Origin of the sequence: Burkholderia sp. KBS0801 (assembly GCF_005937855.2) — a bacterium.
Lineage (GTDB): Bacteria > Pseudomonadota > Gammaproteobacteria > Burkholderiales > Burkholderiaceae > Burkholderia > Burkholderia ambifaria.
In genome coordinates, this window is record NZ_CP042179.1 from 230,687 (window position 1) to 288,193 (window position 57,507).

Genomic DNA, 57,507 nt, shown 5'->3' on the forward strand with positions numbered 1-57,507 from the left:
CGGTTCCGGCGGTCGTCGGCACCAGGATCATCGGCACGCCCGGGTGCTTGATCAGGTCGATGCCGAGCCAGTTGCGCAGCGGTTCGTCGTTAGTCAACCTAACCGCGAACAGCTTCGCCGCGTCGAGCACGCTGCCGCCGCCTATGGACAGAATCGCCTGCGGTGAAAAAGGCGCGATCTGCTCCTGGTACACCGTCTCGACATTGCCGATGGTCGGCTCCGGCTCGACGCCGCGAATGATGCGCACGTCGACGTCCTTCGCGTTGAGCGATGCGATCACGCGATCGGCGATGCCCAGTTCTTCCATCGCAGGTTGCGTGATCAGTGCAATGCGCTCGACCGGCGTATCGAGCAGCGACAGCTTGTCGGCAAGCGTGTCGAGGCTACCTGCGCCATGGACGATGTGCTTGACGGTCTGGAAGTGATAGGTAGTCATGCTGATGACCCGTTTCAGTGGCCGCGCGCGGCGTCGTGGTAGAGGGAGAGCGCTTGCGCCAGCCGCTCGCGCGCGCTGGCGTCGAGCGGTTGGGCAGGGGACCGCGCGGGGCCTGCGGGCATCCCGAGCATGTGCGCGGCGGTTTTCAGCACGACGGGCATCGTGCCCAGCGCGAACGCATCGCGCAGCGCACGCAGCGATTCCTGGGCCGCGCGTGCGCCGGCGATGTCGCCCTCCTGGAACTTGTTCCAGATGGACATGACGACCTGCGGGACGGCATTGGTCGTCGCGGCGACCGCACCGTCGCCGCCGGCGATCAGCGTCCAGAGAATCATCGAATCGGTGCCGGTGAAGACCGCGAAGTCGTCGCGTCGCAGGTTGATCAGTTGCAGCAGGCGATCGAAGTCACCGCCGCTGTCCTTGATGCCGCGAATGTTCGGAATCTCCGAAAGCCTGCGCACGGTATCGACCGTCAGCGTGATGCCCGCTTTCGCGGGGATCGTATAGAGCATGACCGGAAGCGGCGTGGCCTCGGCGATCTTCTTGTAGTGAGCGTAGAGCTCCGGTTGCGTCGCGCCGTTGAAATACGGCGTGATCACGGAAACGGCATCCACGCCGACCTCGGTCATCTTCCGGTTCAGGTCGATCACGTCACGCGTCGCATAGGCGCCGGTGCCCGCGATCACGGGCACGCGCGAGCGGGCCTGGCTGACCGCGATGCGCGCGACGCGCAGTTTCTCTTCTTCGTTCAGTGCGATGAATTCGCCATTGGTGCCGAGCACGAAGAGGCCATGCACACCCGCTTCGATGAGCCGTTCGACCAGCGCGCGCAGGCCGTCTTCATCGACGTCCTCGTCCGCCGTCATTGGCGTGATCAGCGCGGGAACGATCCCCTTGAACGACATTGACATGCAGGGCTCCATCGCGGAAGGGACGGCGAAGGCGCCGTCGCCATGGGTTGGGCAGAAAATCAGCGGGCTGCGCGCTTGCGGACACTACGGTGCCGCCACATAACGTCAGCCGGCGCAACGCGGACCACGGAACGATGTGCTCGTTTCAGTCAAAACCGTTGCGTGATGTGTGCATTCTAGCTGATTGGATGACTGAATCAGTCAATGAAAACCCTAATATGACTGAATCGATCATTTTGATCGGCGTCATCGGTCTCTTCCGTTCGTCCCGACCAACCAGGTGGTGCGCGCCCTGTTTTGGCTCCATGTGCGCATTCCGATCGCGTGGCGTGTCGCCAATACGCTCACGGCGGCGACGAAGCTGTTCGGGTGAAGGCGCGTGGGCGCGCTGATCTGCACGGTGCGATCAGCGCCAACCGCTAGAATTGCGGTTTTAGCCCGGAACACGTCCATGTCTTTTGCCTCGCTCGGCCTGATCGACCCCTTGCTGCGTAATCTGCAGGACCTCAATTACCAGACACCTACGCCGGTGCAGGTCAAGGCGATTCCCGCGGTGCTCGGCGGCAAGGACGTGATGGCCGGCGCGCAGACCGGCACAGGCAAGACCGCGGGTTTCGCGCTGCCGCTGTTGCAGCGGCTCGTGCAGCAGGGCCCGGCGGTGTCCAGCAACCGCGCGCGGGTTCTGGTGCTGGTGCCGACGCGTGAGTTGGCCGAGCAGGTGCTGCAAAGCTTTGTCGCGTACGGCAAGGGCCTCGACTTGCGATTTCTGGCCGCCTACGGCGGCGTGAGCATCAACCCGCAGATGATGAAGTTGCGCAAAGGCGTCGATGTGCTCGTTGCGACGCCGGGTCGTCTGCTGGATCTCAACCGCCAGAATGCGGTGCAGTTCGATCAGGTCGAAACGCTGGTGCTGGACGAGGCCGACCGCATGCTCGATCTGGGCTTCGCGCGTGAGCTCAATGCCGTCTTTGCCGCGCTGCCCGTTCAGCGCCAGACCCTGCTGTTCTCCGCGACGTTTACCGACGATATCCGCACGATGGCGGCGAGCATTCTGCGCAGCCCGGTCAATATCAGCGTCAGCCCGCCCAATGTCACGGCGAGCAAGATCAAGCAGTGGGTGGTGACGGTCGACAAGCGGAACAAGCCGGACCTCTTCATGCACCTGGTGGCCGAGAACAATTGGGATCACGCGCTGGTGTTCGTCAAGACCCGCAATGGCGTGGAGTATCTGGCGGCCATGCTGGACGAGGCGGGCTATGCGGTCGACACGATCCACGGCGACAAACCGCAACCCGCGCGGCTGCGTGCGCTCGAGCGCTTCAAGACGGGCGAAGTGCAGATGCTGGTGGCCACCGATGTGGCGGCCCGCGGGCTGGATATCGATGACTTGCCGCTCGTGATCAACGTCGATCTGCCGATCGTCGCGCAGGATTACGTGCACCGGATCGGGCGTACCGGGCGCGCGGGCGCGAGCGGCGTGGCCGTATCTCTCGTGTGTGCGGATGAAGCCCCGCAACTGGCCGCGATCGAAGCGTTGATCGGGCAGACGCTGCGCCGCGAAGAAGAGCCGGGGTTTGAAGCGGAACACCGCGTGCCGGAAACCAGCTCGACCGGGCAGATCATCAAGAAGCCTAAAAAGCCGAAGAAGCCCAAAGTGCCGCACGGTGGGGCGGCGGCCATGCCGGTGGCCGGGAAAAAGCCGCGGCCGCAAGGCGGTGACGGCAAGCGCAAGGGTGGTGGGGCCGCGGGCAAGGGCGCAAGCGTGTTGAACGGTAGCCCGTTCAGCGTGCAAAAACCGCGCGGCAAAGGCAAACCCGCTGGCAAGGCGGTTGCGGGACCGCGTAAGCCGGCTGGGAAGTCTGCGGGTGGTCGCGGTAAACACTAACGCTGATCCGTTGGGCGACTGACGCCAGCCATTGAAAGGACAGTCGATTGGAGGCCCGCAGGCGGGTGGCGCGGCTTTGTCGCACATCAGGGCGGCGGGCAAAGGCGCACTGAATCAAGGATCGCTAACAACTTGGCGGCCGAACGGACGTTTAAAACTGTGCAAGTCAAGACCTGATCTCTCAGTCAGCGTCGGATCAGGTCTGAGATTGCTCGGACGTCACTTCATCAAGGGCCGTGATCGACCCGAACCGGCCGCTCGACGCTCTACGGAGCGGACATCATCGGTGTGTCGGCATGCCGCGACGAACGTACGTTGAATGGACACGCCCGTGATCTATGCGCGGATCAGAGTGTCACCTTGGAAAAGGTGATAGGGAGCCGACTCGAGGTTCATGCGCTCGGGGATTGGTAGTCCGTTTCCGCAGTAGTCGATCTCAACGTAGCTCAAATGACCCGAATCATCGGCGAACAATAGAATTTCAAGCGATCGTGACTCGTCGGGTTCGCTTAGGTCCCGAAAGTGAGCTTCAAACACCAGACCGTAACCGTGTCCGCTCGTAGATATTCTCGGCACGCCATCGGGCGCAGCCATTGATAGCGCGAAACTGTTGCACCCGCATTGACAAAGCTCGCCGATTTCAGCATTCGCGAATTGCGCTGCGAGCGCCTCGCGATTCGGAAACTGGCAGCGTTCGAGGGTGAACGCAATCCAGTAAGCTGCGCGGTTTAGGTCATTTCGCATGTTGCGCCTAGACGGATGCGGAGCGAATCTCGGTTCGCGAGTGCGTTGATTGTCGACGATCTACGCGACGGTGTCGACCGGCCGTTCATGGCCGTACTGCGTCCCACGACCGCGTGCGATGGTCCAGATGCAGTCACCGTTGAAGCCAATCCTCGCGATCGATACCATAGACGCGATCAGATTCGTCGTATGCCTCTTCGAGTGACATAAACAAATGATTCGAAGTCGGAAATGGTGCGTCCAGGGATTCGTACCGCATCAGTAGAACGACTCCGTCTTCGAGTTGTTCGATCTCGACCTTCACGGTCGTGCCTTCGCTTTCGCCCCGACCATCAAGGGATTTCCGTGTTGGCGCCCAAATCAGCATAGGTGGCTCCCGTTGAACGTAGTGCTTTCAGGTGCGTCTATCAAGGTTGTCCGCTTGCCTTCCGGGGATTGTCGATGATCTAGCAATCGTGTCGAACGACCCGCTGACCAAATGCCGCCCGTTGTGGGAGGCAGCGCCAGACCCGAAGCAGACGGTCAACATTCTCCCAAACGGTCATTCGAGCGTCCTTAGTCGGCTTGCTATCATCGCACTTGGCTCCATCCGCAAGATGCGGTGCCTGGAATCCACGGAGAATTATTTGCATGGAGAAGTTGAGCGGCAACCGGCCATTAGGCGTCTTTTCCGACATTAGAGGCCACTTCCGGTCCGAATATCAGATCGGGAGCAGGTTGGTCTGGGTGAGATGTCACCATCGCCTGGATTGCTTGGAGTGCGTTGGTAAGACTGACGAGATCTTGCCCGATATATGGGCCGCAATACCAGATGCGATCGCCGTTGCTGAGGGCTATTCCAGGAATCAGATCCCCGATTTCTGGAGCACGCACGATAAGTCTAAACGGGAAGGACCGCGCCTGGACGTGTGGGGTATAGCCGTTACGCCTGATCTTGGGGAGGCGAGATTCGATATTTCTCGCAATTACAGATTCGATTACTCGTCACCGACCTTTTTCAAGGACGATTACTGGAACGACGAGCCTGTTTTACTACCAGAGTTGCCTACCCCCTATCACGTGTACGTCATCCGAAACGGGGCCGGCCAACTCAGCGTCGCCATCGATCGATAGCGAGAGATTATCTCAAGCGATACGACGGGCCGTAAATGCTTACAGCACCGCGTTAGCGTGAGCGTCGATACAACAATCTACACCCTTAACCCGACCGTCCGCTCATGGCCGGACTCGGCCGGCCGCAGCCACGGCGGACTGCGACTGGCTCAACCCGGCGAGGGGGCCTGTCGTCTTGCTCCGAAGCAGACGCACAGCGTCAGTGTCGAGCGCCGAGTTAGCCTGTCGTGTACCAATATAAAAGTACATATTCGTCATCCGTCTCACATAAGAAGCATTCTTCAACACCGATAAATTTTGGTTCGACGAAATACGTCATCTCTATTTTTACCGGCGGAATAAATCCCAATATTTCAAGAGATGGAAAACACAGGAATTCGCCGGGTTTTACATATCGCGGCATCCGCAATGCGCGCTCGCACGGATGGATTTCAAGATCGATCAGGGGGGGCTCTCCCCATTCAATATCCGCTGCGAGGTCGCGCAATGACTTTACCAAGAACTCCGTATCATTTTCGAAGTCCTTCTTTTTCCCATGTATGTAATAGCTGCCTTCAGTCTCTCCGCCAGTACGGTCAAAAAACAAAAGATTTACGCATCCACTTGGCGCACCATTTTCAAACCTAGATATAATTTCTTCCGCGACCATGGAGGCTATCTCCCGCTGGAAACCCCATCACTGGGGCAATTTCAAAGTACGGCTTTTCGTCAGCCTCCTCTTTATCCTCTTCGACTCACTCCGATCATGGCTTTGGCTGGGATTCTGCTAAATCGGAATTCGGCGTGTGCGCCGACGACTTACGTAACGATTGTCAATGATCCGGACATCGATGTCGACAGTCCGGTTCTGGCCGAACCGAGTCAGACGAACTGACGCTGCCTGTTCGGTCTAGTCCAGCCTTATACATGTAAACCATGCGTGCGAGCGTCGGATCGCGGGCGTGACGGCGATGTGTCCGCTTTTCACAGCGGCTCGGCGTGAACATTCCGGTGCTGTCCGCCCGCGATTCGCCGCCTGCTACTCCGTCTGCTGGCGCCGGTATTCGTCCAGCTTCATCCGCATGTACTGCTGCCGGTCGATTTCGTGCAGCTGCCGCGCATATTGCTCGCTGGAATTGAACCACGTGCTCAGGCGTTGCTCGAGCTGCTTGTCGGGCGGGCTCGATAGCGCGGCAAGATAGGCATCGATGGCCAGGTAGTAGCGTATGGTGTTGCGCTCCACGAGGCCTCGTATGCCATCGACGTATTCCACTTGTGCCGCGGACGGACTTGCGACGTTGGTGAAGCCGACCTTGCCGCGGTCGAATGTTGCCAGAAAGCTTTTCATCGCAAGGCGCCCGACCAGGCCATAGCTGAATGCATAGGTCAGATGCAGGAACGTGTGGTTGCTACCGAGCTGCACCGCTTCCAGGACGATCTGATAATCCCGGGTGTTCAACGGCCCGCTGTCGGCGTGGAGTTTGACCTTGAAGTATCCCGGGGCCCGGGCCGCCGCGTCGTAACGGAAATACAGGCGATACGTGGCCGGGAGCTCCGCGGCGGCTTCCCGTTTGCTGATATTCAGGGTCAGCATGTTGTCGCTATTGTTGCCGGCGGCACGGCAGTACTTGATGTTCGGATGCAGGATCAACAGCTCGCACCAGTTTGCGAGGCCCTGCGACTGGTAATCAAGGACGTTGCTGACGGTCGCGAACGGGTAGTCCACTTCTGCGTACACTTCGCCCGTGACCGTGGAGAACGACTCCTGCGAATCAAGATACAGCCGCCGATGAAACGCGTTGTTATCGAGCTGCGGTTTCAGATTCTGGTACAGCGCGCGCAAACGGGTGGCGTCGTCGGAGGTTCCAGCCCACAGCCCCACGCACGGCAGCCAACATGCCGCCAGAACGATCAACATCCACGCCTTCCTGCGTAGCGCAGCGCTCGCTGGGTTTCGGTCACGCTTGCTCATCAACGTGCTCCGGCTGACTACTCCGATGGGTGGGGCCCATCGCACCTGTACACCTCGATCGCGGTCGCGGCTTGTGCGCGCGGCGCGCATGCGGCTATCCCGACGCCGATCGATTCCTGCTAATACTATGGCGCGCGTCGTGGATATGGCATTAGGATTTCAGCCGATCATTCAGCGGCCGGTCACGCGTGGGCAGTCGGGTGACGCGCGTCGGCCGGTACGCCGATACATCTTCGTCGATCAAACTTGCGTCACCCGCGGCGCGACGGCCGCGCCATCCGCGTCGCTCGTCCCCGGTGCAACTTCCTCGAGCGCTTGCCGCCCCGTTTCAACCCGCAGCAACCCGATCGCGACACACAGTACGCCGAGTGTCGCGCTGACCATCGCGATCACGCCTGACACGCCGAACGCCTGATAAAGCGCGAGTGCCAGCGCGGGCGTCCCGATCGACGACATCCGCCCGCACATCCCCGCGACGCCCGTGCCACGCAGCCGAACCTCGGTCGGAAACAGCTCCGGGATATACCCAAACAGCCCGAGCGTCGTGATCGTATAGATCGCACTGACGAGACAGAACCCCACCAGAATGATCGCCGTGGTGTCGCGCAGCGACACATACAGCCAGCCGAGCGCGATGCTCAGAATCGAAGCGATCACGATTCCCCTCGCACGGCCGATCCGGTCCGCGATCAGATACCCGATCAACCCGCCGACCGGCGACCCGATCGACATCAGGAACACGAAGCCGAGCGACTTGACGACCGACAACCCCTGCGTGACGAAAAACGTCGGCAGCCACGCGATGAAGCCATAGAGTCCAACGTTCACGCCGATCGCGGTCAGCGCGGCGACCGCCATGCGCCCACGCATCCCCTTCGAAAACAGCACCGCGAGCGGTACCTTCCCGACATGCAGATCAATGGTGCGCCGCACCGGCGGCAGCGCGCCGACCTGCTGGCTCACCTCCTGCTCGATCGCGGCCAGCGTCGCCTCCGCCTCGTCGAGCCGCCCGACGGACTCGAGCCAGCGCGGCGATTCCGGCATCCGTTTGCGCATGAACCACACGACCAGCGCACCGATACCGGCCAGTGCGAACATATAGCGCCAGCCGAGATGCGGAATGATCCAGTACCCCGCGGCCAGCGCGGCGAACAACCCGCTGTTGGTAATGATCGCCAGCAGCGACACCCACTTCCCGCGCGTGTGGGGCGGCACGAACTCGGCGAGCGTCCCGGCTGCAACGACCAGTTCCGCGCCGAGCCCGATCCCCATGATGAACCGCAGCACGATCAACCACTCGATGTCAGGCGCAAAACATGCGGCGATCGACGCGAGCCCGAACACCGCGAGATTGAGCTGATACGAATACCGCCGCCCGAGCTGGTCACCGACATACCCCGCGACGAACGCGCCGATCATCATCCCGACGAACGTCGACGACACGAACATCGCGCCATGCCGCAGATCGGTGAAGCCGTCCTTGACCATCGACGCGACCGAGCCGTTGGCGAGATAGATGTCGAATGCGTCGAGGAACGCGCCGCCGGCGATCAGCCCGAGGATCTTCCAGTGGAACCTTGAAACGGGCAGCCGGTCGAGCCGGCCGGCGGCATTGACGGTATTCGCCATGATGTCTCCAGATGTGGCGCTCTCGCGTCTGCTGACCAGACGCGGAGACGCTTCGATAGTGTGATGAGGGGCGCGCTTCGCTCAGCGCGGAAAGGCACGATCAGACCGCACCGGATGCATGCAACGTGTGAATCTGTTCATCGGCATAGCCGAGCTCACGCAGCACGGCGTCGGTATGCTGTCCGAGCGCCGGCACGGGATCCATGCGCGGCTCGTCGCTCGGTGCGATGCCGGGCGGCAGCAGCGCGGGAATCGCGCCGGCGGGCGTGTCGACCCGCGTCCAGCGGTGCCGGGCGGCGAGTTGCTCATGCGTCCACACGCGATGCATGTCGTTCATCCGCGCGTTCGCGATGCCGGCCTGCTCGAGCCGGTCGATCACGTCGGCGGCCGTCAGCGTCGAGAACGCGCGGACGATGACGGATGCAAGGTCGTCGCGATTCGCGACGCGGCGGCTGTTCGACCCGAAGCGCTCGTCGGCCGCGAGCTCGGGCATGCGCAGCACGGTCTCGCAGAAGCTCTTCCATTCGCGCTCGTTCTGCAGGCCCAGCATCACGGTGTGGCCGTCGCCGGCCTTGAACGGACCGTACGGAAAGATCGTCGCGTGCGACGCGCCGGCTTGCCGCGGCGGCGGCTGGCCGTCGATCGCGTAGTAGAGCGGATAGCTCATCCACTCGACCATGCTTTCGAGCATCGATACGTCGATGTGCCGGCCGCATCCGGTGCGGCCGCGCGCGATCAGCGCGGCGAGGATGTTCGAATACGCATACATGCCCGCCGCGATATCGGCGATCGAGCAGCCGGCCTTGGCCGGCTCGCCGTCGGAGCCGGTAATGCTCAGGAATCCGGATTCACTCTGGATCAGCAGGTCGTACGCCTTCTTGTCGCGAAACGGCCCGTCGAGCCCATAGCCGGAGATGTCGCAGACGATCAGCCGCGGATAGCGCTCGCGCAGCGTGTCGTAGTCGAGCCCCAGGCGCTGCGTCGCGCCGGGTGCGAGGTTCTGCACGAACACGTCGGCGTCCGCGAGCAGCTTGTGCACGACGTCGAGCGCCGCGGGCTGCTTGACGTCGAGCGTGATGCTTTCCTTCGAGCGGTTGGTCCACACGAAGTGCGACGCGAGTCCCGACACGCGTTCGTCGTAGCCTCGCGCGAAATCGCCGACGCCCGGCCGTTCGATCTTGATCACGCGCGCGCCGAGATCGGCGAGCTGACGCGTGCAGAACGGCGCGGCGATCGCATGCTCGAACGTGACGACCTTGATGCCTTCCAGTGGACGCATGTTCGTCGCTCCCGTCAGAACGACCGCGGCAGGCCGAGGATGTGCTCCGCGACATACGACAGGATCAGGTTCGTCGAGATCGGCGCGACCTGGTACAGGCGCGTTTCGCGGAACTTTCGCTCGACGTCGTATTCGCACGCGAAACCGAAGCCGCCGTGGAACTGCAGGCACGCGTTCGCGGCTTCCCACGACGCATCGGCCGCGAGCAGCTTCGCCATGTTCGCCTGCGCGCCGCACGGTTCGTGCGCGTCGAACCGGCGCGCGGCCTCGAAGCGCATCAGGCTCGCGGCCTCGACGTTGATGAACGAGCGGGCGATCGGAAACTGCACGCCCTGGTTCTGGCCGATCGGGCGGCCGAACACGACGCGATCCTTCACGTACTGCGACACCTTGTCGACGAACCAGTAGCCGTCGCCGATGCATTCGGCGGCGATCAGCGTGCGCTCGGCATTGAGCCCGTCGAGGATGTACCGGAAGCCCTGGCCTTCGTCGCCGATCAGGTTCTCGGCAGGGATCTCGAGATTGTCGAAGAACAGCTCGTTCGTCTCGTGGTTGACCATGTTCGGAATCGGGCGCACGGTCATCCCGTTGCCGATCGCGTGATGCAGATCGACGATGAAGATCGACATCCCCTCCGACTTCTTCTGCACGTCCGACAGCGGCGTCGTGCGCGCGAGCAGGATCATCAGGTCGGAGTGCTGCACGCGCGAGATCCACACCTTCTGGCCATTGATCACGTAGCGGTCGCCCTTGCGCACGGCGGTCGTCTTGATCTTCGTCGTGTCGGTGCCGGTGGTCGGCTCGGTCACGCCCATCGACTGCAGGCGCAGTTCGCCGCTCGCGATCTTCGGCAGATAGCGCTGCTTCTGCTCGGCCGAGCCGTGGCGCAGCAGCGTGCCCATGTTGTACATCTGGCCGTGGCACGCGCCGGAGTTGCCGCCCGCGCGGTTGATTTCCTCCATGATCACCGACGCCTCGGTCAGCCCGAGGCCGGAGCCGCCGTATTCCTGCGGAATCAGCGCGGCGAGCCAGCCGGCTTTCGTCAGCGCGTCGACGAACGCTTCGGGATAGCCGCGCGCTTCGTCGATCCCGCGGAAATAGTCGGCGGGAAACTCGCCACACAGGTCGCGAACGGCTTCGCGAATGTCTTGGTACGCGTCGGTAGGATTCATGGGTCGTAGCGGGGGAAGCGTCGGAATGGGTCAGGCGAGGGTCGCGCTCGCGGACATGGTCAGCCAGCCGTCGTGGTCGTTCGCCCAGAGCTCGACGGTCTTGCCGTCGTCGGCGAGGCGGCCGCACACGCTGAAGCGGTGGCCGAGAAAGGTCGGCCGCACCGCGCGATACGCGTATTCGCTGATCGTCGCGCCGGGCAGCGAGCGCGTGACGAGGTCGAGCAGCAGCGTCGAGATCAGCGGCCCGTGCACGACGAGATCCGGATAGCCTTCGACGTCGCGCACGTAGCTGCGGTCGTAATGAATGCGATGGCCGTTGAAGGTCAGCGCGGAATAGCGGAACAGCATCACTTCGTCCGGCGTGATGTCGCGCCGCCATTGCGCATGCTCGGGCGCGGCCTTCGGCGGGGGTGCGGCGTTGCCGGGCGTGGCCGTGCCGGGCGCCGCCGCGCCACGATAGACGATGTCGTGTTCCTCGCGGATCGCGACTTCGCCCGCGGCTTCGATCACGTGCTCGACGGTCACGAAGCCGAGCGTGCCGCTGCGGCCTTCCTTGCGCTCGACCGACAGCACGCGCGACGTGCGCGTCGCGATCGCGCCGATCGGCAGCGGGCGTTCGAACGTCAGCCGGCCGCCGGCCCACATGCGGCGCGGCAGCCCGAGGTCCGGCAGGAAGCCGCCCTTGCGCGGATGGCCGTCGGGGCCGAGCTCGGCCTGCGGCGCGATCGACCAGAAATACAGCCAGTGCCACGCGGGCGGCAACGCATCGCCGGCGGCGGGAACGGTCGGGTGATCGAGCGTGGCCGCGAGTGCGACCGCTCGTTCGGCGCTGATGAGGTCCGTCGTGACTTGCCGGACATCGTCACTGGCATTCGACCGGAGAGCATTCACTGTCACCTCCATCGCCGGGCGGCCGGCGCTTCTGACTGGGCATGAAGTGACTGTAGGTGAAGCACGGGCGTGGCGGAAATACCGTTTGAATGTACCCGTCATAGGGGTACCCTATGGCTTTCGCTTCGATCGAACCGCCATGGATATCCGTCAGCTCCGCTACTTCGTCAGCATCGTGGAATACGGGAGCCTCGGGAAAGCGGCCGAAAAACTCTTCGTCGCGCAACCGTCGCTGAGCCAGCAGATCGCGAAGCTCGAAGGCGACCTCGGCGTCGCGCTGCTGGTGCGCAGCCCGCAGGGCGTGAAACCGACCGCGGCCGGGCAGGCGCTGTACCGCCATGCGCGGCTCGTGCTGCGGCAGATGGAGCAACTGCGTCAGGAAGTGCGGGAAGGCGCGGGCAGTGAGTCGGGCACGGTCGCGGTGGGTTTTCCGACCACGATGACGTCGATCCTCGCGGTGCCGCTGTTCGAGCGGATCCGGGCGCGTTATCCGGGCATCCGGCTGCAGTACATCGAGACCATGAGCGGCTTCATCAACGAGCTCCTGGCGAACGGGCGGCTCGACCTCGCGATCCTGTTCCGCGAATCGAACACCACCGGTATTACCGCGATGCCGCTGTTCGACGAGGTGCTGTATCTGCTCGGCGAGCCGGGCGGCGCGGTGCCGTCGCGCGCGCGAACCTGTTCCCTCGCGTCGCTCGCCGGCGTGCCGTTCGTCGCGCCGGGCGTGCAGAACGGGCTGCGCCTGTTGCTCGAGCGCACGTTCGCGCGCGAAGAGGTGCCGCTGAACATCGTCGCGGATATCGATTCGTTGCCGACGATGATATCGCTCGCGCAGGCCGGCCTCGCGTGCACGATCCTGCCTGCTTCCGCGCTGGCGTCGCGCGAGCCGTCGAGCCGGCCGAAGATGCGCCGGATCGTCGAGCCGGAGATTCGCCGGCCCGCGAGCCTGTGCTGGTCGAACACGTCCCCCGTCAATTCCGCCGCGCTGGCCGTGCGGCAAACGATCGTCGAGCTGATCGGCGAACTGGCCGCAAGCGGCGCGTGGACGGGCATCACGCTGCGCGCGAGCGATGCCACGCCGTCGTGACGGGTGGGATGCGGTGGGTTCGTGGGTTCATGCGCAGCAACCTGCCCGGCGCCGTGGTTGCGTCAGCCAAACGCTGATCCCGATTACGCCAGCGGCGCGACCGACGCACCCGTGATCCCGTGGCGCTTCAACGCATCCGCGACGAAGCCCGACGCCTTCATCTCCTCGACGAACGCGCCGAGCAACGCGGCGGCCGCTTCGCCGCGGCTCTTCGGTACGCCCATCGCCTGACGGATCACCATGAAGCGCTCGTCGAGCAGGCGCAGGCCGGGCGTCTTCGCCGCATCGGCTTCGAGTTGCTGCTTCACGCCCGCCGCGACTTCGAGCTGCTGTTCGACGAACGTCTGCACGACAGCCTGCGACGTCGGCGCGCGCACGATCTGCGCGGCTTTCAGCTCACGCGTGAGGAACAAGTCGTACGCGCTGCCCTTGCCCACCGTCACGCGGTTGTGCGGCTGGTCGACGTCCGCATTGCCGCGGATCGGCGAATCGTCGCGCACGAGATAGAAACCTTCGATCAGCACGTAGGGCGCGGTGAACGCGACCGTTTCGCCGCGCAGCGGATCGACCGCGAAGAAGCCGAAATCGACGCGCTCTTCGGTCAGCGCCTGCACGGACTTGCCGGCGGCGTCGAACACCACGAGCTCGAGCTCGGCCGACAGCCGCTCGGCGAACGCGCGCGCGAGGTCGATCGACACGCCAAATGGCTCGCCGGTGGCCGCGTCGCTATTCGCGAGGATCGGGTTGCCGAGATTGATCGACGCGCGCAGCTTGCCGGTCGGCATGAACGCGGAGAGGACGGAAGGGTCGATGGTCATGAAAGCCTCGCGGGGAATCGGTGCGCCGGTCGCACGGGCGCTCGGGGTCTCAGAATGGCACCGATGCGCGACAGCGCATCGAGCGTATTCGGGGTTACTTGACCGCCACTTCCGTATGCACGACTTGCGGCGGGCTCTTGAAGAACGGCCCGGCCAACTGCCGCCAGGCCTGGAAGTCGTCCGATTGCCGGAAATGCACCATGTGATCGTCCACGGTGTCCCACTTGACGACGAGCAGGTAGCCGCCGCTACGCTCGATCACGCGGTGCAGCTCGGCGCCGCCGCAGCCGCGCGCCCGCGCGAACAGCGGGAGTGCCTGGCGAACCGCCGCCTCGAAGGGCTCGGCCTGCGACGGGTCGATTTCGAGCGATGCCATTTCCAGAATCATGAATGCTCCATACAGGTTGAAAGATGCGAACGGATCGGGATGCGACGCGCGCCGCGCACCGCGCATCCGGCAACGATACCGTAATTCGGCCTCCCGCTCGGCCGAGCCGCCTGATGGCGTACCGCGAGGCCGTCGATCGCGACCAGGCGGTGCCACGAGCACTTGACGCAGATCGACCTGCTGCTTGCCGATCAGCGCGAGGCGGCGGCTGACTTCATCAAGTTTCACGTGCACAATGCGATTCGCGAGAAGACGGGCGATCGACGTGCGCGGCCAGGCATCGAGACCGCCCGATTGCCACGGTGCATTCAATTCCGGAGAGAGGAGCTCGACATGGCAGAACTGGATGACGCGCTTTACGAGCGGATAGGCGCGCTGAGCGAGGCGGGCGATGCGTTGGTGGAAGACGGGGACTACGCAGGCGCGCTGGAAAAATACTGGCAAGCGTTCGCCCTGCTTCCCGAACCGAGGACCAACTGGGAGGCCGGAACCTGGTTGATGGCAGCCGTCGGCGACACGAATTTCCATCAAGGCGACTACGAGGCCGGACGCGACAATCTCGGCCATGCGATGCATTTCCCCGACGCGATCGGCAATCCGTTTCTGCATCTGAGGCTCGGTCAGTGCCAGTTCGAGCTCGGCAATCTCGACCGTGCCGCGGACGAGTTGATGCGTGCCTACATGGGTGGCGGCCCTGAGCTGTTCGAGGACGAGGACGACAAATACCTGCGGTTCCTGGGCACGCGGGCGGAAGGGATCAAGGCACCCTGATACGAACGTTCGCTCCGCGCGCGGATCAGCGTTTTCCCCGATGTGGAAGCGGCCGCCGAGGCCGATGTCACAGAGGTAGTGAAGACAATTGATCCGAGGCCAATTATGACGACATCCGCGATGAACGGAGCGAACGATGCACTACCCGAAACGATCGCCGAAGCCGCATCCGGCGACACCGCCGCCGCTGCGTCGATCCTGCTGGTCGACGATGAGCCGAGCGTGCTGTCCGCGCTCAAGCGCGTGTTGCGGCCCGCGCGCTACGGCGTCCTGACTGCCGACAGCGGCGAAGCGGCGCTCGAGATCCTGGCGTCGACCGAAGTCGACCTGATCGTGTCCGACATGCGGATGCCGAACATGAGCGGCGCGGCGTTTCTGTCGCGCGCCCGCTCGCTGTACCCGGACACGATGCGCATCCTGCTGACCGGCTATTCCGATATCGCGTCGATCGTGGAGGCCGTCAACGAAGGCGGCGTGTACCGCTACCTGAACAAGCCGTGGGACGACCACGACCTGCTGATGACGATCGAGCAGGCGCTCGAGCAGCGGCGCTTGCGCGCCGAAGCCGCGCGGCTCGCCGCTTTGACCGAAGCGCAAAACGAAACGCTGCGCCGCTTCAATACGGAACTCGAAACACAGGTGCGCGCGCGCACCGAGGAACTCGCGCAAACCGTGCTGTTCCTCGAAGCGGCGCAAGCCGACCTGAAAAGCAGTTTCACCGCGATGGTCCAGGTGTGCGCGAGCATGATCGAACTGCGTTGCGGGACTGCCGGCGGGCATGCGATGCGAGTCGGCGAGATCGCGCGGCATCTCGCGCTGTCGGCCGGGATGAGCAACCTGCACGCGCAGGACGTCTATTTCGCGGGGCTGCTGCACGGCATCGGCAAGCTGTCGCTGCCCGACGAGCTGCTGCACAAGCCGCTCGTGAAGATGACGACGGACGAACACAGCCTGTTCCAGCAGCATCCGCTGCGCGCGCAGATGGTGCTCACGCCGGTCGCGCAGTTGCACAAGGTCGCGTCGATCGTGCTGCACCAGTACGAGCGATACAACGGGCGCGGCACACCGGACGGCCTGACGGGCGACGCGATTCCGCTCGGCTCGCGGATCGTCGCGATCGCGCGCGACTTCGAAGGGCTGCGCAACGGCGAGATCGGTGCGCCGCATTCGGTCGAGCAGGCGATTGACGTGCTGCACTCGCAGGCCGGCGTGCGTTACGATCCGCTGCTCGTCGCGCGCTTCATCGAACTGATGCGGCATCCGGCGAGCCTCGGCATCGCGACGTCCGTCGCGGAGGTTCAGTCCGCGCAACTGCGCGAAGGGATGCAGCTCGCCGACGATCTGCGCACGCATCGCGGCGTGCTGCTGATGACGAAGGGCAGCGTGATGTCGGCGCACCAGATCGAGCTCGTGCGTCGCTTCGAGGCGCGCGAAGGGACATCGTTCGACATTCTCGTGCTGACCGGTGCCGGCGCGTCGAAACAGGCGCCGGCCGACGCGGCGCCGCCGGCCTGACGTCGCATACTGCACGCCCGCGGCGCGCGATCGTCCGTGCGCCGCGGCAACGCGTTCCGCTCGACCGAGGGTTCGATCATGCATGGCACCTACGATCCGCTGCTTGTCCTGCTGTCGCTCGTCATCGCGACGCTGGCCTCCTATACGGCGCTCGACCTGGCCGCGTTCATTTCGCTGCTCGACAACCCGAAGCTCAAGCGCGCATGGCTGGGCGGCGGCGCGGCCGCGATGGGCACCGGCATCTGGTCGATGCATTTCGTCGGCATGCTGGCGCTGTCGCTGCCGATCCCGCTCGGCTATGCGCTGCCGGATACCGTCGCGTCGCTCGTCATCGCGGTGCTCGTGTCGTATTTCGCGCTGAACATCGTCACGCGTGCACGGTTGAGCCGCCGGCGCCTGCTCGCGGGCGGCGCGCTGATGGGCGCCGGGATCGTCGGGATGCATTACACGGGGATGGCCGCAATGCGCATGGCGCCGGGCATTCGCTACGATCCCGTGCTGTTCGCGGCGTCGATCGGCATCGCGGTGATCGCGTCGACCGCCGCGCTCTGGATGGCGCAGGCGCTGCGCGTGCAACAGGCGCGCCATGCGACCGCGCTGCGCATCGGGGCGGCGCTGATCATGGGCATCGCCATCACGGGCATGCACTACACGGCGATGGCGGCCGCGCATTTCGCGCTGGATGCGCGATGCGGCGCGGCGAACGGGATCGATGGGCCGTGGCTTGCGACGACGATCGCGCTGTTCACGACGGCGACGCTGATCGTCACGCTGCTGGTGTCCCGTTTCGATGCGCGGACAACCTTTCTGCGCGGGATGACGGATACGCTCGAGCGGCTGGTGCGCGTGCGGACCGCGGAACTCGAAACGGCGTTGCGACGCTACGAGCAGACGACGGCGATGCTGCAGCGCACCCGCGAAAACATGGCGACCGAGATCGACGAGCGCAAGGCGGCGCAGATCCGGCTCGAGCAGGAGAAGGACGAACAGCGACGCCTGCTGCGCGCGCTCGAGGAAACGCACGTGCAGCTGCTGCAGTCGGAAAAACTCGCATCGATCGGCCAGCTCGCGGCCGGCGTCGCACACGAGATCAACAATCCGGTCGGCTTCATCAGCGCGAACCTCAACACGCTGAAGACGTGGGTGCGCAGCCTGCTCGACGTGATCGCCGCGCACGAGGCCGCGCTGCCGCAGCTGGAACCCGCCCAACGCGACGCGCTGGCCGCGATGGGGCGCGCCGCCGATCTGGACTACGTGCGCGACGAGATCGCGACGCTGATCGACGAGTCGATCGACGGCGCGCTGCGGGTGCGGCGGATCGTGCAGGACCTGCGTGACTTCTCGCGGCCGGGCAGCGGAGAATGGTGCGTCGCCGACATCCACGCGGGCCTCGAGAGCACGCTCAACGTCGTCCACAACGAACTCAAGTACAAGGCCGACATCGTGCGCGAGTACGGTGACCTGCCGCCCGTCGAATGCCTGCCGTCGCAATTGAACCAGGTGTTCATGAACCTGCTCGTCAACGCGGCGCACGCGATTCCCGAGCGCGGCGTGATCACGATCCGTACGTCGAGCGACGACGAACAGGTGTCGATCGCGATCAGCGACACCGGCACCGGCATGACGCCCGACATCGTGCGGCGGATCTTCGATCCGTTCTTCACGACGAAGCCGGTCGGGCAGGGCACGGGGCTCGGCTTGTCGGTGTCGCACGGCATCGTCGAGCGCCACCGCGGCGCAATCGACGTGACGAGCGAGCCGGGGCGCGGTACCACCTTCCGCATTCGGCTGCCGATCCGGCGCGCAGAGACGAGCGCGAGCGCGAGCGAGAGCGAGAGCGAGAGCATGAGCGAGACGGCGGCAGTCGGGCAGCGCGCGTGAGCGCGGGACGGGGCGTCGTCGCCGCTACCGCTTGTGCCGCCGCCTTCGAAAGAAATTCCAGAACATCGCGGTGGCGTCCGGCCCCGTCGCGGAGTGGAACGCTTCACGCGGATCGCCGCCGCTCCACGCGTGTGCGAGGCGGCGCACGATGCAGACACGGACGATCACCCGGCCGCCGCGCAGATAGTCCGTGTAATCCGCGTCGTCATGCACGTAGGTGTGCCGCTCGCCGACGCGCAGTTCACCGTGTTCGTCGACGAGCCGATTGATCCGCGCGAACGCGACGCCGAGCTGCAGCGCGTTCTGTTCGGCGACGACCGTGTCGAGCCCGCCATGCATGACGAGCGCGGGCATGCCCGGATACGCGCGCACGTCGACGCATGCGTCGACCACGTGTATCGGGTCGTCGCGCAGGCCGCGGCGCATCAGGCTCATCGCGGCCATCGTCGACAACGGCGGCGCGATGGCCGGGCCGGAATGCAGGCCGACGGCCGCGAACAGCTCGGGATACGCGATCGCCAGTTGCGCGGCCAGCCCGGCGCCGGCCGACATGCCGGCCAGATAGATCCGGTCGCGGTCGAACCCGCGCTCCTGCACGATCGCGTCGATCAGCGACGCGACCGACGGAAGCTCCGATTGCGACGCATCGCCATGCCAGTTCCAGCAGCGATGCGCGTGCGCGGTCTTCGCCTGTTCGGGGAACAGCACGGCAAACCCGGCACGCTCCGCGACGCGGCATATGCGCGTGCCCGCGGCGAACGACTCGGCGGTCTGCTTGCAGCCGTGCAGCATGACGACGACCGGCATGCTCGTGGTCGTTACCGGGGCGGCGGGCAGGTACAGCGCGTACGCCAGATGGTTGACGAGGCGGCCGGCGGTCGGGCGCGCGGAATGAAACGAACGCAGCCAGGTGCCCGGTGCGTGGCGCGGCGACGGATGGGCGGCCGGCGCCGGCGCGCGGGTGCGGCGCGGGGTCCGTACAGTGGCGGCGCGTTTGGCCGACGCCGCCGGTTTGGCTGTCTTGCGTTTCGGTCGCGTGCTCGTCGCGGCGGAAAACAGGTCGAATGGCCGTAGCCAGAGGCTGGTTTTTTTCCTGGGCATGGACGAATCTCGTGCCGGCGGCGCGCGCCACAGCTTGCGGCGCGGCCGGCCGTCGGATGGAAGTCGAATGCGGGCAGAGCACGATTCGTGCTTGCGGGAAGGGGCCGCGTCGCAGCGGTCGCGCAGGGCCGAACACGAAGGCGGGTGGCGAAGTAAATGCCATGCCATGCGACATCATTACAGCCAGGTCGCGATTCAGACGGGCCACCCGGCATGCTAGCAGGCGCCGCTCGAATCGGGTGCGATGGTTTCGTGACGGATCGATGAATGCTTCGACCCTGTCGTGGGGCTGGGCATCGGTGCCGCCGTGCCGCGCGAGGTTTTCGCGGCAGCGATCGACGATACCGTTTCGTCCGGACTGACGAAGCGCAGTGGGATATCCCGCGCGCCTATCCCGGCTGTCGCCACCGTAAATCTTACCGATACGTCCACACCCGATGCATCACGAACATCGTCGGCGGGATCAGCAGCGCGATCGCGACGATGGCCCAGCCGCGCGGCACGTCGAGCAGTTCGGCGGCGCGCGCGAGCAGCATCGTTTCGACGAATCCGGCCAGCGCGACCGTCAGATAGCGCACCAGATTGCGCGACTGCACCGTCGACGAGAAGCTCCACAGCGTATTCGCGAGATACGAGAACGCCGTCGCGCATACGAACGCGACGGCGTTCGCGAACACCTGCGTCGCATCGAACAGCGCATACATCGCGGATGCGACCAGCACGTGCAGCGCGGTCGAGCAAAGCCCGGACAGGCCGAAGCGCGCGAGTCGCACGCGCTCCGCGCAGAGCAGTTCGAACATCGCGATCTCCGCCGGTCAGCGCGAGCCGACCCGCACGCGGGCCGGCTGGACGCGGCGGCGTGCGGCCGTGCGGCGCGCATCGCGCGCGACCGGCAGCTCGATCACCTTGGCGTGCGCCTCGTAGCGGCGACGAATCAGATAGACGGGACGTTGCTTCGACTCGTCGTAGATGCGCCCGATATACTCGCCGACCACGCCGATGCCGATGAGCTCGATCCCGCCGATGAACAGCGTGACCGACAGCAGCGACGCGTAGCCGAGCACCGGGTTGCCGAACAGCAGCGTACGACCCACGATGAACGCGCCGTACAGGAAGGAGAGCGCGGCGATGCCCAGGCCGATATAGGTCCAGCTGCGCAGCGGCACGGTGCTGAAGCTCGTGATCCCCTCGAGCGCGAAGTTCCACAGCTTCCATCCGGAGAACTTCGAGTGCCCGGCGCTGCGCGCTTCGCGCTGGTACTCGATGATCACGGTCCGGTAGCCGACCCATGCGAACAGCCCCTTCATGAAGCGATGCCGCTCCGGCAGGCTGCGCAGCGCGTTCACGACCTTGCGATCCATCAGCCGGAAATCGCCGACGTTCTCCGGCAGCTTCACGTCCGATAGCAGGTTGTGGACGCGGTAGTAGATCGAGGCGGCGGTGCGCTTCGCGAACGAATCGCAGGCGCGGTTGCTGCGCTTCGCGGCGACGACTTCCACCCCGTCGCGCCAGTGCTCGAGCATCACCGGAATCAGGCTCGGCGGATCCTGCAGGTCGGCGTCGAGCGGGATCACGGCGTCGCCGGCGGCTTCGTCGAGGCCGGCCGTCAGCGCCGCTTCCTTGCCGAAGTTGCGCGTGAGATCGATGACGCGCACGCGGCGGTCGCTCATGCTGATCCGGATGAGGCGTTCGAGCGTGTCGTCGCGGCTGCCGTCGTTGACGCAGACGATCTCGAAGCGGATCGCGTCGAGGCCGGCCATCAACGGAATCACGACGTCGAAGAAGCGTTCGACGGCTTCGCCTTCGTTGTAGAACGGCACGACCAGCGAGACGAGTGGTGTGTAGAGTGATTCGCGCATGATGGTTCCCCTGTAGTCACGTGTCAGCGATCGGCGCGGAAGCTCGCGCGGCCGATGCGGCGCAGTCCGTGCGCCGGGCGGTGATGCGATCGGACCGGATGCGTGAAACCGGTCTCGGTCGAGTGGTCGCGCGCGTCGGGCATCGACGGTGCGTCGTGTCTTTCCTGTGCAATCCGGGCGACGAGCAGCGCCAGCGATGCGAGCGTGACGAGCGGCATGAACTGGAACGACAGGTGCGGCACGACCAGCAGGCCGGCGAGCGGCATCACCCACATCAGCAGCAGCCATTCACGATCGAAGCGCCGCCAGCCGTGCGTCCACGCATAGCGTGCGTACCAGGCGATCACGAGGCCGTACCAGGTCAGGTCGTAGTCGTACAGATAAGGGCTGACGATCAGGCACGCGCACGCGAGGGTCGCCGCGCGCAGCGCATACGAACACGCGCCGCGCCACGCGTACACGACGGCGATCGCGGCGGTCGCGGCCGACAGCAACTGCAGCACGCGCGCGACGGCGGCGGGCCAGCCGGCCATCGTGGCGAGTGCGAACACGGTCGGCATGCGTGCGAGCTTGGCGTGGCCGGCGCCGACGATCTGGTATGCGGCGTGCAAGCCGTGCGCGAATGCGACCCAGGCGTCGAAGCCGAACATCAGTGTCGACAGCGCGAAGCCGCTGGCGATCGTCGCGACCCATGCGGCCAGCGCACGCCATTGTCCGGCGCACAGCAGCGCGAGCGGGAACAGGATCGCCATCTGCGGCTTCATCGTCAGCAAACCGAAGCAGATGCCGGCGATGACGGGGCGGCGGTTCAGCGTGAGCAGCCCGACGCCGGCGAGCGTCGCGGTGAGCAGGCTTGTCTGCCCGACGATCACTGCGAGAAACGCGCCGGGGAACGCGAGCGCGCAGAGCAGCGCGCCCTCGCGCTGTACGGTTGCGCGGATCGTCGTCACGAACAGCGCGTAGGTGGCGCCCAGCCACAGCACCAGCGCGAACATGTACGGCAGCCAGCCGAGCGGCAGCACGAACATCAGCATCGTGGGCGGGTAGAGCCACGGCAGCGAGCCGTTCCTGGCGTTCATCAGCGGGAGCGCGACCTTCTCGACATCGAACAGCGACGGCAGGTTCCACGCGTTGATCCCGAGGCCGTGCGCGGCGAGCCACGCGGCGCCCCAGATCGGCGCGACATCCTGTGCCAGGGGTTCAGGCAGGGATGTTTGCGACCAATGTACGCGCGCGAGATACACGAACATGAACAGCAGTTCGGCAAACAATACCGCTGCCGCATAGAGGCGCACCCGATCACGATTGAGCCAATGCGGGAAACGGCGCGGGCCGGCGATCGGCAGTTCGGGATGGGCGTCGACCGCCGAACCGACGTGCAGGAGGGAGAGCGGCGACTTCATTGTGCGCTCCGCGGCGCAAGGCTTGCGCGACGCACGACGACGAACAGGACGGCGAGCAGCACGACCGGGCCGATCTGCGGCAGCTTCGAGATCCGGTTGAACACCTCGAATACCGGCAGCAGCCACGCGAGCACGATCACGATCTGATCTCCCGGCAGCCAGCCGTCTTCCAGGCCGTGAGCGATCACGCAGAACACCGCGATGCCGAGCCACGCCAGTTCGTAACTCCACAGATAGGGTGTCGTCAACAGCGCGGCGACCGCCAGCGCCGCGCCGCACAGCCGCATGTCGGTCGTGCGGCGCCAGACATGGACCGCGGCTGCGATGGCGAGCAGTCCGACGGCGGCTTGCGCGGCGAGCGCGATCGGAATCGATGCACCCGCGAGCCGCAGCGCCGCGAACGTCGTCGGTGAAACGAACCAGTAGGCAGGCAGGGTGAAATGCATGCCGCGCACGATCGACATCGCGTGGGCCAGGCCGGTCAGCGAGCTGATTCCGGTCAGCGCGATGCCGGCCACCACGAACAGCGTGGTCGTGAGCGCCGCCGCCGCGAAGGTGCGCCATGCACGCGCCGCGATCAGCACGAACGGAAACACCATCGCCATCTGCGGCTTGATGGCGAGCAGCCCAATCAGCACGCCGGCGACGATCGGGCGCGGGCCGACGAAATGCAGCGCGAGCGCGGCGATACCGGCGGTCAGGATGCTGTTCTGCCCATACAGCACGGACGCGAACACGCCGGAATAGGCGAGCACGACGAGCGCGGCGGCGCGTGGAACGGGCAGGTGCGCACGCAGGCCCGACAGTCGCAGAACGGCGTACGCATAGCATAAAAGACTGCCCGCAAAAAAGAGGAAATACGCGGGCAGGAAAGGCACGAGGGCAATCGGCGCGACGAACAGCAGCATCGTCGGCGGATAGAGCCAGGGCAGCGATTGGTGACCCAGATAGGCCCCGAACCGTGCTACCTCGGCATGGGAGAAGAAGACCGGATCGTAGATCGCGGCGGCATGGCCTTGCAGCACGAGTTGCGATGCGGTCCAGAAGACGGCGAAGTCGACGCCCGGCCGGGCCGCGGTCTGCGACGTGAAGGTATTCGTGACGGCGCCCCAGGTGATCAGGAAGCCAACACAGAGCATCAGCATGATGCAGCTGTACGGAATGATCCTGTCCGCTGTCAGCCATTGAGCACAGCGTTTGGCGCGATAGCGCACTCCATGATTGGCTGTGTACATGATGCCCCGTCTGCAGTGAAGGCCGCCTGGTGTGCCGCAGCCTTTTTGTGTTGTCGTGTATCCGGAGCGAATCGCATTCAATGGCGCTGTCCGGTGAATGCATTGTTGGAGAAAAAATCGCGTGACGCAAACCGCGGGTGAATCGTGAAATATCGATTGGGCGGAGACACGGCTGAAAACCGGGTTTTTGCGTCTGAAAAACCCGCGCCGGCGCAAATGATGTTTCTCGCTTGAAACATTCCGGGTTTTTGGCCGGTCCGGCACGTCGTGGAACCGGCGTCGGGAGAGCGGCCCCGCGGATTCGGGAAAGTCCCGAGAAAATTTTTTGGTGCCTTGCACAGCGCGGCGGCGCTCACGCCGGCACGTCACGGCGTCCGGCACGTGTATATCAAATCTGAAACATTTCGCGCATCGGGCCGAAGCCCCACTGGTGGGCGAATCGCCCGAACCCTTGCTGCGCCTAGATTTCTTTCCGGCTGGCCTGCTCTTTGCGTCAAGGTCCGCACGACAGTCGACGATGTGACGAATGACCGGTTCAAGCAACGGACTCACCGAACCGGACTGAATCACCTGCGGAAAGCAACGGATCGAGGGCGCGTCGGGGAATACGCCGCCCAGGCCTTGAAAACCGCCGGAAACGTCGACCGAGCGAATAGGCGACGGCATCGTCCGCGCAACAAGAATCACATGACAGCGTTTGGGGAATAAAAATGAAAGACCGGAGCACGCCGCGGCTTGCATGCCGCGAAGAAAACCTGCAGCAACATCGACGCGTCAGCGTCGTCCTCTCGATCCGTATTCATGCCCGGGGCGGCCGTTTCGCCGTTCTGCTCGATCGCGCCATTCGCCTGATCGCAGCGCGCATGTACATCACTCGCATCAGCTCACCGACGATCGTTCCCGCGGCCAGGCTCTTACCCTGCCGTGTGCGTCGCTGAGCGCCGCATCCGAATTCATTTGTTGTGCCGGTAGTACCCCGCTCCCTGCGTCGATCCCCGACAACGGGATTTTCATAGTAATGCGAAAGGAGAAGAGCCATGTTCAAGTTCATCCAGAAGGTCCGCGGTTTCGTCCAAGACGAACAAGGCGTGACGGCCATCGAATACGGCCTGATCGCCGCGCTGATCGCAGTCACCCTCGTTGCAGCACTGACGTTGGTCGGCAAAGACCTCAACGACGTCTTCAACTTGATTGCAGACGACCTCAACTCGGCGCTCTGAATGACGGGGCGGCGAACGGTGGATCCGGCCCGTTCGTCGCCAATCCGTCGCGCGCGCAGGGCCGGACGCAACACCAACGGATGTCGGATGGAATGAACGGCGGATGGCTCGGCCGGTGCAGTGCTCGAGCCTCCCCCGCTCCTTGATCGACCGAATCGGAGGCCGCCATGCGGGCCAGGGAACGCGCGGTATCGGTATTGCGATGGATCGGCGACGACCAGGGCGTGACGTCGATCGAGTATGCGTTGATCGGGGCGCTGTTCGCCACCCTCGTCCTGGCAAGCGTAATGACGCTGGGAGGCTCGCTTGACGACACGTACAACATGATCGCGTCGGTCGTGACCGATGCAGTCAATACCGCACTGGGTCAGTGATCCCTGACATTACGTTCAATCGAGGTCCGCCATGTTGTTGCCTGCCCCGCTGCCTTACCCGGTTCCGTTGTGCGTGACGCTGCTCGCGATCGTCGCGGCCAGCACCGACATCACGAGCCGACGCATTCCGAACCGGCTCGTCGCGCTCGGTCTGGTCGGCGCGCTGATCGCACAGTGCGCGCTGCACGGGATCCAGGCAGGTGCGCTTGCGTGGCTGGCGGGCGCGGCGACCGGCTTCGGGCTGCTGCTGCCGTTCTATCTGCTGCGCGGAATGGCTGCAGGCGACGTGAAGCTGATGCTCGCGATCGGCGCATGGGTCGGCGCGCAGATGACGTTCTACATCGTGCTGGCCACCTTTCTGGTCGGCGGGATCGGCGCGATCGGCTTTGCGCTGCTGCGCGGACGCATGCGCCAGATGTGCGCGAACGTCTGGACGCTGATCGCGCGCAGCTCGACCGGCGCGTATGCAGGGGCAACCGACGGCCCCGTGGAAGTCGCGTCGGTTGGCGCGTTGCCGTATGGCGTGGCGATTGCCGCCGGCACGCTGGGCATGCTGTTCGTTTCGTCTGTATAGCGTGACGAACCCGCAACGAGGATGAAACGCACATGAACACGATCCCCACCGAACCGAAACGCGACGCGCAGGTTGCACACCTGCCGTATCCGCCGCCGTCGCGGGAGGTGCATGCGAAACCGGTCGCGCTGCTGCCGCCGGCGCCGCGCTCGCTCGAGGAAACCGGCTTGACCCAGGCGTTCGTCGCAGGGCTCGTGCTGAAGTCGACGCTGGTGCTCGGTCGCCCGTCGTACGGTGTCCTGATCGAGCGCCACTGCCTGCCGCTCGCGGTGCTCGATGATGTCTTCGCGTTCCTGGTGCGCGAGCATCTGGTCGAACTGACCCATCGCGGCAAGACCGACCTCGACGTGACGTTCCGCCTGACCGACGCGGGCCGCGTGCTCGCGCTCGAAGAGCGTGCGCGCAGCAGCTACAGCGGCCCCGCGCCGGTGACGCTCGACGCGTATCTCGACTGCGTGTCCGACCATTCGGTGCGCAAGCTGCGCGTGTCCCAGAACGACGTGTGGGCCGTATTCGAAGGCGTCGTCATGGACACGGCGGTCCTCGATTCGGCGGCCGCCGCGCTCAACGCCGGCCGTCCGCTGCTGATCCACGGCCCCGCCGGCAGCGGCAAGACCTTCCTCGCGGAGCGCCTCGGCGCGCTGATGGGTGGCCACGTGCCGGTGCCGCACGCCATTTACGCTGCCGGCGAAGTAATCCAGATCTACGACCCGATCGTGCATGTCGATGCGGCGTCGCAAGCCGACGGCCAATCGGCCGACCGCCGCTGGCGTCTGTGCGAGCGGCCCGTCGTGATGTCCGGCGGCGAGCTGACGCTCGACGAGCTCGACTTGCGCCGCGACGAAGGAGCGGGCTTCTATCAGGCGCCGCCGCACATGAAGGCGAACATGGGCATGTACATCGTCGACGATCTCGGCCGCCAGCGCGTCGAGCCGCGCGACCTGCTCAACCGCTGGCTGCGCCCGCTCGACCGCGGCGTCGATTTCCTGACGCTCGAATCCGGCAATCGTCTCGTGCTGCCGTTCGACGTCTGGCCGGTGTTCTCGAGCAACCTGGCACCGGAGCAGTTCGCCGACGACGCGTTCCTGCGCCGGCTCGGCTCCAAGCTTCACGTCGGCGCGATGTCGATCGACCACTACCGTGCGCTGTTCGATGCCGCATGCGTGTCGCTCGGGCTGGTGCCAGCGCAGGACGCATTCGACTATCTGCTGCACCGGCTGCACCTGCCGAGCGGCAAGGCCTATCTCGCATGCTTCCCGATGGATCTGCTGCGCCTCGTCGCCGCCGGCGCGCGGTATCGCGGCGATCCGCCCGAAGTGACGCACGACGCGCTGTACGACGCATGGGCCAGCTATTTCGGCACGGTGCCGGAGCGCGACGGCGGGCATCCGCCGCCTGTCGATCACGGCGGGCGCACGTACATAACCGGTTGAGCCGTTTCTTTCACGATTCGTTGAGGAGCATTGCCATGAAAAACAGTCGAGCGGTCATGATGCTGATCATCGCGATGGTCGCGGGGCTTGCCGCGGTCGTGTTCGCGTCTCGCTGGTTGATGCATACATCCAGCAGCTCGGTCACGTCGGTCGCGGTGGCGACCACCGACCTGAACCTGGGCGAGCCGCTCGGGCCGAACCAGATCCACATGGTGAGCTGGCCGTCCGGCAGCGTGCCGACCGGCGCGTTCGCCGACACGAAGGAGCTCGAAGGGCGCGTCGTGCGCACGAGCCTCGCCCGCGGCGAGCCGGTGATCGAGTCGAAGCTCGCGCCGGTCGGCACGAAGGGCGGATTGTCAGCGGTGATCGCCGACGGCAGCCGCGCGATCACCGTGCGCGTGAACGACGTGGTCGGCGTCGCGGGCTTCGCGCTGCCGGGCAACTACGTCGACGTGATCGTCAACACGCAGGAACAGCAGGGCAAGACCGACGGGCAGAGCATCTCGAAGATCGTGCTCGAGCACATCCTCGTGCTCGCCGTCGCGCAGCAGGTCAGCCGCGACGACACCGCACCGAAGGTCGTCAACGCGGTGACGCTCGAAGTCACGCCCGATCAGGCCGAACGCCTCGATCTCGCGCGCAGCGTCGGCACGCTGTCGCTCGTGCTGCGCAACCAGGTCGACCAGAAGACGCTGACCACCGACGGCGCAACCAAGCTGACGTTGCTCGGCAAGGCGCCGGTACCCGACGCGACGCCCGCACCGGCACCCGCGCACGTACGGACCGTGCGCGTGCATGTCGCGTCGCACGCCGCACCGGAAGCGCGCCGCGATTGCGTCGGTGTACTGACCGGTGTGCACGGCAGCGTCGAATGCTTCTGAAAACGCAGCACACATCCAGATAACCAGATTAACCAGATCGGCCGCCGTCAAGGCACGGCGGCCTTGCAAGGCAAAAACCGGCGACTCGCCGGTCACTCGGGGGATCAGACGAAATGAAGATCAATCCGCAATATTCAGGTACCGGCCCGGTGCGCACGCGCATCGCCCGGGGCGCGATGATGGCCGCGATCCTCTGTGCAGGAACGTTGACCGTGTACAGCGCACTGGCCCAGGAAGGCGTCGAATCGGCTGCGCTGATGAAGGGCGGTGCCAGCGCGCCGGCCGCCGTCGCGAAGGGGCCGATGCAGATGACGATCAGCATGGCGCCGGCGCCGGCCACCGCGGCCGCCGCATCGGCGGCGCCGATGCGCGGACCGAACTGCGTGGGCGCCGTGCGTGATGCGACCAGCGTCAGCGTGCCGCTCGGCAAGTCGCTGCTCGTGCCGATGCCGGAGCCGGTGCGCAACCGCACCATCGGCAATCCGGCCGTCGCGCAGGCGACGATGGTGTCGCCGCAGACGCTGTACATCCTCGGGCTGTCGGTCGGCACGACCAACATGATCGTGCAGGGCAGGAGCGGCGCATGCCGCGTGATCGACGTGGCGGTGGGCGCGGACGCCGGCGGCCTGCAGTCATCGCTGCAGCAGCTGATGCCGGGCGAGCGCGACATTCACGTGTCGACCGCCGCCGGCACGATCGTGCTCGCGGGCACCGTGTCGAACTCGCAGGCCGCGCAGCAGGCGGTGCAGATCGCCCATGCGTACAGCGACAGCGCCGGTGACGGCGGCGGCGCCGGCAAGGGCGCCGGCGTGCTGAACATGCTGGCCGTCACGTCGCCGCAGCAGGTGATGCTCGAGGTGAAGGTCGCCGAAGTGTCGAAGACGCTGATCAACCAGATGGGCAGCGCATTCAACATCCAGGGCGGCTTCGGTTCGTGGAGCGGTGCGCTCGTCAGCAACCTGCTCGCGGGCGTTGCCAGCGCCGGGATCTTCAACAAGGCGAACAACAAGCCGTTCAGCGTCGCGGCCGATGCGCAGAACACCGACAACCTCGTCAAGATTCTCGCGGAGCCCAACCTCGTGACGATCAGCGGCCAGGAGGCGACGTTCCTCGCCGGCGGCAAGATCTTCATCCCGATCCCGCAGAGCAGCGGCAACGGCACGTCGTCGATCACGCTGCAGGAGGAGGAGTTCGGCGTCGCGCTGAAGTTCACGCCGACGGTGCTCGCGAACGGCCGGATCAGCCTGAAGGTGGCGCCGGAAGTGTCGGAGCTGTCGCAGACGGGCGTCACGCTGAGCGCGACGAACATCGGCGGCACGTCGATCCTGCCGCTGATCACGACCCGGCGTGCGTCGACGACGGTCCAGATGAGCGACGGCGAATCGTTCGCGATCGGCGGGTTGATCAAGGACAACGCGACTGGCGCGCTCAAGGCGATCCCGGGCGTCGGCGAGGTGCCCGTGCTCGGCGCGCTGTTCCGCAGCACGTCGTTCCAGCAAGACCGCACCGAGCTGATCTTCCTGATCACGCCGCACCTGGTGAGGCCGCTGCAGACCGCCGACGTGCCGTTGCCGACCGACAGCTTCTCGAAGCCGAACGAAGTCGACGTGTACGCAACCGGCAACATGGAAGGCCGCAAGGGTGTCCGCAAGGCGACCATGCAACCGTCGAACGGCGCGGCACCGCAGACGCCGGCTTCGGCACCGGCTCCGGCGCCGCAATCGGCTGCGCCGGTCGCACCTGCCGCCGCACTGCCCGCACCGCGTGCGCCGCAGCCTGCCCAGGCACCGGCGCCGGTGCCGGCCCAGCCGGAGAAGGCCGGGGCTGCAACGGCCGAGGCCGCGGGGGCGGTGAACGCCGAGCCGGCGCCCGCCGCGCGGCCGCAGCCGCAAGCGCCCGCGCAACCGCAGGCCGATGCGGCCGGTGCGGCGCGGATCGCGCGGATCGAAGCCACCGCCGCGCGCCTCGCGGCGGCCGGCTCCGCCACGCCGGCGAAACCTGCGCCGCGTCCGACGCCCAGCGTGCCGGCCGCCCATGCGCAGATCGCGCGGGCGAGCGCGGCACCCCAGTCCACCGATCGTTGAAGCTATCCAAGGGGAAGCTCATGAAATCCGCCTACCTCGTATTCGTGCGCCGCGCGGCGCTCGCCGTCCCGCTCGCGTTCGCGCTTGCCGGCTGCATGTCGTCGAGCCCGGTGTGGGACAGCCGCTTCGGCGACTCGGTCCGCGCCGTCACGCAGGCCCAGATCATCGATCCGCATGCCGGGGAACACGCGGCAACGCACCCGGGGGTCGATGGCCGCGCCGCCGCGTCCGCGCTCGACAACTACGACAAGTCGTTCAAGCAACCCGAGCCGAAAGCCAATGCATTCGTGATCGGCATCGGCAAGTCGGCGCAATAACACAGGCACGCTCAGGGAGAACGCCATGTCCAGCGCAGCTCGTCATCCGAAGCTCACGCGTCGCGGTCTGCATCGTCAGCAAGGCGCCGTCGCAATCATCGTCGGTCTCGCACTGGCGGTGATGATCGGGTTCGTCGGACTCGCGCTGGACCTCGGCAAGCTGTACGTCACGCGCAGCGAACTGCAGAACAGCGCCGATGCCTGCGCGCTGTCCGCTGCGCGCGACCTTACGTCGGCCATCAGCCTGCAGGTCGCGGAAGCCGACGGCATCGCCGCCGGCCACGCGAATTTCGCGTTCTTCCAGCAGAACGCGGTGCAGATGCAGACGGATTCGAACGTCACGTTCAGCGATTCGCTGACCAATCCGTTCCTGACCAAGACGGCGGTCGCCACACCGGCGAACGTCAAGTACGTGAAGTGCACCGCGCAGTTGAGCAACATCGCGCACTGGTTCATCGAGGTGCTCAACACGATTCCCGGCCTGCAGGTCGCGAACGCGGCGCAGGTCGCAGCCAGCGCGATCGCCACGGTCGGGGCCGGGCAGACCACCTGCGCGATTCCGGTGTTCGTGTGCAAGCCGGCGTCCTCCGCGCCGTACAAGGTCGGCGACTGGATCTCGTCGCCGTCCGGCTCGTCGACGACGTACGGGCCCGGCAACTTCGGCTGGGCGGCGCTCGATGGCTCGACGAACGAGCCGACCATCGCCAGCGAACTGTCCGGCAACACCTGCAACATCACGTCGCCGCCGGACCTCGGCTCGACGGGCCTGAAGTCCGCGTCGCTGCGTGCCTGGAACACCCGCTTCGGCATCTACACGAACGGCGCCAACGGCTCGAGCGGCCAGCCTGACTTCACCGGCTATGCGTATGTCGGCCCGAACTACGGGCCGCCGGGAACCCCGGGCATCGTCGGCGACGCGTACACGCAGTTCGTGCTCGATCGCGCGAGCTTCAAGGCCTACCAGGGCGACGGCACGCCGCCCACCGGCAGCGGCATCTCGACCAACGGGACCGTCACGGCCAGCAACTACCAGACGTATGGCGGCGACCGCCGGGTCGCGCTGGCTCCCGAGGGCGACTGTTCGACGCTGTCGGGAGCAAGCGGCAAGGTGCACGTCACGCAATGGGACTGCGTGCTGATGCTCGATCCGCTGCCGTTCAGCCCGGGAGCCGGCGGGGTCGTGGCCCACCTCGAATACCTCGGCTCCACGGCCTCCGGCACCACGCCGTGCGCGACGCACGGCCTGCCGGGCAGCGGCAGCTCGGTCGGTATCAAGGTACCGATGCTCGTTCAATAGAGGACACACGATCATGAAAAGGCTCCCGATTCGCCGGTCACGCATGCGCGGTGTCGCCGCGGTCGAATTTGCACTCGTGCTGATGCCGATGATCGTGCTCGCGACCGGCGTGGCCGAGTTCGGCCGCGCGATCTACCAGTACGAGACGCTCACCAAGGCGACGCGCAATGCGGCGCGCTACCTGTCGGTGTTCCTGCCGAACGACAGCGCGTATCCGCTCGCGGCGGCGCAGTGCCTCGTCGTGTACGGCAGCACCACGTGCGGCTCCGCCGGCACCGAGCTGGTGCCGGGGCTCACGACGTCGATGGTGATCGTCTGCGACGCCACGCATTCGAGCGATTGCGCCGACGCGTCCGACCCGTCGCAGTTCGCGAACCTGCCGACCTACGACTCGACCAACAACGCGCCAAGCGGCACGGCGACCGGCAGCATCAACCTGGTCGAAGTGAAGGTGAAGGGCTATCACTACCAGCCGATTCCGGCCTACCCGGGGCTGTCGTCGATCACCTTCGGCAACATCGTCACCGTGATGAGGCAAGTGTCATGAATCCGCGTCCCGCTCCGCCGTCGCGCCGTCGCGCCCAACGCGGCTCCACGATCGTCGAATTCGCGCTGATCGCGTCGATCCTGATCATGCTGCTGATCGGCATCTTCGAATTCGGGCGCGTGCTGTTTTACTGGAACACGGCGAGCGAGGCCATCCGGCTCGGCGCCCGCACGGCGATCGTCTGCGACGTGAACGCCGCCGGCGTCGTGAAGCGCGTGAAGTCGCTGCTGCCGATCCTGGCCGACTCGAACGTATCGGTGAGCTACTCGCCGTCAGGCTGCGACGTGAGCTCCTGCTCGTTCGTGACCGTCAGCATCAGCAATGTCACCGTCAACACGATGATCCCGATCGCGAACATTGCGATCACGATGCCGTCCTTCACCACGACGCTGTCGCGGGAAAGCCTGAACTCCTCGACGGGCGGAAGCGCCTGTCAATAACGAACCGACGAGGCACAGTCATGATCAATATCCTCGTAGCCGCCGACGATACCGCCCGGCTCATGCAGATCGCGCGTCTGGTCACCGACAGCGGACACTATCGCGTGACACGTGCGCACGGTCGGCCGTCCCAGATCGAGCATCGCACCGATGGACTCGATTCATTCGATATCCTTCTGATCGACGGCGCATTGACCGATGCGGCCGAGCTGTCGGCGATCGAGCGGATCTGCCGGCTGCACCCGTGCCTGATCGGCATCCTGGTGACCGCGGATGCGGCGCCGCATGTGCTGCTGGACGCGATGCGCGCCGGCGCGCGCGACGTGCTGCAGTGGCCGATCGATCCGGCCGCCCTCGCCCGCGCGCTCGAACGCGCCGCCGCGCAAAGCACGCGGCGCGACGGCGGAGACACGCGCTTCGTGTCGTTCATGTCGTGCAAGGGCGGCGCGGGCACCAGCTTCGCCGCGAGCAACGTCGCGTACGAGATCGCCGAAGCCCACAAGCGCCGCGTGCTGCTGGTCGATCTGAACCAGCAGTTCGCGGATGCCGCGTTCCTCGTCAGCGACGAGACGCCGCCGTCGACGCTGCCGCAGCTCTGCGCGCAGATCGAGCGGCTCGACGGCGCGTTTCTCGACGCGAGCGTCGCGCACGTGACGCCGACCTTCCACGTGCTGGCGGGCGCGGGCGACCCGGTCAAGGCCGCCGAGATGCGCGAGGATGCGCTCGAATGGATCCTCGGCGTCGCGGCGCCGCGCTACGACTTCGTGATCTTCGACATCGGCGTGAGCATCAATCCGCTGTCGATGATCGCGCTGGATCGCAGCGACCAGATCCATCTCGTGCTGCAGCCCGCGATGCCGCACGTGCGCGCGGGCCGCCGGCTGCTGGAGATTCTCGTGTCGCTCGGCTACCCGGTCGACCAATTGCGGCTGGTGGTGAACCGGATGACGCGCGCGGGCGAACGCTCCCGTGCCGCACTCGAGGAAGTGCTCGGCCTGCATGCCAGCTGCACGATACCCGACGACGTCGACACGGTGCGCGAAGCGCTCGACCTGGGGCATCCGGCCTCGCGCGTCGCACGCAGCGCTGCCGTTACGCGGGCATTGCAGGCCTGCGCGAAGCAGATCGTCGAAGGGGACGTGCGCACGCGGCACGGCACGTCCAGCAGCGAACCGTTGATGTCCCGGCTGTTCGGCCGCAAGGCCACGCCGAAGCTCAAGTCCATGTGAATCTTTCGGGGAAACCATCATGTCATTGCGCGAACAGATGTCCTTGTACCGGACGCAGCCGCAGGCGGCGGGCACCGAACCGGCAGGTGCGGCGCATTCGTCGGTACGCGACGCGTACCAGAAGCTGCGCCGTGAAATTCACCTGACGGTGCTCGATCGCGTCGAGCTCGAGCGCCTGTCACGCCTGCCGCAGGAACAGGTCCGGCAGGAAATCTCGTCGCTGATCTCGCGCATTCTCGACGAGGAGCGGCTGCTCGCGAACGACATCGAGCGGCGCCAGCTCGCGATCGACGTGTACGACGAAATGTTCGGTTTCGGCCCGCTCGAGTCGTTGCTGCGCGACCCCGGCATCTCCGACATCCTCGTGAACACGTACCGGCAAGTCTACGTCGAGCGCAGCGGCCAGCTCGAGCTGACCGACGTGACGTTCTACGACGACGCGCACCTGATGAAGGTGATCGAGAAGATCGTGTCGCGGGTCGGGCGGCGCATCGACGAATCGACCCCGATGGTCGATGCGCGCCTGCCGGACGGCTCGCGCGTGAACGCGATCATTCCGCCGTCGGCGATCGACGGGCCGCTGATGTCGATCCGGCGCTTCGCGGTCAACCCGCTGAAGATGGACGACCTCGTGAGCTACCAGAGCCTCACGCCGCCGATGGCGGAACTGCTCGACGCGCTGGCCCACGCGAAAGTGAACGTGCTCGTGTCGGGTGGCACCGGCAGCGGCAAGACGACGCTGCTCAACATCCTGTCGGGCTTCATTCCACGCTCGGAGCGGATCGTGACGATCGAGGATGCGGCCGAGCTGCAACTGCAGCAACCGCACGTGCTGCGGCTCGAAACGCGGCCGCCGAACATCGAGGGCAAGGGCGAGATCACGCAACGCACACTCGTGCGCAACGCGCTGCGGATGCGGCCGGACCGGATCATTCTCGGCGAAGTGCGCGGCGCGGAAGCGCTCGACATGCTCAATGCGATGAACACCGGCCACGAAGGCTCGCTCGCGACGATCCACGCGAACACGCCGCGCGATGCGCTCACGCGGCTCGAGAACATGATCAGCGTCGGCGGCCTGACGCTGCCGCCGAAGACGATGCGCCAGCAGATCGCGTCGGCGATCTCGGTGGTGGTCCAAGCGACGCGGCTCACCGACGGCAAGCGCAAGATCGTCAGCATCCAGGAGCTGACCGGGATGGAAGGCGACATCATCAACATGCAGGAGATCTTCACGTTCAAGCGCACCGGCATGGATCGCGACGGTACGGTGCGCGGACACTTCTGCGCGACCGGCGTGCGGCCGAAGTTCGCCGAGCGTCTGCAGGCGTTCGGCATCAACCTGCCGGATTCGCTGTACGACCCGGCGCAGCGTTACGAGACGAAGTGACGACGCGCCATCGTCTGATTCCGGGGAGGCCTCATGGACTCGATCTATTACGGTTTTGTGATTCTCACCTTCGTCGCGGTCGTGCTCGCGATCGAGGGCGTCTATCAATGGTGGAACGCGCGTCACGGTGCGGCGGCACGCCGGATCGAGTCGCGCCTGCGCGCGATGTCGGCCGGCGGCAGCGTGCAGCAGGAGCGACTGTCGATTCTCAAGAAGCGGATGCTCGACGAGTCGAAGCCGTTCGACCGGCTGCTGATGCGGGTGCCGCGTATTCAGGCGCTGGACCTGGTGCTGCAGCAGTCGGGGCTCGACTGGACGGTCGCAAAGCTGGTCGCGATCAGCGCCGTATTGCCGGTCACGGCGGCGCTCGCCCTGGCCGTCACCCCGTTGCCGCTGATCGTCGTGCTGCCGATCGCGCTGCTGACGGCATGCCTGCCCGCCATGTACGTGATGCGGCATCGCAGCCGGCGGATGGTCAAGCTCGAGCGCCAGCTGCCGGATATCTGCGACATGATCGCGCGCGCGTTGCGCTCCGGCCATTCGTTCTCGAGCGCGCTCGGGATGGTCGGCGAGGAGTTTCCCGATCCGATGGGCGGTGAATTCCGGATCACGTTCGACGAGATCAACTACGGTGTGTCGCTGCACGATGCGCTGGTGAACCTCGCGACGCGCGTGCCGGCCCACGACCTGCGCTACTTCGTGATCGCGGTGCTGATCCAGCGCGAGACCGGCGGCAACCTGGCCGAGCTGCTCGACAGCATCGCGTCGCTGGTGCGCGAGCGCTTCAAGCTGTTCGACAAGGTCCGCGTGCTGTCGGCGGAAGGGCGGCTGTCGGCCTGGATCCTCGGGCTGCTGCCGTTCGGGACCGCGGCCATGATGGCAATGTTGAACCGCGAGTTTCTGTCGGTGCTCTGGCAGGATCCGGCCGGCATCAAGATGGTCGGCGCGATGCTGGGGTCGATGGCGCTCGGCCTGCTGTGGATTCGCCGCATCATCCGGATTCGCGTCTGACGCGTGTCTCAGGCTTCACGAACCGATTCGAGGCTGTCATGCAAAACCTGAGCGTAATACATACCGTGATGCTGGCCGGCTTGTTCATCTTCGTCGCCGGCGGCGTGCTGGTCGCGATGCTGCTGTTTGCGCCGCGCAACATCGAGCGCCGGATTCAACAGGCGAGCGGTGCAAGTGTGGGCATCGGCGGCGGTGCGGACGGCGGCGACGGGCAAACGTCGCGCTGGATCGCGAAATTCGTCGAGCTGTCGCAACCGATCTCCCGGCTGTCGGTGCCGCAAGAGGGCTGGGAGAATTCCCCGCTGCGGATCCGGCTGATGAATGCCGGCTGGCGCAATCCGAACGCGGGCGCGCTTTACTTCGCAGCGAAGACGGTGCTCGCGCTGGCGCTGCCTGGCGCGGCGCTGCTGGCGCTCGCCACGACGCGGCTCGCGGATCAGCGCATGCTGCTGTCGTTCATTCTCGTCGCGCTCGCCGGGATCGGCTACTACGTGCCGAATGTGATCCTCTCGCGGCGGATCGCGACACGTCAGCGGGTGATCTTCGAGGATTTCCCGGATGCGCTCGACTTGCTGACCGTCTGCGTCGAAGCCGGGCTCGGGCTCGATGCGGCGCTGATGCGGGTGAGCGAGGAACTGCGCTTTCGCAGCGAAGTGGTCGCGGGCGAGCTCGACTTGCTGCTGCTCGAGATGCGTTCCGGGTTCACGAAGGAAACCGCGCTGCGCAATTTCGCGCTGCGCACCGGCACCGAAGATATCGAATCGTTCTGCGCGATGCTGATCCAGGCCGACCGCTTCGGCACGAGCATCGCCGAATCGCTGCGCGTGCTGTCCGACATGCTGCGCACGCGGCGGCGGATGCGCGCCGAGGAACGGGCCGCGAAGATCGCGCTGAAGCTGCTGTTCCCGCTGATCTTCAACATCTTCCCGGCGCTCATGTGTGTGTTGCTCGGCCCGGCGATGATTCACGTGTATCGCGTGCTGCTGCCGTCCCTCGCCAGCATCGGACACTGAGTAGCGGCGCGGGTGGCCGCGCGAAACGGATTGGCGTGCCGGCCCGGCGGCACGGGTCGGCCGGCACGGTAAGGTCTTCATGGGAGGCTCCTCCTCCCCCGGGCGGCGCCGCGAGAGGCCGGTGCGCACCGCTCGTGCCGCTCGAAAATCCCCTTGAAATTCCCGTTTCGAATTCCTACGATTATTCAAAATCAGGCTCGAACGACGGTGCGCACGGGCGATTGACCTGCGTGCCCGATATATCGAACACGACAACTGAAAATCGAGCGTCTGCCCGACGATACGGAAAACAGGCCAGTCGTCCACGATCAAGGCCGGGGGAATCATGAACGAACACACAGCGCGACGCACGCGGTCCGACGCTTCATCGAGCAGGCGCGCATCCGCGTGGCGCGAACCCGCGAACCCGCCTGGCATCGTCGCGCATCCTCTGCCTCCCGATTCCTGAGAACCGGCGCACGCAACCGCGCCCGGTACACCATCTTCTCATCGACACCTGCGCATCGGCGCCCACGCAGCCGGCGTGGCGACGCGCGTCGCGCAGTCGACGGACCGACATAACAATTCGAACGAGGGACGCAGCATGGCCATCCATGTGCCTGTGACACGCCGGACGTTTCTGAAGCTCGCCGGTAGCGGCGCCGTCGTGGCCGTTTCGGTCACCCATTTGCCGGCTGTCGTGCTCGCCGCGGGCGACACGCAGGCCGATGCGAACGGCCCGAACTGGGCGCCGGTGCCCGGCAAGGCGCGCTGGCGCATCGACGGCATGCCGAAGGTCACGGGCCAGAAGATCTACGCGCGCGATTTCAAGGCCCGCGACTTCGTCGGCTGGCCGCAGCGGGAAAACTGGCTCTATGCGTTGCGCTGCGACCGGGTCGACGCCGTGTACCAAGGCTACGATCTCGGCGTGCTGCCGCCTGAACTGCGACCGGTCGCGATCGTCGACAGCGCGTTGCTGAGCGCGCGCCGGATTCCGCTTGCGCCCGAACCCGATCCGATCGCGAACCAGGACATCTACTGGCTCGCGCGGCCCGGGCATCCGGCGGACTGCTACGGACAACCGGCCGCGCTGCTGATCTTCGAGAACTTCGACGTCTATCGCCGCGCGAAGAAGCTGCTCGACTTCAATCGCGGCGTGATCCGCTACGGCGCGTCGACCGGCCCGGGCGCGGCCGCACCGGTCGTGCCGTATCTGCCCGTGACCGTCTACGTGCGCGACGACGAACGACGGTTCAACTACGTCGACAATTACCAGACCGACAGCAACGGCAAGCCGAGCGCGAAGTACCTGGAGGAACGCGAGGCCGCAGTCGCCAACATCGACGCGACGATTGCCCGCCAGGCGGCCGCCGGCGCGTGGATCGGCGTTCGCGCGACCGGCGACGACGGCTTCCAGACGCCGGCGATCGATCCGATGTTCATGGAGCCCGAGTCGGGACTCGCCTGGTACGACGCGTCCGCCGCGAGAATGAGCCTCGTGCTCGGCACGCAGTCGGCGAACGACGATGCGACCGGCGCGTGCGCGCTGTTCGACGGCAGCGACATCGCGGTCAAGGAGGCGCATGTGATCGCGTGCTACCCGGGCGGCGGCTTCGGCGGACGCGACAAGTCGTATTTCCCGCTGTATCTGGCGCTGGCGGCGCCGTTCGCGAAGGGCGCGCTGCGCTGGCAGCAGTCGCGCTACGAACAATTCCAGGTTGGCCTGAAACGCTGCGAGACGCAGTTTTCCGAATCGCTGTGGTTCGACCGTCGCGGCAAGCTCGAAGCGATCACCTGCGACTTCCTGTTGAACGGCGGCGGCAAGAAGAACCTGTCGCCGTACGTCGCGCAGCTTGCCGCGTTGAGCGCGATGAGCTGCTACGAGATCCCGCGCGCACGCGCGCAGGCCGCATCGACCTACACGCGGGAAGTGTTCGGCGGATCGCAGCGCGGCTTCGGCGGCCCGCAGGCGTTCATGGCGATCGAGACGCTGATGGACGAGGCCGCGCGCCAGCTCGGGCTGTCGCCGTTCGAGATCCGGCGCGTCAATCTGCTCGGCAAGGCGCCCGGTCCCGGCAAGGGCCGCGCGATCACGGGTGCGCCGATCCTGTTCGACCTGCAACTCGACGCGCTGCTCGACCGGCTCGAGCGTCATCCGCTATGGCTCGAGCGCGAGCACACGCGTGCCGAGCGCAACGCGCGCAACCTCCGGTATGGCGTGGGTCTCGCGATGGCGAACGAGGCGTACGGCACGTCCGGAGACGGGATGTTCGGGATGGTGCAGATCCTGCCCGACGGCAACCTGCGCGTGATCACGCCGTACACCGACATGGGCAACGGCGCGGCCACGACGCTGGGTCTCGCACCGGCTGAATTTCTCGGGCAGAACGCGCAAACGATTGCGATGAGCGAGATCGCGCCGTTCAACGCGCTCGGGCTCACCACGAAGAGCCCGTCGAGCGCGCCGAATTGGGTGCGCTACAACTACGGTTCGTCGAGCGCGTGCCTCGGCGCGTTCCATCAATACCACGCGGTGAAGGGGGCCGCGCAGGCGCTGTTTCTGCAGAGCGTGCTGCCGGCCGCGCGCGCAAGGTGGGGCGTGAACGTGCGGGCCTCGGACGTGCGCTGGGTCGATCGCACGCTCGTCGCGAACGGCCTCGCGCCGATTTCGTGGCCGGCGCTGCTCGGCACGATCGGGAAGCTGGGCCTGCAGACGGTGGCGGCCGTGCATGCGAGCTATGCCGGCTACTTCTGGAAGGGCACCTATCCGTTCGCGTCCGGCAGCGCGCAGATCGACTACGACTACGTGGCGGTCGGCCTCGACCCGTATCGTCTCGCGCCGCTGCAGCGCGTGCTGCAGCCGCCGCCGGTCAACACGTCACTCTACGGGCGGACGACCTATGCGCCGTCGGCGACGCTCGTCGCGGTGGCGGTCGATCCGGCGACAGGGCGCGTGAAGGTCGAACGCGTGGTGACGGCCGTGAGCGTCGGCCGGCAGTTGTCGCCGGAACTCGTCGAAGGGCAGTCGCAGGGCGCGGTCGCGATGGGGATCGGCAACGTGCTGACCGAAACCTGCCCGCTGGGGCCGGACGGGCCGGGCGGCGGCCGCTGGAATCTCGATCGCTACGAGGTCACGCGGCTGCCGGACATTCCCGTGCAGGAGCTGATCGCATTGCCGCCGCCGGCCGGCGATCCGGCCAATGCGCGCGGCATCGCGGAAGCGGTGATGTGTCCGATCGCGCCGGCGCTGCTCAATGCGCTCGCGATGGCGACGGGGCGGCGGTTCCGGGTGACGCCCGTGACGCCTGAGAAGATTCGGGAGGCACTGCAATGAGCAATCCGGTCCGGATGACCATCAACGGCAAGCCCGTCGAAGCAGACGCCGCCGACGGCGACATGAACCTCATCGACTTCCTGCACGAGCGGCGGGACCTGACGGGCACGAAGCTGTGCTGCGGCATCGGCGTGTGCCGCGCGTGCACGGTCGGCGTGCGTAACACGCCCGATGCGCCGATGGAAAAGACGCTGTCGTGCTCGACGCCGGTCAGCGCGATGGCGAACATGCACGTGTACACGATTGAAGGGCTCGCGCAGGGCGGCGCGCTGTCGCCCCTGCAGCAGAGCTTTCTCGAGTCGTTCGCGTTCCAGTGCGGCTACTGCGCGTCGGGCTTCCTGATGGCCGCGACCGCGATGCTCGACCATCTGCGCGCGCAGCCGGTGCACGAGCGCGATCTGGACACGATGATCGAAACCTGGGTCGGCGGCAACATCTGCCGTTGCACCGGCTACGTCAAGTACATCGAGGCCATTCGCAAGGTGGCGCTGCGCTACACGAAGGGGGCGGCATGACGACGAGAACCCGCGTCGCCGCGCTGGCGATGCTGCTGGCCGTGCAGGCGGCGCCCGGCGCGTCGGGCGCGCTCGCGGCGGAAAACGCCGATGCGTCGCTGCATGCGTATGCGCAGCAGTGCACCGACGAAATCGGCGAGATTCCCGCGTTCGACTGCAACGCCGGCACCGATGTGCCGATCACCGTCAACGGCCGCGTGCCCGCGCGCTATGCGGCGCACATGACGTGCGATCGCCCGGCGCTGCTGCCGTATGACGCGCCGACGTCCGGTCAGTGCACGCCATACTCGAAGATCCTCGACCTGTCCCACGGCGACACGCAGATCTCGGCGTTTTGCCGTCGCAAGCAGATCCGCGCGAACCGTAGCCCGTATTACGACGAAGTCGACATCGTGCTGCACCATGCGGGCAACGGCAAGACCTGCTGGTTTCATGCGGAGAAGGGCGGCACGGCCGGCATGAACGCGGCGCGCGTGCCGCCGCCGAACGAGACGACACCGCCGCCCGGCCATCCGTCCGCGGCCGAGTTCTGGTGGAAGCCGGCCGCGACCGCGACGAAGCGCTGCGTGTCGTGTCACGACGCGAGCCCGGTCATGTACAGCCCGTGGATCGGGCAGGTATGGAACAAGGTGCCGACCGATCCTTGGGGCAAGTACGTGAATCTCGGCGCCGACTTCGCGTCGTGGACCTCGCATGCGATCAGCACGCCCGGCAATACCTGCATCGGCTGTCACCGGATCGGCGATCAGAACAGCTGCAAGATCTACGTGCCGCTCGCCGCCGGAATGCTGCCGCCGCCGAAGGGCAGCAACGCGCGCGCGAGCCGGTATCCGCTCACGCACTGGATGCCGATCGACAATAACAAGAGCCTCTACGAATGGAATGCGGCGAACGCGAAGTCGGTGAGCGACCTGCTCGAATGTTGTTCGGCGCGGGGCAAGAACGATCCGAAGTGCAGCTTCACGCCGGCGGCGCAGGCGGCTCAGGCGGTGAAATAGGCCGCCCGCGATTGCGGGCGCCGGCGCGTCACGGCCGCCCCTTGCTCGGCACGTCCGATGCCTTGCTGAGCTCGGCCATGATGATTCGCGCGATCTCGTTGGCCGGTGCGCGTCCGTCGGGGCCGGCCCCCGTGTTCGCCCACGTGACGATCGTCGTCTTCGTCGCCGGGTCGTAGCCGGCGAACGTATTGAAGCCCGGTATTTCACCGGTGTGTCCGTAGAACGTACCGAACTTCGCGAGCCCCATGCAGTAGCTGGCCGATGCGGGATTCGACGGATCGATCGGCGTGCAACTCGCGAGCCGTTGCGCCTGCAGGTCGGCGTTCAGGTAGCCGCCGCCGACCATGCGCTGCACGTACGCACCCAGTTCGGTCGCGGTCGAGATGCCGGAACCGGCCGTCCATGCCCACGACGTATTGACGGTCGTCACGTTGGCGGGCTGCAGCGTGCCGTTTTTCGCGGCCGCCTGGCGTGCCGGGGACAGCGCGTCGCTGTCGATCGTCTCGGTATTGGTGCCCCATTGATAGCCCTGCGGCGACGGCGCGGGCAGCGCCGTGTGGTCCTGCGGCGGCAGGGCGGTTTCGGTCAGGCCGAGCGGCGCGAACAGCCGCGTCCGGATCGCATCGGCGGCGCTCATGCCGGTGAGCTGCTGGATGATCAGGCCGAGCAGCACGGTGTTCGTGTTCGAGTAGCGGAAATCCGCACCCGGCGCGAAATAGACGGGCTGGCTCTCCGCGATGCCCAGCAACTCATCGGTGGTCCACACCTTGTTCGGCTGCGCATCCAGCGTCTGGTTGAACGCGAGATTCGTCGAGTAGTTGTAGAGCCCGCTGCGCATGGTCAGCAATTGCTCGACCGTGATCGAGTCGCCGTTCGGCACGTTGGCGACGTACTGGCTGACGTGATCGGTCAGGTGCAGCTTGCCTTCCTGCACGAGTTGGAGGATCACCGTGCCCGTCCACGTCTTCGTCACGCTGCCGACGCGGAAGTGCGCGTTCGTCGGGATCGGCGTGTTCGTGCCGCGCACGGCCGTGCCGAACGACGCGAGCCAGTTGCCGTGTGGTGATTGCACATAGACGACGGCGCCGGGTGTCATCGTATCGGCGAGCAATGCGTCGATCTGCGGACGCGCCTCGGTCGCGAAGGCCGGTTCGCCCGAGCTCACCGAGCTGTCGCCGCCGCAGGAGGAAACCGCGATGCCGACGGCGAGCGCCGGTGCAATCGCCGCCGCGCGACGCATCAGCCCCTTGGCGGCGCGCGGGAAAAGCCGGGGAGGAGCAGAAGTCGCCATCGCGTGTTCCCTTCCTGTTTGTGATGTCTTGGTGTCTCCTTGCCATCCCCAGAACTATAGGACACGCATTCACGCGGCGAAGGTGCACGTTGAATTCGTCATACGATACCGACCGCAGCCGACGCCCATGGCCGGGCCTGCGCGCTAATGAAAGTGATGCACGTACCGCAACACCATCCGCGTGCCCTGCGGCCGGTTGCGCGCGTAGACCTCGAAATACGCGTTGAACATCAGGTGATCCTGCGGCGAGAAGCTGACCATCGCGCCCGGCCCGATCGCCAGCACGGCTTCCCGCGTGCCGGCAACATCCTGACCGTTCGCCTTCATGTCGGTGGTCTGGCGCAGCCAATAGCCGTTGAGCCCCAGCCGCAGCCCCGGCCGCACTTCGTACTCCGTCGCGAAGTTCGCATGAACGGCCTGACCGGCACGCGTCGACGTCACGTCAGGCCCGAGCGCGGCCGCCGGCTCGTGATTGGTCGCATTCCACAAATAGTGCAGCCGCCATGACACGGTCCACTTCGGCGTGACCCAGAACGTCGCGGCCCAGTACGGATCGAACGACCAGAAATGGCTGCCCGGATTGATCGCACGCGCCGGATCGTATGCGCCGGTCGGCGCGATGAACTGGAATTCCACGCGCTGCGCGAAGCGCGGGCCGTGCGCCCCCATCACCGGATCGAACTGGATGAACGGGCCGACCAGCAGGTCGCCGAACCCGGCACGGGAATTCAGCGCGACGTTGCCGATCCCGTCGTTGGTATGCACGGACGCCACCCATGGCAGGATCACGTCGAGCCCCGGATGCATGCCGCCGAACGTCAGCGGCGACTGGTAGACGAGCTGGCTCAATCCCGCGAACAGGTCGATGTCCTGCTTCGGCAGCCCGACCTTGTTGCCGGCATTGTCGTTGATGCGGCCGGCCGTGTAGTACTCGAGATACTGCGTGCCGTACCAGCCGGAGCCGGCCGGCGGCATCCCGTCGAGAAAGCTGGTCATCCCGAGGTTGACCGCCGGCAGGTCGGTCGCATGGGCCGGCGCGGGTCCGGTCAGGCCGGCGAACACGAGGCCTGCAATCGCAAGCAGGCGAGAGCCGCATTTCGTCATCAACATCTCCTGGATATTTGTTGGTATTACTGATCAAACGGCGCTAGAAAAATCGGGATGCGCCGAGATCGCGCGATACTGGCCCGCGTGAAACACGAGCGGCGCGCGGCCGTTCGTATCGAATGCCTCGATCTGGCCGATGAACAGCAGGTGGTCGCCCCCTTCGTAATGGCCGACGTTGCGGCACACGAAACGCGCGCTCGTGCCGTCGAGGCAGGGCACGCCGCCCGCGTCGGCGTCCACGTGCGGCACGCCGTCGAACTTGTCGGCGCTCGGCGTCGCGAAACGGCGCGACAGTTCGATCTGGTCGTGCGCGAGGATGTTGATCGCGAAGTGCGTGGCCGCGATGAAATCGGGGCGGCTCGGCGCCACCTTGCGCAGGCTCCACAGAACAAGCGGCGGGTCGAGCGACAGCGACGAGAACGAATTCGCGGTGAGGCCGACCTTGCGCCCGTCCGGCGCGCGCGTGGTGATCACGGTGACGCCGGTCGGAAACTGCCCGAAAGCGGCGCGCAGTTGCAGCGGGTCGAGGGCCGGGTTGCCGGAAGTGGTGGTGTCCATGGCGCTTACTCCGAACGCTCGGCGTGTTCGCGGATCACTGCCGCGCAGGCCGACGGGTCGAACCACCACGGCGCGAACCGGCGCGGATCGTCGAAGCCGTTGACGATCATGGCGGCCAGCGTCGGCAACTGGCCGGCCGCGCCGAGCAGTTCGAGAATGTGTGGCGGCGGCGGGGTGAGCAGCGAGTTGGTCCAGCGCACGACGTGCTGCGCATACGCCCAGTAGCGCTCGAACGTTTCGTGCATCCAGCCTTCGTCGAACGGCGCGGTTTCGCGCGCGAGGATCGCGTCGCCATACACCTTCGCGCATTTCGCCGCATTGTTCGAGCCCTGGCCGGTGATCGGATCGTTGACGACCACCGCATCGGCCATGCCGAACACGGTGCGGCCCGACGGCAGGCGGAAGAACGGCTTGCGCACGGTCGGCGTGAAGCGCCCCGACAGCGTGCCGTTCGCGTCGGTGAGCTCGACGTCGCGGCAGCGTTCGAATTCCCACGGCACGTACTGCTGCAGGAACGACAGGCTGCGGTCGAGGTGCTGCTCGGGTGTCTTCACGTCGGCCCAGCAGTCGAGCGGGCCACCGGGGATGCCTTCGAACACCATGATTTCGCACGGGCCCGTCGTGGTCAGCGCCGGAAACACGAAGTATTCGCCGATGCCCGGCAGCAGGTTGAAGCGCACCCGCGAATACGGCTGGCTCGGCGTCATCCCCTTCACATAGGTGAGGGCCAGCGCGCGTTGCGGGCGCTCGAACGCGCTGCGCGCGTCGTCGCGGCCCAGCAGGTTGACGATTTCACCCTTGCCGGCCGCGAGCAGCACGAGATCGTGGCTGCGCGCGAGATCCTCGAGTTCCGGCACGCCGACGTCGCAGATGCGCACGTCCGCGCCGCGGCGCCCGATCGCGTCGAGCCAGTCGGCCATCTTCACGCGCTGGTCGACCGATTGCGCGTAGCGGATCAGCCGCGACGACCAGTCGATCGCCTTGCGGCCGTTGCCTTCCGGATGCGGCACCGCGATGCCGATGCCCTCGACGGACGGGCATGCTTCTTCCCAGGTGTTCAGGCCGAGATCGCGCTCGATCTGCAGCGCGGTATGGAACATGCATTGGCTCGACATGACCTTGCCGGTGCGAATCTGTTGCGCGTCGCGGTTGGTCGCGAGCGTGACGTGATAGCCTTGGTCGAGCAGCGTGAAGGCGAGTTGCAGGCCGGCCTGGCCGGCGCCGACGATAGCGATGCGTTTCATGACGAAATCCTTGGTAGAACGAATGACTTGGGTCGGAATGCGGGCGGTGGAAGCGCTTTGCGGTTACTCCGCGAGGCGCGGAATCGCCGGCACCGCTTGCTCGGGGCCCATCGCGGAATAGCCGCCGTCCACCGCGTAGTCGGCGCCCGTCACGAAGCTCGCGGCGTCGCTGCACAGGAACGTGACGACCTGTGCGACTTCCGACGGATCGCCGACACGACCGAGCAGATGAAACGGCGCGGCCACGCGGTTGGTCTTCGCGCGGTCGCCGTGCGTCAGCTCATCCATCACGCGCGACCAGGTCCAGCCAGGCGACACCGAGTTCACGCGAATCCGGTCGGCGGCGAGATCCATCGCCATGCTGCGCGTGAGCTGGCGCATCGCGGCCTTCGAGGTCGGGTAGAGCCAGCGGCCGGTCTGCGCGCATTGCGCGGAGATCGAACTGAAGTTCACGATCGCGCCGCCGCCGCGCCGCACCAGGTGTGGATGAACGGCCTTGACCAGCATCGCGGCCGACACGACGTTGACGTCCATCGCCGCGAGCCAGTCGCGACGCGACGCCTGGATGCCGTTGTCGACGTAGCTGCAGGCGAGGTTGATCAGCAGGTCGATCGCGCCGAAGCGCTCGGCGACGGCCGATACCGCGTTTTCGATCGCGCGGTCGTCGGTGATGTCGGTCGCGATGAACATCCCGCGGTCGCCGAGCGTATCAGCCACGCGCGCGCCGTTTTCCGCATCGAGATCGAGGATCGCGACGCATGCGCCGGCGCGGCTCAGGTCCTGCGCGACGGCGGCGCCGATCAGCGTGGCGCCGCCGGTGACGAGCGCGACTTTGCCAGCAAGGGCAGTCATGGAGCATCTCCTTGAATGATTGAATCAAGGCGGCGCGCGTTCGACGCGCCGCCTGCGTCTCCTGCCTATCCGCCCGCGCTCACGCGCTGTCGTGCCAGCGCTGCATCAAACCGTTCGACGGCACGGTTTCGTCGAGCAGCTTGCGCGCCGTTTCGACACCGGCGACGGGCAGCCCGGCCGGGTCCAGCAGCCCGATCTGCACGAGCACGCTCGCCTGGTCCCAATAGATGTGTTCGTGATACAGCTTGTCGCCGCGGAACTTGACGATCGCGACGAGCGGAATCTCCACGCGCTTGCCGGTCGGCGCGACGCCGGGCAGCATCCAGTCGATCTCCGTCGTGTGCGTGAAGCAGAACAGCAGCTCGTCGACGATCTGGCTCGCGCCGATCGTGCGCGAGATCGGCGTGATCGTCGTGTCCGGCGGGTTCGCATGCACGAAGTGATGCGTGTAGAAGCGCTTGAGCTCGTCGTGGCCGACGCCGCCCGTCAGCGTCGGGATATGGTTCACGTAGGGTTGCGCGACCATCGTGGCCATCGTCGCGTCGACGTTGCGCGTGTCGAACTCGTGGCGCAGATGCTCTTCCCACAGGGCGGACAGGTCGTAGTGCGGGCCGAGCGCCGCGCGGAACGCGGCGATCGCGCGCTGGTGCGCCATGATCGCGGCCGCCTTGTCGAAATGATCGCCGCCGATGCGCGCGAACGCATGATCGACGCCCGGGTATACGTACACCTCGACGCCATCGCGCCCCGCCAGCGCGGCGGCGATGTGCTGCTGCGCGTCGGGCGGGCAGAAGCGGTCCTGCGCGGGAATCTGCAGCACGAGGCGGCCGCGCAGGTGAGCGGCTTCGTCGAGCGCCTGCTCGATCCCCACGCCGTAATAGCAGACGGCGGCCGCCACGTCCGGCAGCCGGCACGCGGCGAGATACGCGAGCTTGCCGCCGAGGCAGTAGCCGAGCACGCCGGCCCGCCCCGTGCATTCCGGCCGTTGCGTCAGCACGGCCAGCGCGGCGGCGACATCCTCGACGCCCTTGTTTTCGTCGTACTCGCGGTACAGCGCCATCGCGCGCTCGGCGTCGGCCGCGGTGTAACCGAGTTCGAGGCCGGGCGCCTGGCGCCAGAACAGGTCGGGCACGAGCACCGTGTAGCCTTCCTCGGCGTAATAATCGGCCACGTCGCGCATGGTCGCGTTCGCGCCGAAGATCTCGTGACACAGCACGATGCCCGGCCCGGTGCCGCCGGCCGGTGTGCTCAGGTACGCGCGAAACGCCCCGCCGTCCGGCGAGGGGATCTCGATGTGTCGTCCTTTCATGTGTCCCTCCAATCGATCGTGATTTTCATGGGCCCAGTATTGGCGGACGAAACGCGCGCTTCTATCCGCTTTCTTCGGCCGGTATCCGCGAATTCCGGAAACCTGTGGATCGGCCTGCCGCGCCGGGCCGGCACGCGATGCACTGCGGGTATGTGCGGATGCGGAAGTCGCGCACAGTTTTCTACGATGCGCGAACGGCCCGCTTCTTGCGTCATGGGCGCAGCGCTTGCGTAGTGTAACGACGCGGACTGTCCGGATACGCCGACGCTATCCGGCTCGTGCGACGGAATTCCCCGGAATCGGGATTGCGTGCACAGCGCAAGTGCGATCGGGCACGACGGGAGAACTTCGATGGGGCAATTTGCCGGAACGGGCTGGCTGGGCGACGCCGCCTGTTTCAATCACGACACGCTGCTGCTGCAGTCGAACGATCTCGACGAGGTGCGGGCGCGCGTGGCGGACGTGTTCAAGCCGCATCGGCTTACGTTGACGGGCGATTCGTGCGGGCTGCACAGCCGCATGCACCATGCGCGCTGGGGCAACCTGTCGCTGAATCTGCTCGATTACGGCGGCGAGGTGTCGATCGAACCGGGGCCGCTCGAGCACTTCTATCTGTTGCAGATTCCGCTGCGCGGCGACGCCGAGATCGAATGCGGCACGACGCGTTTCGTGTCGTCACCCGACACCGCGTCGCTGCTGTCGCCGACGCTGTCGCTCAGGATGCGATGGGGCGACGCGTGCCCGCAAGTGATCCTGCGCATCGAGCGCGAGGTGATGGAGCGGCATGCGCAGCGGCACTTCGGCGACGACCGGCGCGTGCCGGTGGAGTTCGAGCCGGAATTCACGCTGTCGTCGCCGCAGGGCGCGTGCCTCGCGCAGATGCTGCCGATGCTCGCCGATGCGATCGCAACCGACGGGCATCCGCTGCGCCATCCGCTCGCGTTCGAGCAGCTCGAATCGACGCTGCTCAACCTGTTGCTGTACGGCCAGCCGAACAGCGCACGCAATGGCGCGCGCGTCGCGCCGGCGCCGCTCGCGCCGTTCTATGTGAGGCGTGTCGAGGAATATATCCGCACGCATGTCGACGAGCCGCTGACGATCGAACGGCTCGCCGAACTCGCGGGTGTGAGCCCGAGCACGCTGTTCGCGGGATTTCGCAATCGCCACGGCATCACGCCGATGGCATTCGTGCGTCAGTTGCGGCTGCAACATGTGCGCGACGAACTGCTCGACGATGCGACACCGGGGCTCGCGTCGGTGACGGACGTCGCGCTGAAATGGGGCTTCGCGCATCTCGGCCGGTTCGCGATCGACTACAAGCGTGCGTTCGGGGAATCGCCGTCGGCCACGCTCCGGATGCGGCGCGTGCGCAGTTGACGGTCGCGGTGGCGGCAGGATCATCGCGGTGGTTCAACGCGCGGGGGCACAGGCGCGTCCCCGGCTCGTGGGCGCAGATGCGCGAGTGGTTGGCGATCGTTGCCGATCTGGCAGAGAAGGACGCATCGCGCCGGCAAGCCTCGCGGCTTGCCGGCGATATCGCGCGAGGAGACCGGTTACTGCAGCCGGTTTCCTCGCGCGTGGTTCAGAAATGCACGACGGTCCGGATGGACTTGCCTTCGTGCATCAGGTCGAACGCTTCGTTGATGCCGGTGAGCGGCTTCGTGTGCGTGACGAACGGTGCGAGCTGGATCGTGCCGGCCATCGCTTCCTCCACCATGCCCGGCAGTTCGGAGCGGCCCTTCACGCCGCCGAATGCCGTGCCCAGCCAGCGCCGACCGGTGACGAGCTGGAACGGGCGCGTCGAGATTTCCTGGCCGGCGCCCGCGACGCCGATGACGACCGACTGGCCCCAGCCGCGGTGCGCGCATTCGAGCGCCGCGCGCATCACGTTGACGTTGCCGATGCACTCGAAGCTGTGGTCGACGCCCCAGCCGGTCATCCCGACGATCACCTGCTGGATCGGCTCCTGGTAGTCCTTCGGGTTCACGCAGTCGGTGGCGCCGAACACGCGGGCGAGGTCGAACTTGCCGGGGTTGGTGTCGATCGCGATGATGCGGCCGGCCTTCGCGAGCTTGGCCCCCTGGATCACCGCGAGACCGATGCCGCCGAGGCCGAACACGGCCACCGTATCGCCCGGCTGCACCTTCGCGGTGTTCTTCACCGCGCCGAGGCCGGTCGTGACGCCGCAGCCCAGCAGGCAGACCTGCTCGGGGTTCGCCTGCGGGTTGATCTTCGCGAGCGAGACTTCGGCGACGACGGTGTATTCGCTGAACGTCGAGCAGCCCATGTAATGATAGACCGGCTGGCCGTTGTAGCTGAAACGCGTGGTGCCGTCGGGCATCACGCCCTTGCCCTGCGTCGCGCGCACCGACACGCACAGGTTGGTCTTGCCGCTCTTGCAGAACAGGCACTCGCCGCATTCGGCGGTGTAGAGCGGAATCACGTGGTCGCCGGGCTTGACGCTCGTCACGCCTTCACCGACTTCCACCACGATGCCGGCGCCTTCGTGGCCCAGCACGGCGGGAAAGAGACCTTCCGGATCGTCGCCCGACAGCGTGAAGGCGTCGGTGTGACAGACGCCCGTGTGGGTGATCTTGACGAGTACTTCGCCCTTGCGGGGCGGTTCGACGTCGATTTCGACGATCTGCAGCGGCTTACCCGCCTCAAACGCAACAGCGGCACGTGATTTCATGGCAATCCTGTTAAAAAAATCATCGAATGGCTCGGACGGCGACGATCCCCGGTCTGTCAGCGCAGGTAGGACCGAACGAGGGTCACGATATCGTCGATCGATCCGGACGAGGGCCGCGGGGCGTCCGCGAGCTGGGTGAATTCCTCGCGCAAATGGCTTTCGAGCACGCCGGCCATCACGCCGTTGATCGCGCCGCGGATGGCAGCCAGTTGCTGGAGTATCGGACCACAGTCCGCTCCCTCCTCGAGCGCCTGCTCGAGCGCGTTCAGTTGCCCGCGCACACGGCGCACGCGGGTCAGCACGCGTTTCTTTTCTTCGGGGGAATGCGGCATGGGATCGTGGTTTCCGGATACTGGGGGGCAGTATAGAACATTGCCGCGCGCAGAGGAATACGGAATCGCTCGATGTTGGCGGGCGCGGACCCGACACCGTCAGATCAACAGCGTCAGCGTGCGGAACAGCGCGAGATCCTCCTTCCGCGCCGAGCGCGCATGCCGCCGGATCGTCTGCAGCAGGCAGTCGATGAAGCAGCGCGCGGCGTCGCTCAGCGTGCTGCTGCGACGCGTGACGATGCCGAGTTCGCTCGGCTCGAAGGTTTCCTTCAGCGACAGCACGCGCATCCGCTCGCCGAACGGCGGCACCGCCGCGAGGATGGTCGGGCACCACGTGCACATGCCGGCCTGTTCGAGCATCGTCTGCAGCATCGCGACCGACTGCGCGCGCACGATGCGCCGTTCGTCGATCTGCGCGCCGTGCCGCGTGAACAGATAGTCGACGAGCGCGGCCTGACCGTCGGGCGACGAATTCAGCACCCAGTCGCAATCGAGCAGGTCGTGCACCGACTTCGCGCGTTCGCGCGGATGGCCGGCGCGCACCATCACCGACGTGTCGTAGCGCAGCAGTGGCTCGAATGCAAATTCCTGCGCGCTGCTGCCGGGCTGCACGTGGCCGAGCGCGAAATCCATGCTGCCGTCGCGCAGCAGCGGTTGCGCGACGGCCATCAGCGCTTCGTACAGCTCAAGGCGCACGTCGGGCATCCGTTCGCGAAACCGCAGCACGGTTTCCGCGAGGAACGTCATCGTCAGCCACGGCGTGACGCCGACGCTCAGCCGCCCCTCGACGCGCCCGCGCATCCGCTCGAGATCGCTCTGCGCGTGCTCCAGTTGCTTGAGCACGAGCTTCGCGTGCGTGAGCAGGGTCTTCCCGTACTCGGTGAAGCCGATGCCTTCCGGCGCGCGCACGAGCAACGGCAGGCGCTCGCTGGCCTCCAGCTCGCGCAGCGCGCGCGTGACGGCCGCCTGCGACAGTCCGAGCGTGCGCGCCGCGCCGCGGATGCTGCCGGCCTCCGCGCTCGCGACGAGCGCCTGCAACTGATGCAGCTTGATCGTGCTCATGGCTTTGATGAAGCGATACCCGACAACGAAAGGTTGTCATCATAACGAAACTGCGGCTGTTCGCCGGTTTTTTCGCTGCCTACGATTTCGCCACGATCTGCCATTCCGGCGATCGGCAATCGGCACGCATCGAGGAGTATCAGGGTTGGATAGAGCTCGCATTCCGCCTGAAATGGCGGCCATTGAGACCGAGATGATCGCGCTGCGCCATCGGTTGCACGCGCATCCCGAGCTCGGTTTCGAAGAAGAGGCGACGAGCGCGCTCGTCGCCGACTGTCTGACAACATGGGGTTATCGGGTCACGCGCGGCCTGGGCGGCACCGGCGTGGTCGGCACGCTCACGCGCGGCGCCGGGAAGCGGCTCGGGCTGCGTGCGGACATGGACGCGCTGCCGATCCGCGAGACGACCGGGCTCCCGCATGCGAGCCGCCGCGATGGCGTGATGCACGCGTGCGGCCACGACGGGCACACGGCAATGTTGCTCGCGGCGGCCCGGTGCCTGGCCGAGCGCGGGCGCTTCAGCGGCACGCTGAACCTGATTTTCCAGCCGGCGGAGGAAGGGCTCGGCGGCGCGAAGCGGATGCTCGACGACGGGCTGTTCACGCAGTTCCCGTGCGACGCCGTATTCGCGATGCACAACGTGCCGGGGCTGCCGGCCGGCGTGCTCGGCTTCTGCGACGGCGCGGCGATGGCATCGGCCGACGAGGTGCGCGTGCGGGTGATCGGGCGCGGCGGCCATGGCGCGGCGCCGCACACGACGATCGATCCGGTGGTCGTCTGCGCGTCGATCGTGATGGCGCTGCAGACAGTCGTGTCGCGCAACGTGAATCCGCAGGAACTGGCGATCGTCTCGACCGGCTCGATCCACGCGGGCACTGCATCGAACGTGATTCCGCCGCATGCGGATCTCGAACTGAGCGTGCGTGCGCTGTCGCCGGACGTGCGCGCGCTGCTGGAGCGGCGCATTCGCGCGATCGTGCACGGCCAGGCCGACAGCTATGGCGCGACGGCCGAGATCGACTATCGCCACGGCTATCCGGTGCTCGTCAATCACGCGGCGGAAACGGCGTTCGCCCGTGACGTGGCGCGCGAATGGGGCGGCGACGACGCGCTGATTCCGCATCTGCGGCCGATCGCGGCGAGCGAGGATTTCGCGTTCATGCTCGACGCGTGCCCGGGTAGCTACCTGTCGATCGGCAACGGCGACGGCGCGGCCGGCTGCGGGCTGCACAATCCGGGCTACGACTTCAACGACGCGTGCCTCGCGACCGGCGCGAGCTACTGGATCGCGCTCGCCGAGCGCTATCTCGCGTGACGCGCACACACGGATTCGATTCACCTTCAACAACGGAAGCAAGGAGACGGGCAATGAAACAGTGGATGGCGGCGCTCGCGGTTGCGCTGACGGCGACGACGATCGCGGGGGCCGCGCAGGCGGGCGACTGGACGGGCAAGGAGATCCGCCTCGCGGTCGATCCGACCTACCCGCCGCTCGAATACAAGCTGCCAGACGGCACGCTGACCGGGTTCGGGATCGACATCACGAATGCGTTGTGCGCGGAGCTGCATGCACGCTGCGTGTGGGTCGAGTCGAGTTTCGACGGGATGATTCCCGGGCTGCTCGCGCGCAAGTTCGACGTGATCGCCTCGTCGATGACGATCACGCCGAAACGGATGCAGCAGATCGCGTTCACGAACCGGATCTCGAACGCGCCGGCGCGGCTGATCGCGCGCAAGGGTTCGCCGCTGCTGCCGACGGCCGCGTCGCTGAAGGGCAAGCGGGTCGGCGTCGAGCAGGGCTCCGCGCAGGCCGACTATGCGGTCGCGAACTGGCAGCCGGCCGGCGTGCAGATCGAGTCGTACCAGAACCAGGACCAGGTATACGCCGATCTCGTGACGGGGCGGCTCGACGCGGCGTTCCAGGCGTCGATCGCGGCCAGCGACGGCTTCCTGAAGAAGCCGCAGGGCAAGGACTTCATGTTCGTCGGCGCGGCGATCGACGACGCGAAGTACTTCGGGCAGGGCGACGGCCTCGGGCTGCGCAAGCAGGACGCCGACCTGCGCGACGCGTTCAACCGCGCGCTCGCGACGATCCTCGCGAACGGCACGTATCAGAAGATCAACAAGAAGTATTTCGATTTCGACATCTACGGCACGAAGTAAGCGTGGCCGCGCCTCGACGTGCGGCCTGGAATCAACATATCAATAAGGAAAACGAATGAACTGGAGATTGATTGTCGTCGCGATGCCGGCGCTTTGTGCGGCGCCGGCCTTTGCCCAAGGCAGCGTCACGCTGTACGGGCTGGTCGATGCCGGCATCGACTATACGAACAATGTAGGCGGCCACAGTGCGTGGCAGATGGCGAGCGGCTTCGCGCAGGGCAGCCGCTGGGGGCTGAAGGGCACCGAGGATCTCGGCGGCGGCTACAGCGCGCTGTTCCAGATCGAGAACGGCTTCAACGTGAACAGCGGCACGCTCGCACAGGGCGGCCGCATGTTCGGGCGGCAGGCTTACGTCGGGCTCGGCAACACGCGCCTCGGCACACTGACGCTCGGCCGGCAATACGACTCGATCGTCGACTATCTCGCGCCGACGACCGCGAACGGCAGCTGGGGCGTCTATCCGTTCTCGCATCCGCTCGACAACGACAACACCGGCAACACGTTCCGCGTGAACAACACGGTCAAGTACGCGAGCCCGGATTTTGCCGGTTTCTCATTCGGCGGCACGTACAGCTTCAGTAACGACACCAGGTTCGCGAACAACCGGCAGTGGAGCGTCGGTGCGCAGTACGAGCAGGGCGGCCTGCTGGTCGGCGCGGCATTCCTGAATGCGGACAACCCCGGTGCGACGGCCGGCGGCGCGATCGCGGGCTCGGTCGGGGCGGATGCGAACTTCGCGTCCGCGCGGCTGCGGATCTTCGGCGCCGGCATCAACTACACGGCCGGGCCCGCGACGCTCGGGTTCGCGTACACGAACAGCAACGTCACGCGGCCGACCGCGAACGTCGGCTACCTGTTCGGCGACGAGACGATCGAACCCGTCGCGGGGCCGCTCGCGGGCGGCACGGTCACGGCGATCAAGTACCAGAACTTCGAAGTGAACGGCAAGTATCAGTTCACGCCGGCGTTCTTCGTGGGCGCGCAGTATGTGTATACGACCGTGCGCTACGACGCGACCACGGGCAGCGCGAAACCGAAGATCCATTCGATCGGGCTGATGGCGGACTACAACCTGTCGAAGCGCACCGACGTCTACCTGATGGGTGCGTACCAGCGGGTTGCCGGCGACGCGACCGGCTCGTCGCTCGATCAGGCGTATGTCCCCGGGGCGGCCGATCTGTCGTCGACGTCGAAGCAACTGATGGTGCACGCGGGGATCCGTCACAAGTTCTGAGCGGATCGGGCGGGAAGCGGGGCGGCGGCGCGTTGCCGCCGCCCCGTGTTCATGCCGGCTGGTCTGCATCGCCCGACGCCGAATTCCGGATGGCAATACGCAATGGCACGTCCCGCCGGGCGGCTGTATCACCCCGGCGCCACCCCCGTCGACTCCCGCACCACGAGTTCCGGCGCACCGATCGTATGCACGGCCGCGGCCGGCTCGATCCCGTCGATCATGTCGAGCGTCAGCGCGATCGCCCGCGCGGCGATCTGCGACGTCGGAAACCGCACCGTCGTCAGCGCAGGGCGGAACTGGTGGGCGAGCTGGATATCGGTCATGCCGACCACCGACAGATCGGCCGGCACGCGCAGGCCGAGATCGGCGGCCGCCTGCATCGCGCCGATCGCCATCAGGTCGTTGGTCGCGAACAGCGCGGTGAGGCCGGGCTTCGCGCGCAGCAGCGCGGCCGCCGCTTCGTAGCCGCCTTCGATCGAATCGTGCGCCGACACGGTCGTCAGCGCATCCGCCGGATGGCCGCGTGCCGCGAGTTCGTCGGCGAAGCCGCGCAGCCGCACCGACTGCGGGCCGCCCGAGCCCTTGCCGACCAGCGCGCCGAACGTGCGATGCCGTAACCCGGACAGATGCGCGGCCGCCAGCGCGCCCGCCGCCGCGAAATCGACGGTCACGCACGGCAGCGTGCGCGACGCATGCACGTGCTCCCACATGCACAGCACGATCGACGCACCGTGCCGCGCGATGTCGGCGAGTTCGGCTTCGGCGAGATCGGTGTTCATCACGATCGCGCCAGCCGCGAGCGTTCCCGCGATCCGCTCGAGGTAGTTGCGCGTGATCGCCGGATCGTCGTCGGTATTGGACACGAGCAGGTAGTGGCCGCGCTTGCGCGCCTCGCGCTCGGCAGCCAGCACGAACTCCGGATAGAACGGGTTCGTGATGTTCGACAGCATCAGCGCGA

52 protein-coding genes (2 of these 52 only partly in view) are annotated in these 57,507 nt (G+C 66.1%); 27 read left to right on the top strand and 25 right to left on the bottom strand.

Translation table 11 applies throughout. The annotated features are described in order from the left end of the window. A protein-coding gene (locus FFI87_RS30505) for an iron-containing alcohol dehydrogenase (protein WP_138850298.1) crosses the window boundary here: on the bottom strand, positions 1-436 show its beginning. 731 nt of this gene lie to the left of the window's left edge; the window shows 436 of its 1,167 coding nt (coding positions 1-436); it begins with the start codon at positions 434-436; its stop codon lies beyond the left edge, outside the window. 14 nt (positions 437-450) lie between these two features. Beyond that, positions 451-1,347 carry a 4-hydroxy-tetrahydrodipicolinate synthase gene (dapA, locus tag FFI87_RS30510; RefSeq protein ID WP_138850299.1) on the bottom strand — a complete coding sequence of 299 codons (897 nt, stop codon included), beginning with the start codon at positions 1,345-1,347 and terminating at the stop codon, positions 451-453. Between the two features lie 451 nt (positions 1,348-1,798). Here dapA and FFI87_RS30520 point away from each other — a divergent pair, with 451 nt between their 5' ends. After that, a complete protein-coding gene (locus FFI87_RS30520; RefSeq protein WP_186381774.1) occupies positions 1,799-3,232 on the top strand; it encodes a DEAD/DEAH box helicase in 1,434 nt (477 codons plus the stop codon). A gap of 2,074 nt (positions 3,233-5,306) precedes the next feature. Here the strand turns inward: FFI87_RS30520 and FFI87_RS30530 are convergent. The 6 genes from FFI87_RS30530 to FFI87_RS30555 form a co-directional block, all read right to left on the bottom strand. Next, on the bottom strand, positions 5,307-5,738 hold the full coding sequence (locus tag FFI87_RS30530; protein WP_138850301.1) for a hypothetical protein: 432 nt from the start codon (positions 5,736-5,738) through the stop codon (positions 5,307-5,309). 369 nt (positions 5,739-6,107) lie between these two features. Then, on the bottom strand, positions 6,108-7,040 hold the full coding sequence (locus tag FFI87_RS30535; RefSeq protein ID WP_138850302.1) for a hypothetical protein: 933 nt from the start codon (positions 7,038-7,040) through the stop codon (positions 6,108-6,110). Between the two features lie 240 nt (positions 7,041-7,280). Further along, positions 7,281-8,669, bottom strand: coding sequence for an MFS transporter (locus tag FFI87_RS30540; RefSeq protein WP_138850303.1), 1,389 nt, complete (start codon positions 8,667-8,669; stop codon positions 7,281-7,283). Between the two features lie 100 nt (positions 8,670-8,769). After that, a complete protein-coding gene (locus tag FFI87_RS30545) occupies positions 8,770-9,948 on the bottom strand; it encodes a CaiB/BaiF CoA transferase family protein (protein ID WP_138850304.1) in 1,179 nt (392 codons plus the stop codon). 14 nt (positions 9,949-9,962) lie between these two features. Next, entirely contained in the window at positions 9,963-11,120 is a 1,158-nt protein-coding gene (locus FFI87_RS30550; RefSeq protein ID WP_138850305.1) for an acyl-CoA dehydrogenase family protein, read from the bottom strand. 30 nt (positions 11,121-11,150) lie between these two features. After that, positions 11,151-12,011 carry a MaoC family dehydratase N-terminal domain-containing protein gene (locus FFI87_RS30555; protein ID WP_138850306.1) on the bottom strand — a complete coding sequence of 287 codons (861 nt, stop codon included), beginning with the start codon at positions 12,009-12,011 and terminating at the stop codon, positions 11,151-11,153. Positions 12,012-12,150: 139 nt separating this feature from the next. On the opposite strand from FFI87_RS30555, the gene FFI87_RS30560 reads away from it, so the two are divergent. Continuing rightward, positions 12,151-13,101 carry a LysR substrate-binding domain-containing protein gene (locus tag FFI87_RS30560; protein WP_138850307.1) on the top strand — a complete coding sequence of 317 codons (951 nt, stop codon included), beginning with the start codon at positions 12,151-12,153 and terminating at the stop codon, positions 13,099-13,101. Positions 13,102-13,184: 83 nt separating this feature from the next. On the opposite strand, the gene FFI87_RS30565 is transcribed toward FFI87_RS30560, so the two are convergent. Continuing rightward, complete coding sequence (locus FFI87_RS30565) at positions 13,185-13,919, bottom strand: ABC transporter substrate-binding protein (protein WP_138850308.1); 735 nt, start codon at positions 13,917-13,919, stop codon at positions 13,185-13,187. 94 nt (positions 13,920-14,013) lie between these two features. Next, on the bottom strand, positions 14,014-14,307 hold the full coding sequence (locus tag FFI87_RS30570; RefSeq protein WP_006753336.1) for an antibiotic biosynthesis monooxygenase family protein: 294 nt from the start codon (positions 14,305-14,307) through the stop codon (positions 14,014-14,016). 333 nt (positions 14,308-14,640) lie between these two features. Between FFI87_RS30570 and FFI87_RS30575 the strand changes: the two genes are divergently transcribed. The 3 genes from FFI87_RS30575 to FFI87_RS30585 all read left to right on the top strand — a co-directional run bounded on the left by FFI87_RS30575 (position 14,641) and on the right by FFI87_RS30585 (position 18,474). Continuing rightward, positions 14,641-15,078 (top strand): tetratricopeptide repeat protein, encoded by a 438-nt coding sequence (locus FFI87_RS30575; RefSeq protein WP_138850309.1) that lies wholly within the window; start codon positions 14,641-14,643, stop codon positions 15,076-15,078. A 105-nt stretch (positions 15,079-15,183) separates the two neighbouring features. Next, the gene (locus FFI87_RS30580; protein ID WP_138850310.1) at positions 15,184-16,593 is read left to right on the top strand and encodes an HD domain-containing phosphohydrolase; all 1,410 of its coding nucleotides are present in this window, start codon (positions 15,184-15,186) and stop codon (positions 16,591-16,593) included. Positions 16,594-16,671: 78 nt separating this feature from the next. Next, positions 16,672-18,474, top strand: a complete 1,803-nt coding sequence (locus FFI87_RS30585) for a histidine kinase (RefSeq protein WP_138850311.1) — start codon at positions 16,672-16,674, stop codon at positions 18,472-18,474. 24 nt (positions 18,475-18,498) lie between these two features. Here the strand turns inward: FFI87_RS30585 and FFI87_RS30590 are convergent, their stop codons facing one another. From FFI87_RS30590 to FFI87_RS30610, 5 genes are all read right to left on the bottom strand, one after another. Then, positions 18,499-19,575, bottom strand: a complete 1,077-nt coding sequence (locus tag FFI87_RS30590) for a PHB depolymerase family esterase (protein ID WP_138850312.1) — start codon at positions 19,573-19,575, stop codon at positions 18,499-18,501. Between the two features lie 416 nt (positions 19,576-19,991). After that, positions 19,992-20,375, bottom strand: coding sequence for a GtrA family protein (locus FFI87_RS30595; RefSeq protein WP_012372328.1), 384 nt, complete (start codon positions 20,373-20,375; stop codon positions 19,992-19,994). Positions 20,376-20,390: 15 nt separating this feature from the next. After that, complete coding sequence (locus FFI87_RS30600) at positions 20,391-21,434, bottom strand: glycosyltransferase family 2 protein (RefSeq protein ID WP_012372329.1); 1,044 nt, start codon at positions 21,432-21,434, stop codon at positions 20,391-20,393. 23 nt (positions 21,435-21,457) lie between these two features. Beyond that, positions 21,458-22,837 carry a glycosyltransferase family 87 protein gene (locus FFI87_RS30605; protein ID WP_138850313.1) on the bottom strand — a complete coding sequence of 460 codons (1,380 nt, stop codon included), beginning with the start codon at positions 22,835-22,837 and terminating at the stop codon, positions 21,458-21,460. Then, a complete protein-coding gene (locus FFI87_RS30610) occupies positions 22,834-24,072 on the bottom strand; it encodes a glycosyltransferase family 87 protein (protein ID WP_138850853.1) in 1,239 nt (412 codons plus the stop codon). The genes FFI87_RS30605 and FFI87_RS30610 overlap by 4 nt, the downstream gene beginning before the upstream one ends. A 710-nt stretch (positions 24,073-24,782) precedes the next feature. On the opposite strand from FFI87_RS30610, the gene FFI87_RS30615 reads away from it, so the two are divergent. From FFI87_RS30615 to FFI87_RS30700, 18 genes are all read left to right on the top strand, one after another. After that, positions 24,783-25,010, top strand: a complete 228-nt coding sequence (locus FFI87_RS30615; RefSeq protein WP_138850314.1) for a hypothetical protein — start codon at positions 24,783-24,785, stop codon at positions 25,008-25,010. A 99-nt stretch (positions 25,011-25,109) separates the two neighbouring features. Next, positions 25,110-25,292, top strand: a complete 183-nt coding sequence (locus FFI87_RS30620) for a Flp family type IVb pilin (protein WP_138850315.1) — start codon at positions 25,110-25,112, stop codon at positions 25,290-25,292. Positions 25,293-25,459: 167 nt separating this feature from the next. Then, positions 25,460-25,666 (top strand): Flp family type IVb pilin, encoded by a 207-nt coding sequence (locus FFI87_RS30625; protein ID WP_138850316.1) that lies wholly within the window; start codon positions 25,460-25,462, stop codon positions 25,664-25,666. Between the two features lie 31 nt (positions 25,667-25,697). Next, positions 25,698-26,240, top strand: a complete 543-nt coding sequence (locus FFI87_RS30630; protein ID WP_186381775.1) for a prepilin peptidase — start codon at positions 25,698-25,700, stop codon at positions 26,238-26,240. Between the two features lie 32 nt (positions 26,241-26,272). Beyond that, positions 26,273-27,673, top strand: coding sequence for an ATP-binding protein (locus FFI87_RS30635; RefSeq protein WP_138850317.1), 1,401 nt, complete (start codon positions 26,273-26,275; stop codon positions 27,671-27,673). Positions 27,674-27,708: 35 nt separating this feature from the next. After that, positions 27,709-28,554, top strand: a complete 846-nt coding sequence (gene cpaB, locus FFI87_RS30640) for a Flp pilus assembly protein CpaB (protein WP_126224487.1) — start codon at positions 27,709-27,711, stop codon at positions 28,552-28,554. Between the two features lie 113 nt (positions 28,555-28,667). After that, entirely contained in the window at positions 28,668-30,638 is a 1,971-nt protein-coding gene (locus tag FFI87_RS30645; RefSeq protein ID WP_138850318.1) for a type II and III secretion system protein family protein, read from the top strand. A 20-nt stretch (positions 30,639-30,658) separates the two neighbouring features. Next, the gene (locus tag FFI87_RS30650) at positions 30,659-30,955 is read left to right on the top strand and encodes a hypothetical protein (RefSeq protein WP_012372338.1); all 297 of its coding nucleotides are present in this window, start codon (positions 30,659-30,661) and stop codon (positions 30,953-30,955) included. 25 nt (positions 30,956-30,980) lie between these two features. Beyond that, positions 30,981-32,252: a pilus assembly protein TadG-related protein gene (locus FFI87_RS30655; protein WP_138850319.1), complete on the top strand. Its 1,272-nt coding sequence runs from the start codon at positions 30,981-30,983 to the stop codon at positions 32,250-32,252. 13 nt (positions 32,253-32,265) lie between these two features. After that, entirely contained in the window at positions 32,266-32,799 is a 534-nt protein-coding gene (locus tag FFI87_RS30660) for a TadE/TadG family type IV pilus assembly protein (protein ID WP_012372340.1), read from the top strand. Further along, positions 32,796-33,239, top strand: coding sequence for a TadE/TadG family type IV pilus assembly protein (locus FFI87_RS30665; RefSeq protein ID WP_138850320.1), 444 nt, complete (start codon positions 32,796-32,798; stop codon positions 33,237-33,239). Before FFI87_RS30660 ends, FFI87_RS30665 begins: the two co-directional genes overlap by 4 nt. Before the next feature lie 20 nt (positions 33,240-33,259). Then, positions 33,260-34,468, top strand: coding sequence for a CpaE family protein (locus tag FFI87_RS30670; protein ID WP_138850321.1), 1,209 nt, complete (start codon positions 33,260-33,262; stop codon positions 34,466-34,468). Between the two features lie 19 nt (positions 34,469-34,487). Then, positions 34,488-35,855, top strand: coding sequence for a CpaF family protein (locus FFI87_RS30675; protein ID WP_006753053.1), 1,368 nt, complete (start codon positions 34,488-34,490; stop codon positions 35,853-35,855). A gap of 33 nt (positions 35,856-35,888) precedes the next feature. Beyond that, positions 35,889-36,866, top strand: a complete 978-nt coding sequence (locus FFI87_RS30680; protein ID WP_138850322.1) for a type II secretion system F family protein — start codon at positions 35,889-35,891, stop codon at positions 36,864-36,866. A gap of 38 nt (positions 36,867-36,904) precedes the next feature. Continuing rightward, entirely contained in the window at positions 36,905-37,879 is a 975-nt protein-coding gene (locus FFI87_RS30685; protein WP_138850323.1) for a type II secretion system F family protein, read from the top strand. A 583-nt stretch (positions 37,880-38,462) separates the two neighbouring features. Beyond that, positions 38,463-41,192, top strand: coding sequence for a xanthine dehydrogenase family protein molybdopterin-binding subunit (locus FFI87_RS30690; protein ID WP_138850324.1), 2,730 nt, complete (start codon positions 38,463-38,465; stop codon positions 41,190-41,192). Beyond that, positions 41,189-41,707 carry a (2Fe-2S)-binding protein gene (locus FFI87_RS30695; RefSeq protein WP_012372346.1) on the top strand — a complete coding sequence of 173 codons (519 nt, stop codon included), beginning with the start codon at positions 41,189-41,191 and terminating at the stop codon, positions 41,705-41,707. Before FFI87_RS30690 ends, FFI87_RS30695 begins: the two co-directional genes overlap by 4 nt. Beyond that, positions 41,704-42,705: a hypothetical protein gene (locus FFI87_RS30700; protein WP_138850325.1), complete on the top strand. Its 1,002-nt coding sequence runs from the start codon at positions 41,704-41,706 to the stop codon at positions 42,703-42,705. Before FFI87_RS30695 ends, FFI87_RS30700 begins: the two co-directional genes overlap by 4 nt. Positions 42,706-42,733: 28 nt before the next feature. Here FFI87_RS30700 and FFI87_RS30705 read toward each other — a convergent pair whose 3' ends face one another. The 6 genes from FFI87_RS30705 to FFI87_RS30730 all read right to left on the bottom strand — a co-directional run bounded on the left by FFI87_RS30705 (position 42,734) and on the right by FFI87_RS30730 (position 49,066). After that, on the bottom strand, positions 42,734-43,996 hold the full coding sequence (locus FFI87_RS30705) for a serine hydrolase domain-containing protein (RefSeq protein ID WP_138850326.1): 1,263 nt from the start codon (positions 43,994-43,996) through the stop codon (positions 42,734-42,736). Positions 43,997-44,140: 144 nt separating this feature from the next. Next, the gene (locus tag FFI87_RS30710) at positions 44,141-45,100 is read right to left on the bottom strand and encodes a transporter (protein ID WP_138850327.1); all 960 of its coding nucleotides are present in this window, start codon (positions 45,098-45,100) and stop codon (positions 44,141-44,143) included. Between the two features lie 33 nt (positions 45,101-45,133). Further along, the gene (locus FFI87_RS30715) at positions 45,134-45,661 is read right to left on the bottom strand and encodes a flavin reductase family protein (protein WP_138850328.1); all 528 of its coding nucleotides are present in this window, start codon (positions 45,659-45,661) and stop codon (positions 45,134-45,136) included. 5 nt (positions 45,662-45,666) lie between these two features. After that, a complete protein-coding gene (locus tag FFI87_RS30720; protein WP_138850329.1) occupies positions 45,667-46,905 on the bottom strand; it encodes a styrene monooxygenase/indole monooxygenase family protein in 1,239 nt (412 codons plus the stop codon). Positions 46,906-46,968: 63 nt separating this feature from the next. After that, a complete protein-coding gene (locus FFI87_RS30725) occupies positions 46,969-47,757 on the bottom strand; it encodes an SDR family oxidoreductase (RefSeq protein ID WP_138850330.1) in 789 nt (262 codons plus the stop codon). A 79-nt stretch (positions 47,758-47,836) separates the two neighbouring features. Beyond that, complete coding sequence (locus tag FFI87_RS30730; protein WP_138850331.1) at positions 47,837-49,066, bottom strand: dienelactone hydrolase family protein; 1,230 nt, start codon at positions 49,064-49,066, stop codon at positions 47,837-47,839. Positions 49,067-49,417: 351 nt separating this feature from the next. Here FFI87_RS30730 and FFI87_RS30735 point away from each other — a divergent pair, with 351 nt between their 5' ends. After that, positions 49,418-50,443 (top strand): AraC family transcriptional regulator, encoded by a 1,026-nt coding sequence (locus FFI87_RS30735; protein WP_012372355.1) that lies wholly within the window; start codon positions 49,418-49,420, stop codon positions 50,441-50,443. 205 nt (positions 50,444-50,648) lie between these two features. Here FFI87_RS30735 and FFI87_RS30740 read toward each other — a convergent pair whose 3' ends face one another. From FFI87_RS30740 to FFI87_RS30750, 3 genes are all read right to left on the bottom strand, one after another. After that, positions 50,649-51,758 (bottom strand): S-(hydroxymethyl)glutathione dehydrogenase/class III alcohol dehydrogenase, encoded by a 1,110-nt coding sequence (locus FFI87_RS30740; protein WP_012372356.1) that lies wholly within the window; start codon positions 51,756-51,758, stop codon positions 50,649-50,651. Between the two features lie 56 nt (positions 51,759-51,814). After that, positions 51,815-52,090 carry a formaldehyde-responsive transcriptional repressor FrmR gene (frmR, locus tag FFI87_RS30745; protein ID WP_006753040.1) on the bottom strand — a complete coding sequence of 92 codons (276 nt, stop codon included), beginning with the start codon at positions 52,088-52,090 and terminating at the stop codon, positions 51,815-51,817. 99 nt (positions 52,091-52,189) lie between these two features. Next, entirely contained in the window at positions 52,190-53,152 is a 963-nt protein-coding gene (locus FFI87_RS30750) for a LysR substrate-binding domain-containing protein (protein ID WP_138850332.1), read from the bottom strand. Between the two features lie 145 nt (positions 53,153-53,297). Between FFI87_RS30750 and FFI87_RS30755 the strand changes: the two genes are divergently transcribed. Genes FFI87_RS30755 through FFI87_RS30765 form a run of 3 tightly spaced genes read left to right on the top strand, consistent with a single transcriptional unit; the run spans position 53,298 to position 56,549 of the window. After that, positions 53,298-54,467, top strand: coding sequence for a M20 aminoacylase family protein (locus FFI87_RS30755; protein WP_138850333.1), 1,170 nt, complete (start codon positions 53,298-53,300; stop codon positions 54,465-54,467). Positions 54,468-54,520: 53 nt separating this feature from the next. Continuing rightward, positions 54,521-55,315, top strand: coding sequence for an ABC transporter substrate-binding protein (locus FFI87_RS30760; RefSeq protein ID WP_138850334.1), 795 nt, complete (start codon positions 54,521-54,523; stop codon positions 55,313-55,315). 55 nt (positions 55,316-55,370) lie between these two features. Then, positions 55,371-56,549 carry a porin gene (locus FFI87_RS30765; RefSeq protein WP_138850335.1) on the top strand — a complete coding sequence of 393 codons (1,179 nt, stop codon included), beginning with the start codon at positions 55,371-55,373 and terminating at the stop codon, positions 56,547-56,549. A gap of 128 nt (positions 56,550-56,677) precedes the next feature. Here the strand turns inward: FFI87_RS30765 and FFI87_RS30770 are convergent, their stop codons facing one another. Further along, positions 56,678-57,507, bottom strand: partial view of a LacI family DNA-binding transcriptional regulator gene (locus FFI87_RS30770; RefSeq protein WP_012372361.1) — the 3' portion only. Its footprint extends 184 nt past the window's final position; only the last 830 of its 1,014 coding nucleotides appear in the window; its start codon lies off the right edge, out of view; its stop codon occupies positions 56,678-56,680.

Bases quoted from the DNA above. Each gene is read 5' to 3' on its own strand.
- dapA (WP_138850299.1), bottom strand. From the start codon at position 1,347: ATGTCAATGTCGTTCAAGGGGATCGTTCCCGCGCTGATCACGCCAATG.
- FFI87_RS30520 (WP_186381774.1), top strand. From the start codon at position 1,799: ATGTCTTTTGCCTCGCTCGGCCTGATCGACCCCTTGCTGCGTAATCTG.
- FFI87_RS30530 (WP_138850301.1), bottom strand. From the start codon at position 5,738: ATGGTCGCGGAAGAAATTATATCTAGGTTTGAAAATGGTGCGCCAAGT.
- FFI87_RS30535 (WP_138850302.1), bottom strand. From the start codon at position 7,040: ATGAGCAAGCGTGACCGAAACCCAGCGAGCGCTGCGCTACGCAGGAAG.
- FFI87_RS30540 (WP_138850303.1), bottom strand. From the start codon at position 8,669: ATGGCGAATACCGTCAATGCCGCCGGCCGGCTCGACCGGCTGCCCGTT.
- FFI87_RS30545 (WP_138850304.1), bottom strand. From the start codon at position 9,948: ATGCGTCCACTGGAAGGCATCAAGGTCGTCACGTTCGAGCATGCGATC.
- FFI87_RS30550 (WP_138850305.1), bottom strand. From the start codon at position 11,120: ATGAATCCTACCGACGCGTACCAAGACATTCGCGAAGCCGTTCGCGAC.
- FFI87_RS30560 (WP_138850307.1), top strand. From the start codon at position 12,151: ATGGATATCCGTCAGCTCCGCTACTTCGTCAGCATCGTGGAATACGGG.
- FFI87_RS30565 (WP_138850308.1), bottom strand. From the start codon at position 13,919: ATGACCATCGACCCTTCCGTCCTCTCCGCGTTCATGCCGACCGGCAAG.
- FFI87_RS30570 (WP_006753336.1), bottom strand. From the start codon at position 14,307: ATGATTCTGGAAATGGCATCGCTCGAAATCGACCCGTCGCAGGCCGAG.
- FFI87_RS30575 (WP_138850309.1), top strand. From the start codon at position 14,641: ATGGCAGAACTGGATGACGCGCTTTACGAGCGGATAGGCGCGCTGAGC.
- FFI87_RS30580 (WP_138850310.1), top strand. From the start codon at position 15,184: ATGACGACATCCGCGATGAACGGAGCGAACGATGCACTACCCGAAACG.
- FFI87_RS30585 (WP_138850311.1), top strand. From the start codon at position 16,672: ATGCATGGCACCTACGATCCGCTGCTTGTCCTGCTGTCGCTCGTCATC.
- FFI87_RS30590 (WP_138850312.1), bottom strand. From the start codon at position 19,575: ATGCCCAGGAAAAAAACCAGCCTCTGGCTACGGCCATTCGACCTGTTT.
- FFI87_RS30595 (WP_012372328.1), bottom strand. From the start codon at position 20,375: ATGTTCGAACTGCTCTGCGCGGAGCGCGTGCGACTCGCGCGCTTCGGC.
- FFI87_RS30600 (WP_012372329.1), bottom strand. From the start codon at position 21,434: ATGCGCGAATCACTCTACACACCACTCGTCTCGCTGGTCGTGCCGTTC.
- FFI87_RS30605 (WP_138850313.1), bottom strand. From the start codon at position 22,837: ATGAAGTCGCCGCTCTCCCTCCTGCACGTCGGTTCGGCGGTCGACGCC.
- FFI87_RS30610 (WP_138850853.1), bottom strand. From the start codon at position 24,072: ATGTACACAGCCAATCATGGAGTGCGCTATCGCGCCAAACGCTGTGCT.
- FFI87_RS30615 (WP_138850314.1), top strand. From the start codon at position 24,783: ATGAAAGACCGGAGCACGCCGCGGCTTGCATGCCGCGAAGAAAACCTG.
- FFI87_RS30620 (WP_138850315.1), top strand. From the start codon at position 25,110: ATGTTCAAGTTCATCCAGAAGGTCCGCGGTTTCGTCCAAGACGAACAA.
- FFI87_RS30625 (WP_138850316.1), top strand. From the start codon at position 25,460: ATGCGGGCCAGGGAACGCGCGGTATCGGTATTGCGATGGATCGGCGAC.
- FFI87_RS30630 (WP_186381775.1), top strand. From the start codon at position 25,698: ATGTTGTTGCCTGCCCCGCTGCCTTACCCGGTTCCGTTGTGCGTGACG.
- FFI87_RS30635 (WP_138850317.1), top strand. From the start codon at position 26,273: ATGAACACGATCCCCACCGAACCGAAACGCGACGCGCAGGTTGCACAC.
- cpaB (WP_126224487.1), top strand. From the start codon at position 27,709: ATGAAAAACAGTCGAGCGGTCATGATGCTGATCATCGCGATGGTCGCG.
- FFI87_RS30645 (WP_138850318.1), top strand. From the start codon at position 28,668: ATGAAGATCAATCCGCAATATTCAGGTACCGGCCCGGTGCGCACGCGC.
- FFI87_RS30650 (WP_012372338.1), top strand. From the start codon at position 30,659: ATGAAATCCGCCTACCTCGTATTCGTGCGCCGCGCGGCGCTCGCCGTC.
- FFI87_RS30655 (WP_138850319.1), top strand. From the start codon at position 30,981: ATGTCCAGCGCAGCTCGTCATCCGAAGCTCACGCGTCGCGGTCTGCAT.
- FFI87_RS30660 (WP_012372340.1), top strand. From the start codon at position 32,266: ATGAAAAGGCTCCCGATTCGCCGGTCACGCATGCGCGGTGTCGCCGCG.
- FFI87_RS30665 (WP_138850320.1), top strand. From the start codon at position 32,796: ATGAATCCGCGTCCCGCTCCGCCGTCGCGCCGTCGCGCCCAACGCGGC.
- FFI87_RS30670 (WP_138850321.1), top strand. From the start codon at position 33,260: ATGATCAATATCCTCGTAGCCGCCGACGATACCGCCCGGCTCATGCAG.
- FFI87_RS30675 (WP_006753053.1), top strand. From the start codon at position 34,488: ATGTCATTGCGCGAACAGATGTCCTTGTACCGGACGCAGCCGCAGGCG.
- FFI87_RS30680 (WP_138850322.1), top strand. From the start codon at position 35,889: ATGGACTCGATCTATTACGGTTTTGTGATTCTCACCTTCGTCGCGGTC.
- FFI87_RS30685 (WP_138850323.1), top strand. From the start codon at position 36,905: ATGCAAAACCTGAGCGTAATACATACCGTGATGCTGGCCGGCTTGTTC.
- FFI87_RS30690 (WP_138850324.1), top strand. From the start codon at position 38,463: ATGGCCATCCATGTGCCTGTGACACGCCGGACGTTTCTGAAGCTCGCC.
- FFI87_RS30695 (WP_012372346.1), top strand. From the start codon at position 41,189: ATGAGCAATCCGGTCCGGATGACCATCAACGGCAAGCCCGTCGAAGCA.
- FFI87_RS30700 (WP_138850325.1), top strand. From the start codon at position 41,704: ATGACGACGAGAACCCGCGTCGCCGCGCTGGCGATGCTGCTGGCCGTG.
- FFI87_RS30705 (WP_138850326.1), bottom strand. From the start codon at position 43,996: ATGGCGACTTCTGCTCCTCCCCGGCTTTTCCCGCGCGCCGCCAAGGGG.
- FFI87_RS30710 (WP_138850327.1), bottom strand. From the start codon at position 45,100: ATGACGAAATGCGGCTCTCGCCTGCTTGCGATTGCAGGCCTCGTGTTC.
- FFI87_RS30715 (WP_138850328.1), bottom strand. From the start codon at position 45,661: ATGGACACCACCACTTCCGGCAACCCGGCCCTCGACCCGCTGCAACTG.
- FFI87_RS30720 (WP_138850329.1), bottom strand. From the start codon at position 46,905: ATGAAACGCATCGCTATCGTCGGCGCCGGCCAGGCCGGCCTGCAACTC.
- FFI87_RS30725 (WP_138850330.1), bottom strand. From the start codon at position 47,757: ATGACTGCCCTTGCTGGCAAAGTCGCGCTCGTCACCGGCGGCGCCACG.
- FFI87_RS30730 (WP_138850331.1), bottom strand. From the start codon at position 49,066: ATGAAAGGACGACACATCGAGATCCCCTCGCCGGACGGCGGGGCGTTT.
- FFI87_RS30735 (WP_012372355.1), top strand. From the start codon at position 49,418: ATGGGGCAATTTGCCGGAACGGGCTGGCTGGGCGACGCCGCCTGTTTC.
- FFI87_RS30740 (WP_012372356.1), bottom strand. From the start codon at position 51,758: ATGAAATCACGTGCCGCTGTTGCGTTTGAGGCGGGTAAGCCGCTGCAG.
- frmR (WP_006753040.1), bottom strand. From the start codon at position 52,090: ATGCCGCATTCCCCCGAAGAAAAGAAACGCGTGCTGACCCGCGTGCGC.
- FFI87_RS30750 (WP_138850332.1), bottom strand. From the start codon at position 53,152: ATGAGCACGATCAAGCTGCATCAGTTGCAGGCGCTCGTCGCGAGCGCG.
- FFI87_RS30760 (WP_138850334.1), top strand. From the start codon at position 54,521: ATGAAACAGTGGATGGCGGCGCTCGCGGTTGCGCTGACGGCGACGACG.
- FFI87_RS30765 (WP_138850335.1), top strand. From the start codon at position 55,371: ATGAACTGGAGATTGATTGTCGTCGCGATGCCGGCGCTTTGTGCGGCG.